The following is a 55,765-nucleotide window of genomic DNA, read 5'->3' as shown; positions in this document are numbered from 1 at the left end:
GCGCTGTACCTTCCGCTCCTGCTGGGCGGGCATGCGTGCGGCGGCCTCCTGGCGGGCTGGCTGACCGAACAGTTCGGCGTCCGGACCGGCCTGGTGGTGACGGGCGGCCTGGGCATGCTTTCCGCTGCCGTGGTGGGCCTGCTGCTGTGGCGGCACGGGCGGCGGGTTTCTGCGCCGGCGGCTGTTTAGGCGGGCGTGAAGGTCCAGGTTCCGGTATGGACCCGGAAGTCGCGCGCGGCGTGGTGCGCCTCCTTGTCACCAGCGGAACGCGCGACGGCGGCATCCGCGCCGTGCCCCTTGACACCGGGCCCCTTGACCCCGGGCCCCTTGACCCCGTAACTGCCAGCGGGCAGCCGGACGGTGGCCGTAACCCCGGGCGGAATGGTGCACTCCAGCTCCACCAATCCGCCGCGCCGGTGCCACCCGGCGTGCACATACCCGTTGCCCACCGGGACGCTGCCGCGGGCATGCTCCAGCCGGCACAGCGGCGGCGCAATCAACACCTCATTGCCGCCGGGCACGTTGAAGCGGACTCCGAGCAGGTGCTCCAGGATCTCCTTGAGGACTGATGCGGACCAGGCGTGCGACTGGCTGTAGTCGCTGCCGTCCGCAAGATCCCATGCCTCCCAGGTAAAGGTGGCGCCACGATCCAGAAGCCGCGCCCACCCCGGCTGGTCCTTGCGGGTGAGGAGGTCCAGGACTGCGTCGGTGCGGTCTTGGGAGACCAGCGCGCGGACCAGCCGGTGCACGGTCATGGGCCCCTGCCGCATGCCCATGCCGGCGATCCGGGCGGCATCCGACGCCGCGCACGCAGGCTCAGTGATGCCCAGCGAGAGCGGGAAGGAGGTGGCGTGCTGGGAGGCGTGGGAGCTGGGTGTCCCGTCCGCGTGGAGCCCGTCCACCGTGATCCCGCCGACCCGCAAACGCGTGCGGATGGCAGCTGCCAGGGTCCGGGCGGCGGCGGCGTAGCGGGCCGCCGCGTCCTCGTCACCTGCCGCGCCGCAGAGCCGGGCCGTGGACACCAGCGCCGAGTAGGCCTGCGCGTTGACGGTGGTCTTGGCGGCGCACGCCATGTCGTAGCCGAACCGGCCGGGTGCGGGCCAGTCCACGATGCCGTGCAGGTAGGGGCCGGAGCCGCCGCCCAGCCTGGTGACCAGTCCCGCCGTCGGGCCCTCCGCGGGAATGTGGCGCAGGGCGTAGTCAGCCGTGGCGCGCAGCTGCGGCAGCAGCTCCCGGACCAGGGCAAGATCCCCCGTGCGCAGGTGGTACTCCTCCGCCCACTCCGGCAGCATCAGGGAGAAATCGGGGATGTCGCGCTTGCCGTCACCGTTGGGATAGACGGCGTTGTAGCGCCCCTTCTCCTCCCCGTCACGCCAGTAGCGGCGGGCAGACCAGGCGAACTCCCGCAGCGCCTGCGCCGTGTAGGCGTGTTCGCCGAACAGCGCCATGGTGGCATAGGAAATGTTCGCGGCGTCGGCCAGGAACTGGCCCTTTTCCCGGGTGGGAGTATCCACGAACTGTTCCTGGACGCCATACAGCGCGGAATCGCGGAGCAGCCCGAACACGGAGTCCAAAACCGGGTCCGAGCTGCTGAAACTGCCCTCGCCGGGGTGGCTGGCGTGGACGGTGGCGGCGCCAACGCGCGAGACCTCCGCAGAATCCACGCCGGGGAGCTCCAGGTACCGGAAGCCCAGATGCACCGTTGCCCGGTACTGCTGCGGTCCGGCGGCCTGGGTGTAGGGGAAGGACATGTCGGTGTTCTGGCTGGCGGTCTTTCCGGCGTCCACCCTGCCATCGGGGCGCAGCACGTAGCCGGCCCGGAGCAGCACGGTGCGCCCGGGCACCCCGTCCAGGAAATCAATTTCGGGCCGCGCCGGGATGACCTGGCCGAAGTCCGCCACCATGGTGCCGTCGCCGGCGGTCAGGAACCGCCGCGGCGCCACGAACCGGCCGGCAAGGAAGGTCCTGCGGGGGTGCAGCCGGGGGAAGTCCGACGACGGGTGGCTGCCGGAGAGGACGGCGGCGGGCAGGTCAACGGCCGCGTCAAGGGACGCCGCAGCCTCCCCGTCCAGGTGTTCGACGGGATCGCCCTCATCGTTGCGGTAGCCCGACTGGCGGTACGGCGCTTCGCCGGCCGTCCAGCCCGGGCCGGACGTAAGGACCTCCCGGCGTCCGTCGTCGTAGTCCACCGTGAGCCGGACCAGGAGGCCGGGAATGCCGGCAGCACGGCCCTGGCCCGGGCCGTACCAGTGGAGCAGGGCGGTCACCGGCAGGGGCGTGTCCGCCGGGTGTCCGGCCAGGACCTCCGTAAGGTCGGCGGCGTCGTAATAGCCTTCGCCGGGGTAACCAAACGAGGTGGTGCTGAGGCAGTGTTTCCCCGCTACGGAGAGCTGGGCGTGGTGGTGGGCTGCGGCGTAGAGGCGGGCGCGCCGGACGGTCCCGGTGAGCTTCATGCTGGTCCGGAACAGGGTCCATTCATCAGGCTGGCGGTGTGCCGTGGTCCGGGGCCAGTGCGCCAGGCAGGCAAGGGCTTGGCCACTCCCGGCATCGAAGCGGTGGTCCAGCAGGAGGTCTTCCCGTTCGCCGGCCGTCCCGGGAGTCGTGCGGGTGACGCGCAGCGAGGCGTACTCGGCCTGGCTCCGCGGGCCCTGGTGCAGGGCGAGCCTTCCCAGGCTGCCTCCATCAGCCGGTAGTTCAACCGATAGTTCATTCGGCTCGTCAACCGCCAGCAGTTCCGCACCGTCTACGGCGACGCGGATGGTCCTGCCGTCATCGCTGACGGTAAGGTCCCACCACGGACCGTTCGCGGCGTCCTTGGCGGCGTGGGCGCTGGCCAGTACCGGAGTTTCAGGAGCGACGGGGGCCGGAATCTCCCAGGCGGGGGCGCGGCGGAGGGATACATGTCCGTCAGCGCCCAGTTCCAGCAGCAGGCCGGTTCCGGGTCCGGTGCTGCGCAGGAGCAGACCGGCGCGGCCCATCACGGGGCGAAGCCGGGCCTTAAGCCGGAAGCTGCGGAGGGCGGGGCAGGGGACAGACAGGAAGGGGGACCCGGCCACCCGGAGCGCGTTGTCGAGGAATTCCAGCGGGGCGCGTCCACCCGGCGTACGGCCCATCCAGTCGGCCCGCCAGGAACTGTCCGTCAGGCCGGTGCTGAAGGGCTGCAGGGCTGACCAGGAACCGGGGACTCCGGCTGCGTCGCGGATGCGGACGCGCCAGGCGTAGTCGTCGTCGTCGTCCAGCGGGGAACCGCCGTAGCGAATGCCGCGCTGGCAGGAGGACGCCACAGGTCCCGACGTCCACTGAACCGTTCCCTGGGCGTCCTGGACCTCAAGCTCGTAACCGGTTTGCCGCGCAAGGGCGGGATCGCCGTCGTCGTCCTGCCCCAGTTGCCAGCTGAATCGAGGGGAGGGGGCAGCGGTCAGGCAGGGCGCAAGCCCGTCCGTCAGGAGGTTGGCTGCATGGAGTTGCCCGGCTTCCGTTTCCTGCAGTCCCATCAGGAGGCCGGCAGCTCGAAGACCGCCGGTTCAGCGGCAGCCCAGGGCAGGCCCAGTTCGCTGAAGGTGGCATGCTGCCGGCCCGCGCGCTCCAGGGCTTCCTCGATGCCGGCCACTACGGCGTGCGCTGCGTCGCCTTCGCCTTCCCACCGGACATGCGCGGGATCGATGAAAGCCGGAAGCGGTGCTGTCCGGACCGCCTCCAGAACCAGCATGAAGGCTCCGCTGTCCACCAGGCTGCTGGTGAGCGGAACGCCATGGGCACGGTGGGCCAGGAGGTTCTCCGTCAGGTCGTCACGGCCGTAGGTTTCCTCCGTGCACCCGGACGCCGTCTCAATGGTGAGCCGGTCCTCCGTGTAGTGGAACACCGCGGTGCCGGCCGAGCCCTGCAGGGTTACATAGGGCTCCACGGACTCCGACGCGCAGATGGTCAGGGCGCACGTGATGGGCAGTCCGGCCGCGGTGCGGATCCGGATGACCGAGGTGTCGTCGGATTCGATGTCATTGGCGCGGTACAGCTCGGTCTCCACGGAAGCAACGTCCGTGGTGGTGCGCGCCCCGGCAATCCGCAGGGCAGTTGCCACGGCGTGCGCCAGCGGATTCGTGGCAACACCGTCCACGACGTCCACCCCGTTGATGCTCCGCTTTCCGGCCCAGCGGGAACGTTTGTAGTAGGCCCTGTCCCGCACCCAGCGCCCGGTGGCGGAGATGCCTTCCAGGGTTCCGATGGTGCCGGCGGCCAGCAGTTCTTCGATGGCCTGCAGGGCGTGCGAGCCGAGGCTCTGGAAGCCGATTTGTACCCCGTGGCCGGAGCCTGAGGCCGCCGCGCAGAGCCGGTTGAAGTCCGCCAGGGAAGCGACGGGGGGCTTCTCCAGGTACAGCTCTGCGTCCGTAGCGAGGGCGGCCAGGGCCAGCGGGGCGTGGGTCTGGATGGGTGTGGCCACAATGACGAGGTCCAGGTCCGGGGTGTTCCTCAGGAGGTCGTCGAGTCCCGGGTAAACAGCGGCCGACGGCGGGACGGCACCGGGTGCCGGAGCCTGCGGGTCGGCTACGGCAACGAGTTCAACGCTGCCTGCCGCCTGCAGGCGCTCCAGGTTGCGGAGGTGGTGCGTGCCAAAGCCGTGGACTCCCACCAGCGCCACCCGTGCCGAGGGCATGGCGGCTGTTCCGGCGTCGCTGCCGGCGGCTTCCGTTGCCGTTCCCAATGGTTCTCCGTTCTGCCCGGGCACCAGCATTGCGGGCACCAGCGTCATGGCGCCGGCATCGTTCCAGCAAGCGCTTTCCATCAACCAGTGTGCGGCATGCAGGCCTGCCCCGTCCAGCTGTGTAACGATTCAAAATTGAGCTTGACCATCGAGTGGAAGGAGGTCTAGATTTTCGAGAAACCGATTACCAGCGTGATGCGGGACACCTTTCCGCTTCGCCTCTGCAACGATGGAGAACAGAAGGGAGCCCTGCCATGCTGTCCGGAACCTTCAGTGCGCGTGCCTACTCTTTTTTTGACACGCTCCTCTGGATAGCGGGTCTGAACCTGCTGTGGATTGTTTTTACCCTTTTGGGTCTTGGCGTCTTTGGCGCAGGGCCGGCCACCGCTGCCGCCCAGATTGCTGTGCGCAAGCGGGCCGCGGGTGACGCCGCTCCGCTGCTGCGCAGCTTCCCCGCCGCGTACTTCAGGAACTTCCTCAAGGCAAACATGCTTTCGCTGCCGGTCGTGGCCGTTGCCGCCGCACTTGTCCTGAACTGGAACTACTTCTCCCATGGCTCCGGGCTCTTCCCGCAGCTCATGGCTGCCGGCATCTTCCTGGCGGCGATCTTCCTGGCCGGCGCCGCCTGCTACCTCTTTCCCATGTACGCACGCTATGAGCTCCCCGTCCCGCAGTACCTGCCGATGTCCTCCCGGTTCGCGGTGCGGCACCTTGCGGGGACGGTGATCCTGCTCTTTGTCTCCGCGGCGGTGCTTTACGCCAGCAGCTGCCTGCCGGGCCTGATCCCGTTCTTCAGTATCGGAGCCTGGCTTTACCTCACCGGCTGGCTGTGCGACCGCTTCTTCACCGCCAATGACGAATCGGTCGCTGCGGCGGCGGAACCCGCCATGCACCCCGCCCTCCAGGGGGCTTCCACCGCCTGACTGCCGTCAGCGGGCATCCCGCCCCGAGTCCCGGTGGTTTGGCCCTGTCCAGTCACCTGAATGACCCGGGCGCCTGGCCGCCGTAGTAAATGAAACGTATCAATCCGTGGGCCGACCAGCCCCAAGTACCCCAACGAAGTGGAAATGGAAAAAATATGATCCGCAGGAAACTTTCCCTGGCCGCCGCCGTCGTCACCGCTACGGCCCTGACCCTCTCCGCCTGCAGCGGGGGCGGCACTCCCGCGGCGGACCTCACCTCCGTGTCCATCATGGCCCCGTTCCTTGAGGCGCAGCCGCCCGCGGCGGACGGCGCAGTCCAGAAGAAGCTGGAAGAGCTGACCGGCAAACAGGTCAAGATCAACTGGGCCCCCAACGCCTCCTACGAGGACAAGACCAACATCACCCTGGCGTCCTCGGACATTCCGCAGGTCATGGTGATCCAGGGGAAGACGCCCGGATTCGTGAAGAACGCCCAGGCCGGCGCGTTCTGGGACCTCACCGACAAGCTGGACAAGTACCCCAACCTCAAGACAACCTTCCCGGACATCCAGAAGAACGCCAGCGTCAACGGCAAGGTCTACGGCGTGTTCCGCGGCCGCGCCCCCATGCGGGCGGCCGTCATGTTCCGGCAGGACTGGCTGGACAAGCTGGGGCTGCAGGCGCCCAAGACCACCGAGGACCTGTACAAGGTGGCCAAGGCCTTCACGGAACAGGATCCGGACGGCAACGGCCAGAACGACACCTACGGCATCACCATCCCCAAGTGGGGTGCGCTGGGCACCAACAGCCCCTACGACCTGATCGAGGAGTGGTACGGCGCCGGGAACCGCTGGACGGAGCGGGACGGGAAACTCATCCCCAGCTTCGAAACTGACGAATTCCTCGAAGCGGACCGGTTCATCAAGAAGATGGTGGACGAAAAACTCATCAACCCGGACTTCGCCACCTTTGACAGCACCAAATGGAACGAGCCGTTCTTCAACGGCAAGGGCGGCATTATTGTCGACGTCGACTCCCGGGTGAGCGTCCTCATCACACTGTTCAAGCAGGCGGACCCCAACAACTTCCAGAACAAGGTGGGCTTCGTGGGTAACCTCAAAGGACCCGACGGCGAACTGCACGCGCACCCCACCGACGGCTACTCCGGGTTCCTGGCCATTCCCAAGGCCAGCGTCAAGAGCGAGGCCGAGCTGGACAAGGTCCTGGAATTCCTGAACACCATGAACAGCAAGGACGTGGCCGTCCTGCTGAACAACGGCATCGAGGGCGTGAACTTCAGGGTGGAGGACGGCAAGGCGGCCACCATCAAGCCGGAGACCCCGGAAGGCAAGGCCGTCACCACCGACATCAAGAGCTACGCCCAGCTGGGCATGAATGTTGCCGGAAACGAGTTCTACCCCGTCAAACAGGCCTCCGACTACGAGCAGCAGGTCTTCGACAAGCGAACCGAAGTGATGGCGGCGGACCTCAAGGGCGCCGTCTACAACCCGGCCGCACCCTACGTCTCTGAAACATACGTGGCCAAGGGCGCGCAGCTGGACAACATCGTGGCTGATGCCCGGATCAAATACCTGGCCGGCCAGATCGACGAGCAGGGCCTCAAGGACGCCATCAAGCTGTGGGGCACCAGCGGCGGCAACAAGGTCAAGGAAGAGATCAACAAGCTCTGGCAGGAAAACAAGTAAATGGCAGCCCCTGTCATTGACACCCTCGCCGGGGAGCGGGTGGGCAAGAACGCGCCCGCTCCCCGGACCGGGGGAAGGTTCTCCGTCCATTTCGCGCACTACAAGTGGCTGTACCTGCTGCTCCTGCCCGGCGTGGTGTATTTCGCGGTGTTCCGCTACGCCCCCATGTACGGGGTGTCCATCGCATTCAAGGATTACGTGCCGTTCCTTGGGGTGAACGGCAGCCCCTGGGTCGGATTCCGCAATTTCGAGGACTTCTTCGCCAACCCCGACTTTCCCCGGCTGCTGGGCAACACCCTGATTTTGGCCTTCCTGAACCTGGGTGTGGCTTTCCCGCTGACCATCGTCCTTGCGCTGCTGCTGAACGAGGTCCGGCTGTCCATCCTCAAGCGCACGGTCCAGACGCTGGTGTACATCCCGCACTTCCTGTCCTGGACCATCGTGGCCTCGCTGAGCTTCCTGCTGTTCGCCCTGGATATAGGCCCGCTGTTCCAGCTCCTGAACAACGCCATGGGCACCAACATCGATTTCCTGTCCGACCCCGCCTGGTTCCGGCCCCTGATCGTGCTGCAGGAAATCTGGAAGAACACCGGCTGGGGCACCATCATCTTCCTGGCCGCGCTGTCCACCGTGGACCAGGACCAGTATGAGGCGGCAATCATCGACGGCGCCGGCCGGTTCCGCCGGGTCTGGCATATCACCCTTCCCGCGATCCGGTCCACGATCATCGTCATGCTGATCCTTGCCATCGGGCAGATGCTCAACACGGGCTTCGAACAGATCTACCTGATGACCAACGCCCTGAACCGGGAAGTGGCGGACGTCTTTGACACCTACGTCTATTTCGTGGGCATCACCCAAGGCGCCTACAGCTACTCCACAGCGGTGGGCCTGTTCAAATCCCTGGTGGGCATCGTGCTGATCTTCGGCACCAACTGGCTGGCCAAGCGATTCAACCAGAGCGGACTGTTCTAATGAAGATTCACAACACCCGCGGCGGCCGGATCTTCGACGCCGTCAACTACGTCTTCCTGAGCCTGATCGGCATCATCACGCTGCTGCCGTTCGTTTACGTCTTCGCCGGGTCCTTCGCCACTGAAGCGGAGATTACCCGCCGGGCGTTCTTCGTCTGGCCGGAACAGTTCACCCTGGGCGCCTACGAATACATCTTCGCGACCCCGGCGTTCGTCCGCGCGCTGGTGACCACCATCCTGGTCACCGCGGTGGGCACCCTGGTCCAGCTGGCCTTCACCGTGACCATGGCCTACCCGCTGGCCAAGAAGACCCTGCGGGGCAGGAACGTCATCCTTTCCCTGGTGGTCTTCGCCATGGTGTTCTCCGGCGGCATGATCCCCACCTTCCTCCTGGTCAAGGACCTGGGCCTGCTCAACACCTACTGGGCGCTGATCCTGCCCGCGGCCATCAACCCGTTCAGCCTGATCATCATCAAGAACTTCTTCCAGGAACTCCCGCAGGAGCTGGAGGAATCGGCCAAGATGGACGGCGCCACCGAGATCGGGATCCTCTGGCGGATCCTGCTGCCGCTGTCCAAGCCTGTCCTGGCAACGTTCGCGCTGTTCTACGCCGTGGGCATCTGGAATGACTTCATGTCGCCCCTGCTCTACCTCAGCGACAACTCCAAATGGACCCTGCAGATGTACCTCCGCCAGGTCACCGCCGCCTCGGACCTGCTGGGCACCGGAAACGTCGACCCCAACTACATCCCGCCCGAACAGGGCATCAAGTTCGCCGTGATCGTGGTGGCCACCCTGCCCATCCTCATTTTCTATCCCTTCCTGCAGAAGCACTTCGCCAAAGGCATGCTCATCGGTTCCGTCAAGGGCTGAGTACCAGGAGAAAGGACACCATGAAGATCCTGCTGGCCGGAGACTCCACCGTGGCCAACTGCCCTCCGCAGGAGTTCCCCATGAGCGGTTGGGGCGCACACCTCGCACCGCTCACCAATGGGTGGGGCGCGGTGCACAACTTCGCCAAGGGCGGGGCGAGCACGGAATCCTTCCGCGATGAGGGGCTGTGGGCGGACCTGCTCGCCGAAGCAGGCGCCGGCGACCTGGTGCTGGTCCAGTTCGGCCACAACGACCAGAAGAAGCACCACCTCGCTGCCCGCACCGGGTACGCGGCGAACCTGCGCACCATGGTGGGGGAGGTGCAGGCTTCCGGCGCCGTGCCGGTACTCTGCACCTCTGTTGAGCGGCGGCACTTCCTGGACGGCAGGCACCCAAACAATGTCCCGGCGTCGGACGCTGTCCTTGAAGAGAGCCTGGAGGACTATCCGGAGGTGGTCCGCGAACTCGGCCAGGAGTTGGCCGTCTCCGTCGTGGACCTGAACGCCTGGACCCGGCGCCTGTACCTCCGGCTGGGGCCGGACAGATCCCGGGACCTCTTTTGCCACTTCGCGGCCGGGCAGCACGCCCATTGGCCCGATGGCCTGGCCGACGACACGCATTTTTCCCAGCACGGCGCCGCGTTGGTGGCGGGCGAAGTGGCCCGGCAGCTTGGCGCCCTGGGATACGGGCCGGCCGGCACCAGAGAACCCAGCACCAAAGAGTTAAGTACGACGGCGGGACGCGGCTAGGTGGGCGCCCCAGGCCTGGAGACGGGCGTCATCTACAGCAACGCGCTGGCAGGACCGGAAGACGTGGCCGGATGGGTGGCCGAAGGGCCGCTGAGGATGGGAAGCCACGAAGGAACCCTGGAACTGTCCGGCGCACTGGACGACCAGGAGTTCGGCGACCACGCCCATTGGACGTTCTGGTGCCCCCAGGAGTTCCCGGACGGCATCCGCATCAGCTGGGACTTCCTGCCGCTCGCGGAGCCCGGCCTGGCCATGCTGTTCTTTGCAGCCGCCGGACACCGCGGGCTGGACCTCTTCAGCCCCGCCCTCGCTCCACGGACAGGCTTCTATCCGCAGTACCACTCAGGCGACATCGACGCCCTGCACGTGTCCTATTTCCGGCACAAGTACCCATCCGAGCGCGCCTTCCGTACCTGCAACCTGCGCAAGAGCGCCGGCTTTGAACTGGTGGCACAGGGCGCGGACCCATTGCCGCCCACGGAGGACGCCGGCGGCTTCTACCGGCTGGAAGTGGTGAAGGACGGGCCGCGGGTGGCATTTTCCATCAACGGACTCCTCCTCTTTGAGTGGCAGGATGCCTCGGGCCACGTACTGGCCGGCGGCCGGATCGGCTTCCGCCAGATGGCCCCGCTCCGGGCTGCCTACCGGAACCTGGTGGTGGAGAAGCTATCAGCGAAGACGCAATGGCGGACGTGAGGGAGCGGCGTGCGCCTGCGCGGCCCCTTGGTGGGGCAAGATAGAGGGGTTCAGGAACTGCCCACTGGAGGGAGGCGGCGTCATGGAGCCCGTAACGGTCGACGGCGGCAAAGGCACGGTGGAGCTGGGGAGCGACGGCGTCATCCACCTCATTTGGGAGCCTCACGTCCGGATCGAAAAGGAGGACGCGCAGGCGGCGATGGCTGCGGTGAACCGGATCGCCGGGGACGGCAACTATCCGATGCTGGTGGACATGGCCACCACCGAGAATGTCAGCATCCAGGCCCGGTCAGTGTTCTCCATCCCGTGTGCGGCCAACCGCATTGCCCTGCTTGGAGCCAGCCCGGTGGACCGGATCCTCGCGAACTTCTTCCTGGGCGTCCATGTCCCGCCCTGCCCCACCCGCTTTTTCACCTCCAGGACCGAGTCCATGAAGTGGCTGCAGGAGTCCGGGAACTGACCCCGCCGACGGCCCGATCAGCCCGCGGCGGGCGTGGCCGTGCTCTGCCGGACCACCAGCTCCGGCGTGAACACCACTGACCGGTGGACGGGGTTCTGGGACTCCACTTCCTCCGACAGCAGTTCGATTGCCGTCCGGCCCAGCAGTTCGGTGGGCTGGCGGATGGAGGACAGCGGCACCACGGCGGACACCGCGAAATCGATGTCATCATAGCCAATCAGTGCCACATCCTCCGGAATCCGGAACGTGTGCGTCATGGTGAGCGACTGCATGACGCCCAGTGCCAAGAGGTCGTTGGCGCAAAAGATGCCGTCCGGCAGCTCCGCCCGGCCCCGCTTGACCAGCATGTCGCCCACGCTGCGGCCCGCCAGGACCGTCTGCCCCTCCGCGTCCAGCACCTCGAGCGCGGCGTCCGGCTCCTCCTCAACGGCACGCCGGGCCCCTTGAAGGCGGTCCGCCACCTGCCGGATGGAGGTGGGACCGCCCACAAAGGCGAGCCGACGGCGTCCGGTGTCCAGCAGGTGCCGGGCGGCCAGGTACCCGCCGGCGTCGTCGTCCACCGCAACTGAACTGAACTTAGCCTCGTCAGCCAGCCGGTCCACCAGCACCGTGGGCACGCCGCGCTCGCGGAGGAGGTCCAGCCGGTCCGCGATATCCCCCACGGGCGAGATCAGCAGGCCCTGGACGCGCTGCTCCTGGAAGAGGTCGATGTAGTTGGCCTCGCGGCTGGCGTTGTGGCCGCTGTCGCCCAGCAGGACGGCGCTTCCCTGCAATGCCGCGGCGTCCTCGGCGGCGCGGACCACGGAGGTGAAGAATGGGTTGCCGACATCCAGGACAATGAGCCCGATGGTGCGGCTGTGGCCCACGCGGAGTTGCCGGGCGGCGTCGTTGCGGACAAAGCCCAGTTCGTCGATGGCGCGCAGGACCCGTTCCTTGGTCCGCTCCGAGACCCGGTCCGGATAGTTCAGGACGTTGGATACAGTCCCCACGGCCACGCTTGCGTGGATGGCCACGTCCTTGATACTGGCTGTGCGGTTCATCGATTCTCCGTGCTGATACGCCCGCTGCGGCCGGTTCCGTGCGCGGGATCAAAAGTTTCTGTCATTGCTTGACACCTGCTCACGTCCAAGAGTACTTTGAATCGTACCAATGAAACGATTCAAAAGTTGTGAAGTTTGAAGGGGTTCCGATGAGGGTGTGTTTCCGTTCCTCCGTCCAGCCGGCGCTGATTGACGAGTACCGTCGCCGGCATGCCGCGGTGTGGCCGGAGATGCTGCACGCCCTGCAGGAAGCGGGATGGCACAACTACTCCCTCTTCCTGGCGGAGGACGGGCTCCTGGTGGGCTACGTGGAGTGCGACGACTTCGACGCCGTCCGTGCCCGCATGGCCCTAAAGGACGTCAATGCCCGCTGGCAGGCGGAGATGGCAACCCTTTTTGAAGATTCCGGCCAGGCGCCCGACGAAGGGTTCCAGGTGCTTGAGGAAGTCTTCAACCTCGACAGCCAGTTGGCCGCACAGTCGTCGGCAGGCTGACCGGCAGAAGCAGGCAGCCCTCGCCGAAACGGGTGGGCGCCACCAGCACGGCTCCAGCAGCGGGGCAAAACCACAACGCATCAGACAGACCCTCAAACACCGGAAAGAAACCACCATCATGAATGACGTAGCAACGGCGCTGGGCAGGCTCGGAGAGCTTGCCATCGAGGTCCCCTCGTGGGCCTATGGAAATTCAGGCACGCGGTTCAAGGTGTTCGGCACGCCCGGCACTCCGCGTACCGTGCAGGAGAAGCTGGCGGACGCCGCCAAGGTCCATGAGCTGACCGGCCTGGCCCCCACCGTGGCCCTGCACATCCCGTGGGACAAGGTGGACGACTACGCCGCCCTGAAGGAGTACGCGGCCGGCCTGGGCGTGGGCCTGGGCACCATCAACTCCAACACCTTCCAGGATGACGAGTACAAGTTCGGTTCGCTGACCTCGTCCAACGAGTCCGTACGCCGCCGGGCGGTAGACCACCACCTGGACTGCATCGAGATCATGCACGCCACGGGCTCGAAGGACCTGAAGATCTGGCTGGCCGACGGCACCAACTACCCCGGCCAGGACGACATCCGGGGACGCCAGGACCGGCTGGCCGAATCCCTGCAGGAGATCTACGCGGCCCTGGGTGACGAGCAGCGCCTGGTGCTTGAGTACAAGTTCTTCGAGCCGGCTTTCTACCACACCGATGTTCCGGACTGGGGCACCTCCTACGCCCAGACCCTGGCCCTGGGGGAGAAGGCGTTTGTCTGCCTGGACACCGGCCACCACGCGCCGGGCACCAACATCGAGTTCATCGTGATGCAGCTGCTGCGCCTGGGCAAGCTGGGTTCCTTCGACTTCAACTCGCGCTTCTACGCCGACGACGACCTCATTGTGGGTGCGGCCGATCCGTTCCAGCTCTTCCGCATCATGCACGAGGTCATCCGCGGCGGCGGCTTCGGCAAGGACTCGGGCGTTGCCCTGATGCTGGACCAGTGCCACAACCTGGAGGAGAAGATTCCGGGCCAGATCCGCTCGGTCCTGAATGTCCAGGAAATGACCGCCCGGGCCCTGATGGTGGACACCGCAGCCCTGGCCGAAGCGCAGCGCGCCGGTGATGTCCTGGCTGCCAACGGCATCTTCAACGATGCCTTCTACACCGACGTCCGGCCCGTCCTGGCCGAGTGGCGTGAATCCCGCGGGCTGCCCGCGGACCCGCTGGCTGCGTTCAAGGCCAGCGGTTACCAGAAGAAGATCAACGAGGACCGCGTAGGCGGCCAGCAAGCCGGATGGGGCGCCTAACCAGCTATGAGCACCAATAAGACTGTTGAAGACCTGATTTCCCGTTCCAACCGCCTGGGTGCGGACAAGCGGAACACCAACTTTGCCGGCGGCAACACCTCCGCCAAGGGCACCGAGAAGGACCCGGTCACGGGCGAGGACGTCCAGCTCCTGTGGGTGAAGGGCTCCGGCGGGGACCTCGGCACCTTGAGGGCCGAAAACCTTGCGGTGCTGCGTCTGGACCGTTTGAACGCGCTGAAGAACGTCTACCCGGGTCTTGAACGTGAAGACGAGATGGTGGCCGCGTTTGATTACTGCCTGCACGGCAAGGGCGGCGCGGCTCCCTCGATCGATACGGCCATGCACGGCCTGGTGGACGCCGCCCACGTGGACCACCTGCACCCGGACTCCGGCATCGCCATTGCCACTGCGGTGGACGGCGAGGCGCTGACCACCAAGATCTTCGGCAACAAGGTGGTCTGGGTGCCCTGGCGCCGGCCCGGGTTCCAGCTGGGCCTGGACATCGCCGCGATCAAGGAAACCAACCCGCAGGCCATCGGCACCATCCTGGGCGGACACGGCATCACAGCCTGGGGCGCCACCAGCGAAGAGGCGGAACAGAACTCCCTGTGGATCATCGAGCAGGCCGAGAAATACATCAAGGACAACGGCAAAGCCGAGCCGTTCGGGCCCAAGCTGCCCGGTTATGGTGCGCTGCCGGAGGCTGAGCGCCGCGCCAAGGCCGCAGCCCTGGCACCCGTGATCCGCGGCCTGGCCTCCACGGACAAGCCGCAGCTGGGGCACTTCAGCGATGACGCCGTCGTCCTGGACTTCCTCGAAGCAGCTGAGCACCCACGCCTGGGTGCCCTGGGCACCTCCTGCCCGGACCACTTCCTGCGCACCAAGGTCAAGCCGCTGATCCTGGACCTGCCTGCCGACGCCTCGGTCGAGGACTCCATCGCCCGGCTGCACGAACTGCACGCGGACTACCGCGAGGACTACCAGGCCTACTACGACCGCCACGCGGTCCCCAGCCGCTCCCTAACCTCGCAAGCTCGGCCAGGGGACCCTGCGGCCGTGGGCCCAGCCAGCCCCGCCATGCGCGGTGCGGACCCGGCCATTGTGCTGGTTCCCGGCGTGGGCATGTTCTCCTTCGGCGCCAACAAGCAGACCGCCCGCGTTGCCGGCGAGTTTTACATCAACGCCATCAACGTGATGCGCGGCGCCGAGGCGATCTCCACTTACGCCCCGATCGAGGAATCCGAGAAGTTCCGGATCGAGTACTGGGCGCTGGAGGAAGCCAAGCTGGCACGGATGCCCAAGCCGAAGTCGCACGCCACCCGCATCGCGCTGGTGACTGGTGCAGCCTCGGGCATCGGCAAGGCCATCGCCACCCGCCTCGCCGCGGAAGGGGCCTGCGTGGTGATCGCCGACCTGAACCTGGAGAACGCCGAGAAGGTGGCCGAAGAGCTCGGCGGCCCGGACGTTGCCATCGGCGTCCAGGCCGACGTCACGGATGAGGCCCAGGTCGCAGCCGCGATCGACGCCGCTGTCCTGGCATTCGGCGGCGTGGACCTGGTGGTCAACAACGCCGGCCTGTCCATCTCCAAGCCGCTACTGGAAACCACCGAGAAGGACTGGGACCTGCAGCACAACGTCATGGCCAAGGGATCGTTCCTGGTGGCCAAGGCCGCGGCGAAGGTCATGATCGCGCAGGGCCTTGGCGGAGATATCGTCTACATCTCCTCCAAGAATTCCGTGTTCGCCGGCCCCAACAACATCGCCTACTCGGCTACGAAGGCGGACCAGGCCCACCAGGTGCGCCTGCTTGCCGCCGAACTGGGGGAGTACGGCATCCGCGTCAACGGCATCAACCCCGACGGCGTGGTCCGCGGCTCCGGCATCTTCGCCGGCGGCTGGGGCGCCAAGCGCGCCGCCGTGTACGGCGTGGACGAGGAAAAACTGGGCGAGTACTACGCCCAGCGCACCCTGCTCAAACGCGAAGTCCTGCCCGAGCACGTGGCCAACGCCGCCGCCGTCCTCACCAGCAACGAGCTGTCCCACACCACCGGCCTGCACATCCCCGTGGACGCCGGAGTGGCCGCAGCCTTCCTGCGATGAGCACCGGCGTTTTTGCCGCCGTCGACATCGGGGCCTCCTCCGGGCGGGTGATGGTGGGCCGCGTTACCGCTGCGGGGGTAACGCTGGAGACAGTCCACCGCTTCCCCAACGGTGTGGTGGAGCTCGACGGCGGCCTCCGCTGGGACTTCGACGCCCTGTTCGCGGAGGTTCTTGAAGGCCTGCGGGCCGCGGCCACGGTGGCAGCCGTTCAGGGCGAAGCGATCGCCAGCATCGGCATCGACACTTGGGCCGTGGACTATGGCCTGGTGGACGCCTCGGGGAGGCTGGTGGCACAGCCGTTCAGCTATCGCGATGACCGCAGCAGGGCTGCGGTGGCGCCTGTCCACGCCAAACTGGACCCGGCACGCCTGTACCAGACCACGGGGCTGCAGTTCCTCCAGTTCAACACCCTCTACCAGCTGGCGACCGAGCGTAACCTGGACGGGCTGAAGGCGCTGCTCATCCCTGACCTGATCGCGTTCCTGCTGACCGGAGTGCGGCGGACCGAGGCCACCAACGCCTCCACCACAGGCCTGTTCGACGCCCTTGCGGGGGAGTGGGCTACCGAATTCTTTACCGCCCTGGGCCTGCGGAAGGACCTGTTCCCGCCGCTGATCCAGCCCGGGGAAGCCTATGGAAACCTCCTGCCGGAGATCGCCGCAACCGTGGGCCTGCCCCGCGAAACCACGGTGGTGGCGGTGGGTTCGCACGACACTGCCTCCGCCGTCGTGGCCGTTCCTGCCCGGAATGACGCTTTTGCCTACATCTCCTCCGGTACCTGGTCCCTGGTGGGGCTGGAACTGCAGCATCCAGTCCTGACGGAGGCCGGCAGGGAAGCCAACTTCACCAATGAACGGGGCGTGGACGGCACCATCCGCTACCTGCGCAACGTGGGCGGACTCTGGCTCCTGAGCGAATGCCAGCGGACCTGGGCCGGCGAGGGTTTCCAGCCCGACCTGACCGCGCTGCTCGCGGCCGCGGCAGCATTGCCTGCCGGCGGTCCGCAGGTCAACGCCGACGATTCCTACTTCATTGCCCCGGGCAATATGCCGGAGCGCATCCGGGCGGCGGTCAGGCGTACCGGTGAGGTCCTGCCCAATGATCCCGCAGCCATTACCCGCTGCATCATGGACAGCCTCGCCGCTGCGTATGCCAGGACCATCACGGCCGCAGAGCGCCTGGCCGGCCGGAAGGTGGATGTGGTGCACGTCGTGGGCGGCGGCTCGCAGAACACGCTGCTCTGCCAGCTCACCGCCAATGCCACCGGGCGTCCTGTCGTCGCCGGCCCCGTCGAGGCCACGGCCCTGGGTAACGTGCTCATCCAGGCCCGCGCCGCCGGGGCTGCCACCGGCGGGCTCCCGGACCTGCGCGGAATCATCGCCGCCGGCACCAGCCTTCGCCGATACCAACCCCTGAACCTGACCCTGAACGCCGCCAGGAATTGAACCCATGAAAATCGCACTTTTCGCCACCTGCATCGTGGATGCCATGTATCCCCGCGCGGCCCAAGCCACCGTGGCGGTCCTGGAACGGCTGGGCCACGAGGTGGTCTTTCCGCAGGGGCAGGCCTGCTGCGGCCAGATGCACGTCAACAGCGGCTACCTCAAGGAAGCCGTTCCCGTGGTGGCCAACCACGTGCAGGCCTTCGAATCCGGGGATTACGACGTCGCCGTGGCACCATCCGGCTCCTGCGTCGCCTCGGTGAAGCACCAGCACCCCATGGTGGCCCGGCACGCAGGCGACGCCGGCCTTGAGCAGCGGGCCGTCGCCGTCGGGAAGAAAACCTACGAACTGTCCGAACTGCTGGTGGACGTCCTCGGCGTCACCGACCCAGCGGAGCAGCTCGGCTCCTACTTCCCGCACACGGTGACCTACCACCCCTCGTGCCACGGGATGCGGCTGCTGAAGCTCGGCGACCGGCAGGCCGGGCTGCTGCGCGGCGTGAAGGGCCTGGAGCTCACGGACCTGCCGGAAGCGGACCAGTGCTGTGGTTTCGGCGGCACCTTCTCGGTCAAGAACGCGGATGTTTCCTCGGCCATGCTGGCGGACAAAACGGCGAACATCCGCAGCACCGGCGCCGCCGTGTGCGCCGGCGGAGACTACTCCTGCCTGATGCACATCGGCGGAGGGCTGTCGCGGCAGGGCGATGCGGTGGCCACCCTCCACCTGGCCGAGATCCTGGCCAGCACGGAACAGCAGCCGGCAGTGCTGCCGGAGACGGCCGGTACGCCGGCGAAAGTGGTGGTGAAGTAATGACCCGCACCCAGCTTGGGATGCCCGGCCTCCACCCTGGCTCCGGCAACCTGTTCGCCGAGGAGAAGTTTCCTTCGGCCGCCCGCCGCGAGCTCGGCAACACGCAGCTCCGCCGGAACCTGAAGCACGCCACGTCCACCATCCGCGGCAAGCGCCTCAACGTGACCGGCGAGCTGCCGGACTGGGAGGAACTGCGCGACGCCGGCAGTGCCCTCAAGACCTCAGTCATGGCCCGGCTGCCGGAACTCCTGGAAGCCTTCGAAGCCAACGTCACCGCCCGCGGCGGCGTGGTGCATTGGGCCCGCGACGCCGACGAAGCCAACCGGATCATCCACGGCCTGGTGAAAGCTGAAGGCGTGGACGAAGTGGTCAAGGTCAAATCCATGGCCACCCAGGAAATCGGCATGAACGAATACCTGGAAGAGCACGGCATCGCGGCCTTCGAAACCGACCTGGCCGAGCTGATCGTCCAACTGGGCCATGACAAGCCCAGCCACATCCTGGTCCCGGCCATCCACAAGAACCGCACCGAGGTCCGCGACATCTTCCTCAAGGAAATGCCCGGCGTCGACCCTGGCCTTACCGATGAACCCCGCCGGCTCGCCATGGCCGCCCGGGCGCACCTGCGCGCAAAGTTCCTGACCACCAAGGTGGCAATTTCCGGGGCGAACTTCGGCATCGCCGACTCAGGCACGCTCGGCGTGGTGGAGTCCGAAGGCAACGGCCGCATGTGCCTGACCCTGCCGGAGACCCTGATCACCGTCATGGGCATCGAGAAGCTCCTGCCCACGTTCTCCGACCTCGAGGTGTTCCTGCAGCTGCTGCCCCGGTCCTCCACGGGCGAGCGGATGAACCCCTACACGTCGCTGTGGACCGGTGTCACCGAAGGCGACGGTCCCTCGAAGTTCCATGTGGTCCTGCTGGACAACGGACGTACCAATGCCCTGGCGGATGAGATGGGGCGCTCGGCGCTGCACTGCATCCGCTGCAGCGCCTGCATCAACGTTTGCCCCGTGTATGAACGGACCGGCGGCCACGCCTACGGTTCCACCTACCCCGGCCCCATCGGCGCCATCCTGTCCCCGCTGATGACGGGCATCGAGGCTGAAGAGAACGGCTCGCTCCCGTACGCGTCGTCCCTCTGCGGCGCCTGCTACGACGCCTGCCCGGTCAAGATCAACATCCCGGACATCCTGGTTCACCTGCGGGGAAAGGATGTGGACGCACACCGCGGGGGCCTGCCCACCCAAATGGACGTCGGGCTCAAAGCGGCATCGTGGCTGCTCTCCGACGGAAGCCGTCTCGGCGCCGTCGAAAAGCTCCTGCCCCTGGGCCGCGCCGCTGCCGGACGGGACAAGAAGATCAAGAAGCTGCCCGGCATTGCCGCCGGCTGGACCCAGAGCCGGGACATCCCGGCACCGCCGTCGCAGTCCTTCCGCGAGTGGTGGGCGAAGGAGCACAAGAAGCCATGAGCAGCCGCGCAGAGATCCTGGCCGCCGTCCGCACAGCGCTGAAGGACGCACCGGCCGTTCCGGACATCCCCAGGCACTACCGCCTGGACGGGGAGGCTGACGCGCAGCAACGCATTGAGGTCCTGGTTGACCGGCTCGAGGACTACAAAGCCGGCGTCACCGTGGTGGCGGAGGCGGACGTGCCGCCCACCATCGAGGGGCTGCTGGCCGGGGCTGCCAGTTACGTGGTTCCGGCCGGCATTGACCCCGCCTGGCTGGCATGGGAGGCGGACACCACGAGGATCAGGTACGACGGCGGCACGCACGGCGTGCGGTCAGTCACCGAACTCGACGCAACAGACGCCGTCGTCACCGGCAGCGCCGTGACAGTGGCCGAATCCGGAACCATCATCCTGGACGGCAGCCCGGACCAGGGCCGCCGCGCCATTTCGCTGGTTCCGGACCACCACATTTGCGTGGTGCACAGCAGGGACATCACGGCCATCCTGCCCGAGGCGTTCCGCCGCCTGGACGGCACCCGGCCACTGACCATGATCAGCGGACCCAGCGCGACGTCGGACATCGAACTGGAGCGCGTCGAGGGAGTCCACGGTCCCCGGCGGCTGGACGTCATCATCGTGCGCTAGAAATAGAGGAACACCCCGCGAGGCGCCGAACAACTGAAAGCAGGACGGACAACGATGCCCCTCTTCGACCTACCGCTGGCCCAGCTGCGCAGCTACACCTCCGACGCCACTCCGCCGGAGGAGCTGGGCGCGTTCTGGGACACCACCCTGGCGGAGGCGCGTGCCTTCCCGCTGGACGCGGCCTTTGAGCCGGTGGAGAACTACCTGGCCGTGATCGACACCTTCGACGTCACCTTCGCCGGCTTCGGCGGGGCACGCATCAAGGGCTGGCTGCACCTTCCCGCCAGCCGGGAACCCGGCGCACGGCTTCCGGTCGTGGTGAACTACATCGGCTATTCCGGCGGCCGCGGCCTGGTCAACCAGGACACGCGCTGGGCGCAGGCCGGGTACGCGCACTTCATCATGGACACCCGCGGCCAGGGGTACGGCGGCACGCTGGGGCACACCGCGGATCCGCACCCCTCCGCCGGGGATGTGGCGCACGCGGGCCTGATGACCAGGGGTATCGCGAGCCGGGAGGACTATTACTACCGCCGGGTCTATGTGGATGCCTTCCGCGCGGTGGAGGCCGCCCAGGCCCATCCGGCCGTCGATCCGTCCAAGGTGGTGCTGGCCGGAGTCAGCCAGGGCGGCGGGCTGGTGGTGGCCACGGCAGGACTTACCGCGGGACGGCTCGACGGCGTCATCGCCGCGCTGCCCGACGTCCCCTTCCTCCAGGACTTCCCCCGCGCCATCGACATCACCCCGCGCGGGCCGTACCCGGAGATCGCCCAGTTCCTGGCACGCCACCGGGACCGCTACGAGTCCACGCTTGCGGTCCTCAACTACTTCGACGGCGTCAACCTTGCCCGCTGCGCCACGGCGCCCGCGCTCTACTCCGCGGCGCTGATGGACGACATCTGCCCGCCGTCCACCGTTTTCGCCAGCTTCAACGCGTACGGCTCCGGAACGGGCGCTTTCTCCGCCAGCGGGGCGGAGAAGGAGATCGAGGTGTACCGGTTCAATAACCACGAAGGCGGCCAGGAACACCACTGGATCCGGCAGCTGGTGTTTCTCCGCAAGATTTTGGGGTAAATTCCTCCCAGGGACGAGAAAGCGCTTTCTCGTCCCGTGGACGAGGAGAAATGAAGCGACTGAACAGGGCTGCCATTGTGGGCTACGGCGCCGGCGACGCGGCCAACAGCATGATCATCAGCACCGCCAACATGTTCCTGCTGGTCTACTACACGGACGTTGCCGGGATCGGGGCCGCAGCTGCCGGGACGCTCCTGCTGGTGGCGCGGGTGTTCAATGCCTTCACGGACATTGCCGCCGGCCGGATCGTGGACCGTTTCCACAGCCCCCGGTTGGGCAAGTTCCGGCCCTTCCTGGTCTTCGGCTTTGTTCCGCTGGTGCTGGGGATCGCGGTGTTCCACGTGCCCGACGTCCAACCGTCCCTCAAGCTCCTGTATGCCTACTGCACCTACGGCCTGGTGTGCCTTGCCTACAGCCTGGTGAACGTTCCCTACGGCTGCCTGGTGGGCGCCATGACCCAGGACCCCCGGGAACGGGCCAGGCTGGCCGGCGCGCGGACCATCGGCGGGCTGTCCATTGGGGCGACCCTCGGGTTCTTCGTGGCTCCGCTCCTGGGCAGGGGCGGGGACATCCAGCAGATCTTCACAGTGATGACGCTTGCCTTCGCGGTGATCGGTTCCGGGCTCTACGTGTTCACCGGGATTGCATGCAGGGAGCAGGTGGCCGGCAGCGTTCCCCGGATCAGCTGGCGCCAAACGGTGGAGGCGCTCAAGGTCAACTCGCCGCTGGTGGTCCTGAGCCTCAGCTCCGTGCTGCTGGTCACGGGCAACTCCGCCACCGTAGCCGCCCAGTTCTACTACCTCCGTGACGTCCTTGCCCGGCTGGACCTCTTTCCCGTGCTGGCGGCTACGCAGGTGGTGATCACCCTGGCGCTTGCCGTCCTGATGCCGCGCCCCGTGGCCAGATGGGGCAAGAAGGCTGTTTTCAGCCTGGGCTGCCTGCTCGGCACCGCAGGTGGGATGGTGGTCTTCCTGGCGCCTGCAGGAGAGCCCTGGCTGGCGGTGGCCGGTATGGTCCTGGCGCAGTTGTCCGCGGCAACGGTCAGTATCCTCACGTGGGCCCTGGTCGCGGACACGGTGGAATACGGCGAATGGAAGACGGGTGTCAGGGTTCAGGGCATCAACTATGCGCTCCTGGCCGCAACCCGGAAACTGGGCATGGGCTTCGGCGGCGGCCTGGTGGCCTTCGCGTTGGCGTGGGGTGGCTATTCCTCGTCCCGGCAGGAGCAGGCTGCCCCGGCGGTCACGGCCATCCGGTCCGCCGCAGGACTTCTCCCCGCCGTTCTGGTGCTGGCGGCCGTTGGCATCCTGTACTGGTACCGCCTGACTGACCGGAAGCATGCAGAACTGGTGGCAGGACTCCAAGGCCGGCGGTAACCGAATGTGACGGACGCCGATTTTGCGGCCGCCGTGGCCGGGGCTTATGGTCTTTTCCATGACTAACCGTTGGTATGCGTATTTTTCGTTGGCTCTGGAGGGGCCCGCGTCTAACTGACACGCATCCAGCATTCCTTCAGAGCCAACAGGGCAGAGATCATTCTCTGCCCTTCGCCGTTTCTCCGGCGGGTTCTGACATCCGGGCCCGCTTCCCATCTGGAACAGGACCCCGAACATGAGCACCGCAACAGCAGCAGCACAGTCCACCTCGAACCTGCGCGTCAGCGAATTCACTCCGCTGCCCACTCCTTCCGAACTCCTCGCCGAACTGCCACTGGATGCCCGGGCGGCTGCCGTCGTCGAACGCGGACGCGACGAAGTGCGCGCCATCATGGACGGCGTGGATGACCGGCTGCTGGTCATCGTCGGTCCCTGCTCCATCCACGACCCCAAGGCAGGCCTGGAATACGCCCGCCGGCTGGTCAGCCAGGCGGAGAAGCACAAGGAAGACCTGCTGATCGTCATGCGGACCTACTTCGAAAAGCCGCGCACCACCGTGGGCTGGAAGGGCCTGATCAATGATCCGCGGCTGGACGGCAGCCACGACATGGTCACCGGCCTCCGCACCGCCCGGCAGTTCCTGCAGCAGGTCACGGCGCTGGGCCTGCCCACCGCCACCGAATTCCTGGAACCGATCAGCCCGCAGTACATGGCGGACCTGATCTCCTGGGGTGCCATCGGAGCCCGCACCACGGAGAGCCAGATCCACCGCCAGCTCGCCTCGGGTCTGTCCATGCCCATCGGCTTCAAGAACGGGACCGACGGCGGCCTGCAGGTGGCCATCGACGCATGCGGCGCCGCGGCGGCTGCCCAGGCCTTCCTGGGCATCGACGGCGATGGCCGGGCGGCGCTGGTGGCGACCGCTGGAAACCCGGACACCCACGTGATCCTGCGCGGCGGCCGCAAGGGGCCCAACTACTCAGCGGCGGACGTCGAGCGTGCCTCCGGCGAACTGGCGGGCAAGGGACTGAACCCGCGCCTGATCGTGGATGCCAGCCATGCCAACAGCGGCAAAAGCCACCACCGGCAGGCTGAGGTGGCCCTGGAGATTGGCGCCCAGCTGGAGGAAGGCGGGGCCGCAGCGCGGGCGGTGGCCGGCGTGATGCTGGAAAGCTTCCTGGTGGGCGGCGCGCAGAACCTGGACGTCGCGGAGCACGCGGCCGGGCGTTCGGAGCTGGTCTACGGGCAAAGCGTCACGGATGCCTGCATGGACTGGGACGTTTCCGCGTCCGTCCTTGAGCAGCTGGCGTCTTCGGCGCGGAAGCGGCGGCAGTCAAATTAGGGGGTGAAATAGGGGAAGCACTACTTTCACATCTGCCACAGCAACATCTAGAGTATCTTTTAGGTGGTTGGTGGATGGCTCAGCATCGGAACACCGCATTGGCACGTACCTGGGGTCACTGTTGTCCATCCGTCAGCAAAGGAAAATAGGGAAATGTCGGCAGAACAGAACTTCTCCAACGCGAAGTTCCTGACCGTGGCTGAAGTAGCCGAGGTCATGCGAGTCTCCAAAATGACCGTTTACCGGCTGGTCCACTCCGGCGAAATGCCGGCGGTGCGCTTCGGCCGCTCCTACCGGGTCCCCGAAAACGCCGTCGAACAGTACCTCAAGGGTGCTGTGGTGGACGGCCACTCCGAGACCGCCTGAGGCGGCTGTCCTGAGCCGCTCCCGATAGGCGGTACCCTGTTAAGGAACGTTTTACGTCATTGTAAGAATCTGTCAGTTGTTCAGTTCGTAGCTTTGTCCACGGACATTCTCCATCAGACAGGTACTGCATCTAGTTTGTAAGGAACTTTCGTGGGTTCAGTTATTAAGAAGCGTCGCAAGCGTATGGCCAAGAAGAAGCACCGCAAGCTGCTTCGCAAGACCCGTCACCAGCGCCGTAACAAGAAGTAGACATACTTCGAACAGCGTGGAAATGCCCGTCGCCTTCCAAGGCGGCGGGCATTTTTGTTTCCTGTTTAGTGCGTCCCGTTCTTGTTCGCAGATCCTGACCGTCAAGATTGGGATTCGCGGACAAGCGTAGGATTCGACGGATTCTTATACCCGCGGGCCGCGGATGCGGGCGAAGCCCTTCCAGAGGCCATAGATGGCTCCGCCGAAAGTGGCCGCCTTGAGGCCAAAGGTGGCGGCACGCCGGCCGGCGCGGAAGTCGTAGACCGGCCAGTTGCGGTCCCGGGCGTGGCGGCGCAGCTTGGAGTCCGGGTTGATGGCCACCGGATGGCCCACCAGCGAAAGCAGCGGGACGTCGTTGTAGGAGTCGCTGTAGGCCCAGCAGCGCTTGAGGTCCAGGCCCTCCTCGTCGGCGATGGCCTGGACGGCCACGGCCTTGGCCGAGCCGTGCAGGATGTCTCCCACCAGCCGCCCGGTGTACATGCCTTCGGAGACCTCGCCGACCGTGCCCAAGGCCCCGGTCAGTCCCAGCCGGGTGGAGATCACGGTGGCCACTTCGATGGGGGTGGCTGTCACCAGCCAGACGCGGCGGCCCACCCGCAGGTGCTGCTCGGCCAGGGCCTTGGCGCCCGGCCAGATGCGCGACGCAATCATTTCGTCGTAGACTTCCTCGCCCAGCGCCTTGATGTCATCAACAGTGATCCCGGCAGCCAGGGTCAGGGCCGAATCGCGGACCGCGTGGACGTCGTCGATGTTCTCCCCGCGCGCCACGAACTTGAACTGCTTCCACGCGAACCCGGCGGCCTGGGCCAGGGTGAACGCGCCGCGCTGGTGCATCTTCCGCGCCACGTGGAAGAGGCTGGCTCCACGCATCAACGTATTGTCCACGTCGAAAAACGCCGCCTCGCCGGGCTGCGGCGCGGCAACCGGCCGCGTGACAACGGCGACGTATTTCTCCTCGGGCATGGACCCGAGTCTAGTCAATCCACTGGCCCGCCGCCGTCGGCGTCACCCGCACGCCACGAACGGCGATACCGTTAAGCCATGGCTACACCCCGCGTCGTCCTGGTCACCAAAGCTGACTGCCACCTTTGCGAGGAAGCGCGCGACGCCGTCGGCCGGGTCACTGCCTCATTGGGCCTTACGTGGAGCGAAGAGCTGGTGGACAACCAGCCCGAACTGCGGGAACGGTATGCCGAGGAGGTCCCGGTGGTGCTGGTGGACGGAGTACAGCGCGACTTCTGGAAAATCGACGAGGCCCGGCTGGAACGCGTGCTGCAGCGCGCCATGGCCCAATAGGGGGAGTGACAGCAGTGACAGCAGACCCCTGGGCATCATGAGCTTTCCATGGCCCTGGTTTTGAAGCCACGAGCGGCAGGGACCTAGAGTGGACTCACAACGCGACGCAAGGGAGGTGCGGGTGACATCCCTGGGTTCAACGCCCCAGCCTGTCCCGGACCTTCCGGATGCCACGGGCGCACTGGCCAAGCAGATACCTCCCGCCGCCGTGGCCCGGCTGACCATCTACCTCCGTGCCCTGAACACATTGCTGGCCGAGGGCGTGGAGCGTGTTTCTTCCGAATCCCTGGCGGAAGCCTCGGGCGTCAGTTCCTCAACCCTGCGCAAGGATTTGTCCCATGTGGGGTCCTACGGGACAAGGGGCGTGGGGTATGAGGTGCAGTACCTCAGCCGCCACATTGCCGCCGCATTGGGACTGACCCACGACTGGAAAGTGGCCATTGTCGGGGCCGGCAACCTGGGCAAGGCACTGGCGCGCTACGGCGGCTTCGAATCGCGCGGGTTCGACGTCGTGGCCATCTTCGACGCCGACCAGATGGTGGTGGGCAACGAGGTGGGGTGGCTGCGCGTCAGCGACGTGGCGGACCTTGAAACCGTCCTGCACCGTACCGGGGCCAACATGGTGGTGCTGGCCCTCCCAGCCGCGGTGGCCCAGGGGGTTTGCGACCGCGTCGTGGCGGCAGGCGTTCACAGTGTGCTGAGCTTCGCACCCGTGATGCTGCAGGTTCCCGAAGGGGTCAATCTCCGCAAGGTGGATATGGCCACCGAACTCCAGATCCTGGCCTACCATGCGCAACGGGCCCAGACCCCCGGGCAGACGGCCTAACTGGTTAAAGCAGCAGGCCCGGGATGCGGTTGCGCATCCCGGGCCTCCTGCTTGTCAGGGGTGGTGCCGGCTAGCGTCCGTAAGGGTTGCCGAAGCCGCCCGAGTATGGGTTGGCGAAGGGCTGCTGCTTCCGGAAGTACGGGGCGGATGCCGGAAGGTAGAGCAGCACGATGGCAGCGATGCCCAGCAGCGTTCCGATGGTGGCAAAGCTGGGGGGACCAAAGAGGCCGAAGATGGACAGCGCAGCGAAGACGGTGCCCAGGATGCGGGCCCAGTTCTTGCCCTTTCGGACGAAGAAGGCCACCAGCAGGTAGAGGGCCACTCCGATGATCGCGAATACCACCAGGGTGCCGGCAATGACTCCCTTGATGTCGTCATACGTGACTCCGGTGGCGCCGCCGGCGGCCATCTGGTCCTCAAAAGTCTGGCGGAACAGGGGATCATCCAGCTGGGTGAGGCCGGTCAGCAAGGAGATCACGAAGATCACTGCCGACGCGATCAGCAGCCAGAAGGAGATGTTCACCAGCTGTGGGATACCGTTGCTTCCCGCTGGCTGCGGCTGCTCCGAGGGGTACTGGCCGTAAGGCGACTGTCCATATGGGGACTGTCCATACTGCGGTTGGCCGTACTGGGGCGGGTTCTGGCCGTAGCCCGGGACCTGGGGCGCATTCTGCCCGTACTGCGGCGCGTTCTGCCCGTACTGGGGCGCTGCCGGCGGCTGCGACCCGTACTGCGGCTGGTTCTGCCCATACTGCGGTGCGTTCTGCCCGTACTGCGGCGCGTTCTGGCCAAAGCGGGGCTGCTGGTCTCCGGGCTGGCTGCCGGCCTGGTCATGCCCCGGCTGGTTGTTGCCCGACTGGGGGTCCTGGGGAGTGGGAGGCGGGACGGGAGGAGTACTCATGGCGTTCCTTCTGCAGGTCGGGATCCGGGTAGGCTGCCGGGAATCGGTCCTCTGCCTTCCCCCCAGCATGGCTTAAGTCCACCGTACCCCCGGCGGGCAGCGTTGTGGGTGATTCGGCGGGTATTCGCGCAGGTGGCAGCCGTTAAACCGGGAAACCCCGGCCCCAAGCCGGGTAGGCCTGGTGCCGGGGTGTGCCCTGACGGGGTGGAATTACGCTGCGGGAGCGATGAAGGCGAGTTCCAGGTTGATGGCAACCTTGTCGCTGACCAGCACACCGCCGGCTTCCAGGACAGCGTTCCAGGTGAGGCCAAAGTCCTTGCGGCTGATGGTGGTCTCGGCAGAGACGCCGGCGCGGGTGTTTCCGAACGGATCAACGGCAACACCGTTGAACTCGGTTTCCAGGGTCACCGGACGGGTAACGCCCTTGATGGTCAGGTCGCCGGTGAGCTCGTAGCTGTTGCCCTTGGCCACCAGGCCGTTGGACACGAAGGAGATCTCGGGGAACTTCTCCACGTCGAAGAAGTCCTCGCCCTTGACGTGGCCGTCGCGGTTGGCATCGCCGGAATCGAAGCTGGCGGTGTTGATGCTGGCGTTGATCCTGGCGCCGGTGACGTCCTCGGGGAGTTCCAAGGTTGCCGCGGCCTCTTTGAACTGGCCGCGGACCTTGCTGATGCCTGCGTGCCGGACGGTGAAGCCGATCTCGCTGTGCGAGTTGTCCAGGGTCCAGGTGCCGGTGGTGACGTCTGCGGGAAGTGCCATGATGTTGCTCCTTGTATAGGTATGCGGGCTGAGGTCCTGCGGTTGAACCTTCATCTGTTGAAGCCTCAACTAACTTGCTGCATCCAGTATAAACATGCATTTGCATGTTTTGTTCCCGGCTTCGGAACATTTCTTCAAAAACTTCAGTTCTACTGTTTGTAGAAAGCACGGGCGGAAGATTTCGGATCGCACGCCATCTTTGAGAAACTGGTAAACATGCCCCAAGCCACTGTCCATCTGCTCCGCCACGGCGAGGTCCATAATCCCGACGGCGTTCTCTATGGGCGGCTTCCCGAATTCCACCTCTCCGAGCTGGGGCAGGAGATGGCCCGGACGCTTGCCGGGCACTTCCGGCAGCGCGCAGAAAGCGGTGCCCGCATCACCTACCTGGCCGCCTCCCCGCTGGACCGTGCCCAGGAAACGGCGCGGCCGACGTCGGAAGCCCTGCACCTGCAGATCCACACCGATGAGCGGATCATCGAAGCCGAAAACTACTTCGAGGGCATGAAGGTCACCAAGGCGGAGCTCCGTCGGCCCAGGCACTGGCCGCACCTGATCAACCCGCTGCGCCCGTCCTGGGGCGAACCGTACAAGCAGCAGGCGGCGAGGGTGGCGGCTGCCGTGCAGGATGCCCGGCTGCGGGCCATTGAACTGGCTGCCGGCGACTTTGGCGCCCAAGGGCCCGAAGCCATCCTGGTAAGCCACCAGCTGCCCATCTGGGCGGCCCGGCTGAGCGCCGAAGGCCGGCCCCTGTGGCATGATCCGCGCAAGCGCGAGTGCACCCTGACATCCGTTACGTCCCTGGTGTTCGACGACGACGGCTCGCTCTTGCGGGTCGAGTACAGCGAACCCGCGGCGTCCCTTCTTCCCGGTGCCGCCAGCACCCCTGGAGCCTGACAGTGACCAGCAACAACCTCCCCTCGCGCCGCAGCTTGTTCGCCGCCGGCGGCATGGCCCTGACCGCGCTGACCCTGGGCCTCTCCGGCTGTGCCCAGGAGGATGCGCTGGCCAAGCAGGCCAAGGCGGGGGACAACAAGAACTATGTGGCAGGCGACGGGTCCGTGACCGAGTTCGCCGCAGCGGACCGCAAGGACGCGGTGCAGATCCAGGGTGCGCTGTTCAACGGCACCGCAGTAACCCCCGCCGATTTCCAGGGCAAGGTGAGCGTCCTGAACTTCTGGTTCGCCGCCTGCGCGCCGTGCCGGGTGGAAGCACCACAGCTGGAAGCGCTGCACCAGGAGTTCAAGGACCAGGGCGTCCAGTTCTTCGGCGTCAACCTCCGGGACGAAAAACCAACGGCGGAGGCGTTCGAGAAGACCTTCAACCTGACCTACCCGAGCTTTGACGACAAGGACGGCGGCGTCCTGCTGTCCGTGTCCGGCCTGGTACCGCCCGGCGCCGTGCCCACCACCCTGGTCCTGGACAAGCACGGACGGGTGGCCTCCCGCGTCCTCGGCGAGATTGAAAAGGGCACCCTTAAAGCCCTTATAACCGCCGCCGTGGCCGAGTAGGACAGGCCGGGACCGTGAACAGCCCCTTCGCCGAAGCCATCCTCAGCGGCTCCATCCTGCTGGCCATTCCGGTGGCACTGCTCGCCGGGCTGGTCTCCTTCCTTTCCCCGTGCGTCCTTCCCCTGGTTCCCGGCTACCTCGGCTATGTCACCGGCCTGAGCGGCGTGGACCTGCAAAAGCAGAAACGCGGGCGGATGCTGGCCGGGATCGGGTTGTTCGTCCTGGGCTTCTCCGTGATCTTCGTGCTGCTGGGAGGCGCGTTCGGCCAGCTGGGCACCCTCATCACCGGAAGCCAGAACGCCTGGATCACCCAACTCCTGGGGGTCCTGGTGATCATCATGGGCATTGTCTTCATGGGCGGCTTCAGCTGGCTCCAGCGGGACGCGAAGATCCACGCCAAACCGCCCGCCGGGCTCTGGGGTGCACCGTTGCTGGGCCTGACCTTCGGGCTGGGCTGGGCACCGTGCATCGGCCCCACCTATTCAGCCGTGCAGCTGCTGAGCCTTTCCGGGGGATCCTCAGCCGCCAAGGGCGCCTTCCTGGCGTTCGTCTACAGCCTGGGTCTGGGCATTCCCTTCCTGTTAATCGCGCTGGCCCTGCGCCGCGGGATGGGCGTCATGGCGTTCTTCCGCAGGCACCGCCTGGCCATCCAGCGGACCGGCGGCGGAATCCTCGTGGTGCTCGGCCTGCTGATGGCCACCGGCGTCTGGGGGACCTGGGTGACCGGGCTGCAGTACTGGTTCCAAACCGACGTGAAGTTGCCGATCTGATGAGCGAGCGTGTGAACGTAAAGAAGAAGCAGTCCGCCCCCGTAGCGGAGGCAAAAGCCCAGGCCGCCCTTCCGGCCCTGGGCCCCAGGGGCATGCTGCGGTGGGCCTGGACCCAGCTGACCAGCATGCGCACGGCGTTGTTCCTGCTGCTGCTCCTCGCCGTCGCCGCCGTCCCCGGCTCCCTGTTCCCGCAACGGCCCGCCAACCCGGCCATCGTGACGCAGTACATCAAGGACCACCCGGACTACGGCAAGCTGCTGGATTCCCTGCAGCTCTACGACGTCTACTCCTCGGCCTGGTTCTCGGCGATCTACCTCCTGCTGTTCATCTCCCTGATCGGCTGTGTTGTGCCGCGAGCCATCGCCCATTACAAGGCCATGCGCTCCCAGCCGCCGCGCACGCCGCAGCGCCTGTCCCGGCTGCCGGAATACGGCACCCTGGTGATCCCTGCCGGCGCCGGCATCCCGGCGTCGGACGCCATCAATGCTGCAGCCGGACTGCTGCGCAAGCGCGGCTACCGGGTGGAGGTCAGGGACGCCGACGGCGACCGTCCTTCCCTGGGTGCCGAACGCGGATTCATGAAGGAAGTGGGCAACCTCGTCTTCCATACGTCGCTGATCGGCGTGCTGGTGGCCGTGGCCGCAGGCGGCCTGTTCGGCTACAGCGGCCAGCGCATCCTGGTGGAAGGCGACACGTTCGTGAACACCCTGGTGGGCTATGACCAGTTCAATCCGGGCACCAACTTCCAGTCCAGCCAGCTGCAGCCGTACTCGCTCCAGCTGGACAAGTTCAACATCACATTCGACCGCGAATCCAGGGGCAAGTTCGGCCAGCCCATCGACTTCGCCGCCACCGTGACCACCAAGGAAAATCCGGACGCTCCACCAAAGCAGGAGACCCTGAAGGTCAACGACCCCGTCAGCCTCGGCGGGACCAGCATCTACCTCACCGGCAACGGGTACGCACCGGTGGTGACCATCCGGGACGGAGCAGGCAACGTGGCCATGCAGGGCCCCGTGGTGGCCAAGCTGCAGGGCGAGAACTACTACTCCTCCGTGGTCATCAAGGTTCCGGACGCCCAGCCGGACCAGCTGGGCTTCGTTGGCTTCTTCCTTCCCACCGCATTCGTGACGGACAAGAACGTTTCCTTCAGCGCCGACCCCGAGCTGTTCAACCCGCAGCTGACCCTCAACTCCTACTACGGGGACCTGGGCCTGAACAGCGGCGCCCCGCAGAACGTCTTCGAACTGGACGTCAAGAACCTGACGCCGCTTAATGCAAGGAACCTGGCCGCCGGCGGCATCACGCTTGCGCCGGGCTCCACCTACACGCTGCCGGACGGCAAGGGCACCATCAGCTTCGACGGCGTGAAGCGCTACATCGGCGTGGACATCCACCACAACCCCGGACAGGTCTACGCCCTGGTCTTCGCTTTGCTGGCCGTGGCCGGCCTGATCCTCTCGCTCTACGTCAACCGCCGGCGCGTCTGGGTACGGACGGGCACCGCTGCTGATGGCCGCACGATGGTGGAATACGGACTCCTGGCCCGCGGCGAGGACCACCGCCTGGCGGGCGAGGCAGCCGCGCTCCGGAAACTGTTCACCGCGGAGTGGCAGCTGCCGGAAGACACCGAAGATACCGGCCAGTCCCAGCAAACTCCCAGCCGGGCAAGCGATAATGTCGCAGGCTCCGCCGCTAACGCCGCAGGCTCCGTCACCACCCCAGCAGGCCCCGCCGGGCCCGAAAAGGACCAGTAATGCCATTTGGAATCAACGAAACCATGGGCCAGTACAGCGAACTCTTCATGCTGCTGGCGGCGGGTACCTACACGGTGGCCTTCATCGCCTTCGCCTGGGACCTGGCCAAGAGCAGCAAGGCCCTGCGCGCAGTGGACCTCAAGGCTGCCCAGGCCGGTGCAGCCGCCAGGGTCCCCGTAGCCGCCGGTGTTGCTGCCGGGACCGGGGAACGGGAAGGATCCAGCGTTGAGTCCCGCCTGGACGGGCCGGCCGGCCGGGCCGAGCGCCCGTCGTCGTCCGCCGGCAAAGCCAGCGGCGCAGGTACCGGCGGATTTGTGACAGCCGACGGCGACATGAAGTACGCTGCGGAGCGCCGCGTTCCGGCACGGGTCGCCGTGGCCCTGACCACCCTTGCAGTCCTCATACACGGCGCCGGCGTGGTCACCAGGGCCCTGGGCGCAGGCCGTGTGCCGTGGGGCAACATGTACGAATTCCTCACCACCGGCGCGTTCCTGGTGGCGGCCGTGTTCCTGCTCTCGCTGATCCGGCGCGACCTCCGCTTCCTGGGCACCTTCGTGGTGGGCCTGGTGATCATCATGCTGGTTGCCGCCTCGGTGGCGTTCTGGACCCCCGTTGGACACCTGGTCCCCGCCCTCCAGAGCTACTGGCTGGTCATCCACGTTTCCATCGCGGTGCTGTCCTCCGCGCTGTTCACCCTGACCTTCGCGATGTCCGCACTGCAGCTGGTCCAGTCCCACCGGCAGAAGACGGTGGCCGCCGGAGGTGCAGACAAGCTGGGCTTCATGCGCCTGGTGCCGTCCGCGCTAAGCCTGGAAAACCTGTCCTACCGCATCAATGCCATCGCCTTCATCGGCTGGACCTTCACCCTGATGTTCGGGGCCATCTGGGCGGAAAAGGCCTGGGGCCGGTTCTGGGGCTGGGACACCAAGGAGGTGTGGACCTTCGTGATCTGGGTTGTCTACGCCGGCTACCTGCACGCCCGTGCCACCCGCGGCTGGACCGGCACACGCGCCGCGTGGCTGTCAATCGTGGGCTACCTCTGCGTGATCTTCAACTTCACCATCGTGAACCAGTTCTTCAATGGGCTCCACTCCTATTCCGGCCTCTGAAACAGGATCATCAGGCCCTTTGAACAGGGCCCTTCGGCCCTAAAACAGGGGCCTCCCGGACCCCAAAACCGGCGATGCGTGGCGAGGCGGGGCTACTGCCCGGTAAATAACCATTCGATGTACCAACAGGGGTGTTCCCCGGTCCTTCGGTAATGCTACGTTGGTGACGTTCCCTGTGATGAAGCTTGCAGGTGAAACACCAGCTCTTCGAGGTACCCATGAGCTACGCCCTCGCCGTTGATGTCGGGACCAGTTTCACGGCAGCTGCCGTTGTGCGTTTTCACCAAGGTGCTTCTGCTGTGCCCGAGTGCCTGCCCCTCGGCTCGCGTGGAGCATCCGTCCCCTCCGTGCTGTACTACCCGGAGGAAGGCGCAGTCCTTGTGGGCGAGGCTGCGGAACGCCGCGGGCTGGACTCGCCGGAACGGGTGGTCCGGGAATTCAAGCGCCGGATTGGCGACGATGTCCCCTTCGTGCTGGGCACCCTGGCCCTGCAGCCTGAGGACGTCTTCGCCACCATGGCCCGGTGGGTAGCGGACCGGGCTGCCGAACGTGAGGGGGGCCCGCCGTCGGACGTTTTCCTGACCCACCCCGCAGCGTGGGGCACCCACCGCCTGTCCCTCATCCGCGATGCCCTCGCCGCGCACGGGCTGGAGAACGTCACCCTCCTTCCCGAACCCGAGGCCGCAGCCCTGCACTACGCATCCCAGGTGCGGGTGGAGGAAGGCAGCACCATCGCCGTGTACGACCTCGGCGGCGGCACCTTCGACACCGCCGTGCTGAGGAAGTCCGGCAGCAGCCGCTTTGAGCTCGTGGGCCGCCCGGAGGGCATCGAAGACCTGGGCGGCGCCGACTTTGACGCAGCGGTATTCCGTTACGTCGCTGCGCACACCGGGAACGCCCTGGACGACCTGGACACTGCCGATCCGGCAGTGCTGGGGGCCTTGACGCGCCTCCGGAGGGAATGCGTCGAGGCCAAGGAAGCGCTCTCCGCGGACAGCGAAGCCAGCATTCCGGTGCTCCTGCCCGGTGTCCAGCAGCAGGTCCGGCTGGTCCGTTCAGAGTTCGAGGCGCTGATCGAAGAGTCCGTGCGGGAAACGGTGGAGGCCCTGGAGCACTCCCTGGCCCAGCTCCACCTGGAGCCGGCGGACCTGTCCACGGTGCTGTTGATCGGCGGATCGTCCCGGATTCCCCTGGTGGCCCAAGTTGTGTCGGAGGAGCTGGACCGGCCCATTGCGGTGGACGCCGACCCCAAGTCCTCCATCTGCCTGGGCGCGGCAGTTGCCGCCGTCCTCGCCCACGCGGCCGCAGCGGCGGCAGAAACTGAAGCGGCAGAAACTGAAGCGGCTGTAACTGAAGCGGCAGTTACTGAAGGGGACGCGGAGGAGGCTCCCCCCGCCGTCGTACCCTCTGAAGTGCCGCCCGCCCCAACCGGCCCGGCCATGCCCAGCTGGTCGCGCAAATATACGACGGCGGCCGGTGCCCCTGCAGGGCCAGGCAGCCTCCGCGGTGCACGGCATGGGGCGAGGGGCGCGCACGCTCCCAAGCCCACCGTCCGTGTGACCGCTGTGGCCGCGGCTGCTGCTGTCCTGACGGTCCTCACGGCCACTGCAGCACAAAGCCCGGACGGCTTCGGAAGCCTTACGGCCATGTTCGTGCCGCAGGCCGGTGCCAGCACCACCGGCGGTTCCGCAGGTACAGATGCAGCCGGCACAGGTGCAGCGGGTACAGGCGGCGCCGGTGCCGACGGCGGCGGTACCAGGGGAGCAGCCACCGCCGCAGGCGTACCCCAGCCGCTTGCAGGCATCGAGGTCAGCGCGCGGAAACCCCTTGCGTCAGGGCCCGGACTCGAAGCATCGGCCGCACCCGCCGGCGGGCAGGCTTCCGTCAGCGGGGGCCCGGCGGCGGGAAGCAGCGCCATCGCGGACGGACCCGTTGTGGCAGGCGGAGCAGTCCCCGATGCACTCGCCGGTCCCGGAGGGACACCGGATGGGTCAGCGGCTGTTCCCGGACCCGTTGCCGCGGATCCCACGGCCCCTTCGGAAACCCCTTCGGAAACCCCTTCTGACACGCCTTCGGACACCCCTTCCGACACCCCTTCGGAGACTCAGCAGCCCGGCGGTTCAGGTGAACCTACACGGAATGCAGGCACCCCGACTCCAACCGATTCCGGGACGGCGGATCCGGTTCCGACGGTGACTGAAGAGCCCACACCTGTTGACACCAGCACGCCCACCGGGATGGAAAGCCCAAGTTCCACACCTGACCCGGATCCCTCGACGACACCAACGGAGGTGGCCGTGGAAGTTACCGGCAGCCCAGCGCCGCAAGAGACACCGATTGAACCGCAAGCCACATCCCCTGAAACAGCCGTTGAAACGGCCCTGACCATCCCTCCGGCGGCCTGACATGGACCGGCAGCTTCGGGAGGCACAGCTTCAGCGTGTGGAGCTCCAGGACGGGCAGCTTCAACGGGAGGAACAATTCGAGGCCATGGATGCGGGACCGGAGCAGCAGGGGCACCCGCTGCAGGCCGCAGAGCTGATGGCCAAGCAGCTGAAGGGCACCAACGCGGTGCTGCGGGAACTGCTGCTTGCGCTCTCGGTGGGCTTCGCCTTGCCAGGGCCGCTGCCTGCTGACCTCGAGCAGAAGCTCGGCAACGGCGGGGTGGAGGACCTTGATGCCCTGGTGGAGCGGGCAGAGGCAGCCGGACTGGTGAGGCCGGACGGCACTGTCGTGGGCACGGCGCAGCACGCACTGCTGGCCGCCACTCCCATTGCCAAGGTACACGCGCTCCAGCATGAGCTCGTGAACTTGTTCACCTCAACAGGACAACGGCTGGGAGACCTTGCCCGCGAGCTGGCCCGGGGAGGCCTCACTGACCCCCGGGTGGCCGCCGAACTGGAGCTGGCCGCGGACAGTGCCCTGGAGCATAACCCCAGGCTTGCCTGCCAGCTCTACGAGGAGGCCCTGCTGGCCGGTGCCGATCCCGTGGCGACGGCAGCACGGCGCGCGCAGGCGGCCGCCGGTGATGGTGAGCTTGATGCCGCTGCCCGCATCATTGACACCCTCCTGGTCAGCACCGACCCGCAGGATGCGCGGCGGGGCGCGGATGTGGCCGCCTCCGTTTGGGCGCAACGCGGGATGCTTGCCCGCGGGGCGGACGTTTACAGCTGGTTGGGTCCAGAGCGGGTGGGCGTATCTGCGCCGCTCGCCGCCGTCGTCCTGATAGGAGTCGGAGACCGGGCTGGTGCGGAGGGCTTTTTCGAGCCCGGCGCGCCGTCAGCTTCGCCCACCCTCCTTGCGGCCACCCTGGTCCAGACTGGCCAGGGTGTCTTCGCATCCCTGGGAGAGAGACCGCAACAGGGCATCTCCGTGCTGATCCACGCCTCGGACATGCTGAACTCGGCAGGTGCGTCGCTTCCGCTGCCGGAGACACCTGCTGCGCTGGCAGCCCTGCTGGCGTTGCACACCGGTGAGCCGCACCTGGCCGAAACTGTCTGCCGCGCTGCGGCCGCTGCCCGGCAGGGGGGCAATGCCGCACAGCCCAGGCTCCTGCTGCTCCAGGCCTGGGCGGCCATGATGCAGGACAAACTTGAGGATTCCCGGCTTGCCGCAACGGAAGCCGCCAAGGCAAACCATTGGCCGCTGGTCCCGCGCGACGAGTTCATGTGTGCTGCACTCGAGGTGGGGCTCGCCCGGCGGAACGGTGACGTGCCGGAGCTTCTCAGGGCATGGGAACGGGCCCGCGAAGCCATGCTCCATACGTCGGTGGACCTGTACAACCTGCTGCCGTGGGGGGAACTGCTGATTGCTGCTGCCCGCCTGCGGGAGACGCGGCGCGTGGCGCATTACCTGGATGAGGCATGGAGGCTGCTGGGCCGCCTGGGCGAACCTGCCCTGTGGGCAGTTCCCCTGCATTGGGCCGGCGTGCAGGCCGCGCTGCTGAACGAAAGCCCTGCCGATCTTGCCCCGCATGCAACGGCACTGGCACGGGCCTCCGCGCACAGCCAGCTCGCCGCAGTCCTGGCCACGGCGGGAAAGGCCTGGGTCTCGGTGCTCGCCGGCCGCTTCCGCACCGCGGACGTGGAGGGCGCGGCCAGGCTGCTCGGTGCTGTCGGAATGCCCTGGGAGGGCGCAAGGCTGGCCGGTCACGCTGCCGCACGGGCTGACGAACGGCGCGACATGATGCGCCTGCTCTCCTGCGCCCGGGACCTTCACCCCCAGGGCAGCCCCGCCGCTGGCGCGTCCGGGACGGGCGTTCAGGCAGGAACCGTTGCCGACAACGGCGGCAGGGCGCACCAGCCGGACGGCTCCGGACTGAGTGAGCGGGAAAAGGAAGTGGCCAGGCTGGTGCTTGAGGGCAAGACCTACCGGGAAATAGGTGAGGCCATCTACATTTCGCCCAGGACGGCGGAACATCACATTGCCCGGATCCGCCGCCGCCTGGGCGCTGAAAACCGGTCCGACCTGCTGGCCCGTTTACGGGTGGCCCTCGGTGTTGAGAACTCCCAACACATGAACCCGCAACAGGAATAGTCCCTAATGCCCCTAGCGATGGAGGCGGGAGCGCCCCCGGAACGGCGCCGACCGGTAGGGGGAATGCGCCCGATGCCCTGTCTCCGGCAGCGAACCTAGTTTTGAAGCAACCGGACACGTTCCGCTGGATGATCCGCTACTCGACGAAGATGTGAGGACAACGCATATGCCAACACTCGCAAACGACCTTGTTCAGTTCCTGATGCACCTCTTCGGCAACCGCAAGGCGATCCAGGCGTTCCTGGATGACCCGGAGAGGGCGTTGGCCGAACATGGCCTGGGAAACGTGTGCCTGGCTGACGTTGACGCTGCAATGCCTGTTGTCCTCGACTACGCTCCCATCACAGTCAGCGCCCCATCGTTCGAGCGCGAATACAGCACCGGCGGCAGCAGCGCGTGGACGGCTGCAGGCGCGTCGGCGGCCCATGCAGGGGGAGCAGCAGCCATGCACAGCGGAAGCCAGGCAACGGCACGTAGCGGTGTGAACTACGACCAGGATGACCACGCCTACGCAGTCCAGCAACTGCACCACGTGGTAAACCACTTCTCCTACACCACCAGCACCACCATGGTGGACGACCGGGACACGATAACGGACCAGTCCGTCAACCAGAACATCTGGGCGGACGGGGACGTGGAGCAGTGGTTCGACAACGACGCCGTGGTGGCCGCAGGGGACCACGCCGTGGCCGCCGGTGATGACGCAGATCTCCGCGATTCGAACAACATCAGGGATTCCTACAACACCGACCACTCGACCGATAACTCCATGGACAACTCCATCCACGCCGGCGGAGACGTCAGCATCGGCAATGAGGAGACGGACATCTCCGACTCCTTCAACACGGACGTCGGACTGGACGTGGACGACTCCTTCAACGACAACTCGGACAACGCCGACTACTCGGACCATTCGGACCACACGGTCAGCACCGATACGGACGTTGACATCCAGGACTCGTTCAACGACAACTCGGACAACTCCACCACGACCGAAGTGGAGGACTCCTTCAACCAGGACAATTCCACCACCACAGCGGTGGAGGTCGATGTGGAGGACTCCTTCCAGGACAATTCGGTCACGAGCATCGCCGAGGACAACGTCGTGGTCACGGACAACCAGCTCGATTTCACGGAGGACAACTCAAGCCACACCGATGTCGACCTGGATAACCAGACCACCATCGACGACTCGGTGGTTGACGACTCCACCGTGCTGTAACACGCTGGTTCCAGCACGCTGGTTTACCGGGAGCGAACCGCCCGGCAGGAGGCACCCGCCTCCTGCCGGGCTCTTCCCGTATTACCGAAGGCGCACGGGAACACATTTTCCGTAAAGAGGAGACCGCTGTGGCAGAAGCAGGACCGGCAAGGGCACCCGCGCCCATGACAGCCGGGCAGCTGGTGAGGCTGGTTGAGGAGGGCCTGCAGCTGGTGGGCAGCGGGGAGCGTGCGGACCTGCGCAGGAGACTGGACCAGGCCATGGCCCGGCTGCAGGACCCCAGCATCCGGGTCATCGTGGTGGGGGAGTTCAAACAGGGGAAGAGCAAGCTCATCAATGCCCTGGTCAACGCGCCGGTGTGCCCGGTGGATGACGATATTGCCACCTCCGTTCCCACCATCGTCCGGTACGGGGAACCAGCCTCGGCCGCCGTGCTGGTCCCCGTACCGGAAAAGGCTGCCGGGGAGGCTCCCGGCGATGGCGGGGACGGCGGCACTGAGCGGCGCCCCGTCGACCTGGCAGACCTTCCCTCGCTCGTCTCGGAGCAGGGAAACCCGGGAAACAGCCGGAAGATCGCGGCCGCTGAGGTCTGCCTGCCCCGCCGGATCCTCACCGGTGGCCTGACCATCATCGATTCCCCGGGTGTGGGCGGCATGGGCTCCACCCACACCCTCACCACGCTTACCGCCCTTCCCACCGCCGACGCCATGCTGATGGTCTCGGATGCCTCACAGGAATACACCGAACCTGAAGTGCGGTTCCTGCGCCAGGCCATGCGGATCACCCCCAGCGTTGCGGCCGTCCTCTCCAAGACGGACCTCTACCCGGAATGGCGCCGGGTGGAGGAGCTGGACAGGACACACCTGGACCAGGTGGCGCCGGACATTCCGCTGTTCCCCTTGTCCGCGGACCTCCGCCTTGAGGCCTCACGGCTCCAGGACAGCGAGCTCAACGCGGAGTCGGGCTTCCCCGGCCTGGTGGCCCATCTGCGCAACGACGTGGTAGGCAAGGCACAGCGCATCCAGCGCCGCTCCGTCAGCCAGGACCTGCTGTCCGTAACGGATAACCTGCGGCTGTCCCTGCAGTCCGAGCTTGAGGCCCTGGAGAATCCCGCCGGTACGCCGCAGATGCTTGCGGACCTTGAACGGGCCAAGACAGAGGCGGACGACATTCGCAAACGGTCCGCGCGCTGGCAGCTGACCCTTAGCGACGGCATCAATGACCTCATTGCCGACATGGAATACGACCTCCGGGACCGCCTGCGCCGGATCCAGCGCGAAGCCGAGACCGCCATCGACCAGGGCGATCCCGGGCCTGTGTGGGCGCAGTTCTCGCAGTGGCTCGAAGAGTGCGTCGCCGCGGCGGTCTCCGATACCTTTGTCTGGACCAGTGAGCGGTCGCAATGGTTGGCCGCCCAGGTGGCCGATCACTTCGAAGCCGACGAAGTATCGCTGCCCGTCCTGCATGTCGCCGACTCAGGGGACGCGCTGGACCCGGTGGACCAGATGCCGGGGCTGGACCTTGGCCGGGTGAACCCGGTCCAGAAAGTCCTGATCGGCATGCGGGGATCCTACGGGGGCGTTCTGATGTTTGGCCTCCTGACGGGTATTTTCGGGATGGCCCTGATCAATCCGCTCTCGGTTGGCGCCGGACTGCTGCTGGGGCGCAAGGCGTACCGGGAGGACAAGGAAACGCGGCTCAAGCGGCGCCAGGGTGAGGCGAAAGCGCTGGTCAGGCGCCAGCTCGACGACGTGGCGTTCCAGGTGGGGAAGCAGCTGAAGGACAGGCTGCGCCTGGTCCAGCGCACCATCCGGGACCACTTCACCGAGATCGCGGACGAATACCACAGGTCGTTGTCGGACTCGGTGGCGGCGGCCCAGAAGGCTGCGAAAACGTATGCCCAGGAGAAGGAAGGACGCATCCGGGACATCAGGGCCGAAATCAAAAAGGTGGATGCGCTGCACCGTGCTGCGGAGGCCGTGGCCGCGGAGGTATTTGCCGCCGGGACCCGTACTGGGGCGGGGGTTGGATGACGCCGTCCACCACTGCCGGGGCAGCGGCGCTGGTCCGGGAAGCGCTGGAGGTTTACGGGGACGACCCGCAGGCCGCCGAAGCGCTGCGCGGCTATGCGCGCAGGCTGGCGGAGCCTCTGAGGATCGCCGTTGCCGGGATGGTGAAGGCAGGAAAGTCAACGCTCCTCAACGCCATCATCGGTGAGGAGATCGCCCCCACCGACACCGGCGAATGCACCCGGATCGTTACGTGGTACCGGCACGGGCGCACTCCGCGCATCACGCTCCACCCCATCACCGGGGAGCCCCGCAACCTGCCGTTGAAACGCGTGGACGGCCGCCTGGTTTTCGTCCTTGACGGCGTCCATGCCGAAGAAGTGGAACGGCTCGACGTCGAATGGCCGGCGCCCGCCCTCCAAACCATGACGCTGATCGACACCCCCGGCATCGCGTCCCTCTCACAGGACGTGTCCGCGCGGTCCGTCCGGTTCCTGACCCCGGAGGACTCGGCGTCGGAAGCTGATGCCGTGATCTACCTGATGCGCCACATGCACGCGTCCGATCTCCGGTTCCTTGAATCCTTCCGCGACACCGGGGCCGGCCGCTCGGGTACCGTCAACGCCGTCGCGGTGCTGTCCCGGGCCGACGAGGTGGGGGCCGGCCGGATCGACTCCCTGCTGTCCGCAGGCAGCATCGCGGAAAGGTACAGCCGCGACCCGAACCTCCGGAAGCTGGCGCTGGGCGTCGTGCCGGTGGCCGGACTGCTGGCCCAAAGCGCCCGCACCCTCCGCCAGCCGGACTTCGAGGCCCTCCAGATGCTGGCCACCCTGGACCGGACCGCGCGCGAACGGATGATGCTTTCGGCCGACAGGTTCCGCCGGTCCAGGGAGCCCGAGGGACTGACGGAGGAGGCAAGGTCGTCACTGCTGGCACGCTACGGACTTTTTGGTATCCGGCTGGCCGTAGTCCTCATCCGCAACGGGTACCCGGATCCAACGCCGCTGGCCCATGAACTTGCCCGCCGCAGCGGCCTGGACCCGCTGCTGGACGTGCTGGACGGGCAGTTCCAGGCGAGGGCTGAAGCGCTGAAGGCCAGGACAGCGCTGGTGGCGGTGGGGAACCTCCTCGACACCCGCCCGCGCCGCGGAACGGAACACCTGGCGGCGTCCCTGGAGCGGCTGCAGGCCAACGCGCATGAGTTCCGTGAGCTCCGGCTGCTGGCAGCCCTGCGGACCACCGGCGTGGACCTGGCCCCCGAACTGGCGGCGGAAGCTGAACGGCTCATCGGCGGCCACGGCACGGCTGCGGACCTGCGGCTGGGCGTGGACCGTGATTCCGGCCTGGACTTGCTGGCTGCCGAGGCGAGGCGCTGCCTGGCGCGTTGGCGCAGTGTTGCTGAAAGTCCGCTGACTGCCAGGTCCGCTGTTGACGCATGCCGGGTGGTGATCCGCAGCTGCGAGGGTGTCCTGGCCGAGTGCGCGCGCAGGGACAGGCAGGCGCAGTCAGCGTAGGAAGTGGTCCTCAGGCCTGGCTGGACTGCCGCTTCAGCCAGGCTCCGGCGGACGGCAGGAACAGGAGCACCAGCCCGGCGAGCGCCAGGAGCAGGCCGGCACACCACAACATCACTACGTAGCTGCCCTCGGAGCCGCCGGGAACCAGGAAGGCGGAGGCCAGGAGCAGGACGGGTAGGTGGGCGGCCAGCAGCAGAAGCAGGACCCAGCGGGCCCAGTTCCTGCGGCCAAGCGCGGCAGCCAGGGCAGCCGCTTGAAGCACGGTCACCAGCAGCAGGGCGCCGATGCTGCCCCAAAAGACGATGTCCGCGGCGGTATCCACGGACCCGGTATCGCTGCCTGCGGCCATAGCTGCCACCACGCCACGGAGCCGCTGCAGGTTGGAGTCACGGGCCACGTAGGATCCGAGCAGGACAGCCAGCCCCGCGGCGAAGCTGAGGACCCAGAGCGTGCGGGCCGTCCGCACAATCCGGGGTACCGGGGGAGTGACGGGGATGGGCGGCGGGGCGGAGTAGGACAGGCCGGGCCTCGGTGGGGGAGCCGGCAGGCGCCGCTCTTCTCCGCCGGGTTGGACCGCCATGGGCGTTATTTCAGTCCGTCGGCGTCGTGTTCATCGGTGCCGCGCTGGCCTTTGCCGCCGTCCTCCTTGGCCTTTGCCTCCATCTCGTCGCGGAGTTTCTTGAGCCGCTCCGCCTCGGCCTGGTTGCGGCGGCGGGCCTCGAGGTTGCGGAGGAAGTCCGGGTCATCATCCGGCGCGGTGGGATGCGGGTAGCTGGGGCGTGGCTGCGCCGTGCCGCGCGGCCTGCCTATGAGCAGCCACAGGATGGCGCCGAGGACGGGCAGGACGATCTGTACGATGATCCATGCCGGTTTTGAAATCCCACGGGTCAGGCGGCCCTCAGTGCGAATCACGTCCACCAGGCCATATACGAAGATGACGAGGACTGCGACGGCCAAAGCCACACGGAAGAGCATGCCATTAAGTCTATCGTCAGGACGCGCAGGGGCCGCTGGCGGAGGCGGCTAAACTTGAATAGTGGCCTTTTTGAAATATTCCCTGATCCGGCTGGCGATCTTCGTGCCCCTGTTTGCCCTGTTCGCGCTTCTGCAGGTGGGGGTGCTGATGTCCGTGATCTGCGCCGCGCTCATTGCCTTTGCCATCAGTTACCTCTTCTTCCAGAAGCAGCGCGACGCTGCCGCCGCTGCCCTGCAGCACCGCTTCTCCGGGAAGGCCAAGCCGCTGCGCTCCGCCGGCGAGATCCAGGATGCCAACGCCGAGGACGCCCTGCTTGACGCCAATCCGGACATCACCATCAACAACGCCAAAGGCAGCAACAGCAAGGGCTAGAACCCGTGGCTGAGGATCAGCCCCAGTGAGAACAGCACGCTGTAGCCAAGGTTGATCAGGCCGGTCTGCTTCAGCACCGGAATCAGGCTCTTTCGCTTGCGCCCGTTGATCATCAGCCAGGCCGGCATCAGGCAGGCCGGAATGAGCAGCAGAACGATCAGGATCCACGGCCGGCCCGGCGCCAGGATCACCACCAGCAGGATGGCGACGGCGAGCATCAGGACGTAGCTTTCACGCGCATGCTTGTCCCCCAGCCGCACGGCCAGGGTCTTCTTGCCGGCCTGCATGTCGGTGGGAATGTCCCGGACGTTGTTGGCCATGAGCAGCGCCGTGGCGATCAGCCCGGTGCCGATGGCGCCGATGACGGCGGACAGATTGATGTGGCCGGCCTGGGTGTAGGTGGTGCCCAGGGTGGCCACCAGCCCGAAGAAGACAAACACGAAGAGATCGCCCAGGCCCATGTAGCCGTAGGGGTTCTTGCCGCCGGTGTAGCCCCACGCGGCCATGACGCAGCCGAGCCCCACCAGGACCAGCCACCACGCCTGGGTGAGGAACACCAGGACCAGGCCGAACACCATGGCCAGGGCGAACGTTCCGAACGCCGCCCACTTGACGTGTTCAGGCTTGGCGGCACCCGAGCCCACCAGCCGCAGCGGACCCACCCGGTCATCGTCGGTCCCGCGGATGCCGTCCGAATAGTCGTTGGCAAAGTTCACGCCCACCTGGAGCAGGAGCGCCACCAGCGCCGCGAGGATGGCGTTGGGCAGGAGGAACGAGTCCATTTCGTAGGCGGCGGCAGTGCCGATCAGCACCGGCGCAATCGCTGCCGGCAGCGTCCGGAGTCGGGCGCCTTGGATCCATTGGGCGGCTGTGGCCACGGTTAGTACCTCGTGTTGTTTCGGTAAGACGGCAGGATAAAACGTGCGCACCCGCCGCGCTGGTGCAGGTCCAACTCTACTTTCCCCCGTGCAGGGCGCTGAGTTCTGCGGTCATGGCGAGCCGGTCCGGTTTGCCGTTGGGCAGCATCCGCAGGGCCGGTGCGGTGAGGACGGTCTTGGGGGCCAGGACCCCCAGCTGCTGCCACTGTTGTTGGAGCGCGACGGCGGCGTCCCCGGCTTCCTGCCCCGGCCCGCTTTCGCTGCCGGCACCGGCACCGTCCCCGGCAAGGGCGACGTAGGCCGCCACGGCCTGGCCCCATTCCGCGGACGGGACGCCGGCCACGAAAGCCGCGGCGACGGCGTCGGACTTTTCCAGCTGCTCCTGGACGTGCCCGGCGGAAACCTTCACGCCGCCGGTGATGATGACGTCGTCGGCCCGGCCCAGCACGGTGAGCCGGCCGTCGTCGTCAATGGAGCCCAGGTCGCTGGTGCGGTACCAGCGCACGCCGTCCTCCTCGAAGAATGTTCCGGTTTCCTCGTCCGGTGCCTCGATGTAGCCGGCGGCAACCGTGTCCCCGCCCAGCAGGATCCGGCCGTCCCCGTCCACCCGGACCGAGACACCTTCCAGGGGGTAGCCGTCGTACACGCAGCCGCCGGAGGTTTCCGCGGACCCGTAGGTTGTGACGACCCGGACCCCGGCGTCCCGGGCAGCTGCCAGGAGGGCCGGCGGAGCCGGGGCGCCACCCAGCAGGATGGCGTTAAAACGGCGGAGCACGGCGAGCGTGTCCGGCGACGGATCGTCAAGGAGCCGCTGCAGCTGGGTGGGAACCAGGGAAGTGAACCGGATTTTATCCGTCAGCTCCAGCGCGGCCGCGGTGAAGGCCTCCGGGGTGAAACCGCCGGACATGTCCATGACCCAGGGCCGGGTGCCGGCGAACAGGGAGCGCACCAGCACCTGGATGCCGGCAACGAACTGGACGGGCAGGGCCAGCAGCCACTGGCCCTCGCCCTTGAGCCGCAGGGCGGTGGCCATGGAGGACGCCGCCAGGGATTCCACGGTCAGCAGGGTCGCCTTGGGTGTGCCGGTGGAACCCGAGGTGCGGACCACGGCCACGGCGTCGTCGCAGCCCGGCGTTTCCACGTGTCCCACGATGAGGCCGCCGTCGGGGCCTACGGACAGTTCGACGGCGGGCCCCTCGCCATGGAGTGCGGCCGCGAGGGCTTTCAGGGCCGGCTCGATGTTAAGGGGCCCGGTCGGGACGGGCGCCGGTGTTGCGTCGCTGTTCATTGCCGTCCTGCCTTAGAAGTAGTGCGGGAAGCGTGACCAGTCGGGGTCGCGTTTTTGCAGGAAGGCCTCCTTGCCCTCCACGGCCTCGTCCGTCATGTATGCCAGGCGGGTAGCTTCGCCGGCGAACACCTGCTGGCCGGCCAGGCCGTCATCCGCGAGGTTGAAGGCGAACTTCAGCATGCGGATGGCCTGCGGGGACTGGCGGGCGATGTCCGCGGCGTATTCGAGTGCAACTTCCTCCAGCCGGTGGTGGTCCACGGCCTCATTTACCGCGCCCATCCGAACCATGTCCTCCGCGGAATATTCGCGCGCCAGGAAGAAAATCTCCCGGGCGGCTTTTTGCCCCACCTGGCGGGCCAGCAGCGCGGAGCCGTAGCCGGCGTCGAAACTGCCCACCGTGGCGTCCGTCTGCTTGAACCTGCCGTGCTGCCGGGACGCGATGGTGAGGTCCGCTACCACATGCAGCGAGTGCCCGCCGCCGGCCGCCCAGCCGTTGACGACGGCGATGACCACCTTGGGCATGGTGCGCATGAGCCGCTGGACTTCCAGGATGTGCAGCCTGCCGGCGCGGGCGGGGTCGATGGTTTCCTGCGTCTCGCCGTCGGCATACCGGTAGCCGTCCCGGCCCCGGATCCGCTGGTCGCCGCCGGAGCAGAAGGAGTGGCCGCCGTCCTTGGCGGAGGGGCCGTTGCCGGTGAGCAGCACGGTGGCAACGTCGGGCGTCATCCGGGCGTGGTCCATCGCGCGGTAGAGCTCATCCACGGTGCCGGGCCGGAACGCGTTGCGGACCTCGGGCCGGTTGAACGCGATACGGACCGTGGGCAGGTCACGCACCCAGCCGCCGTCGGAATCCCGCTCCACCTGCCGGTGGTAGGTCATGTCCTGGAAGTCCTCGAAGCCGGACACCACCCGCCAGCGCGTGGGATCGAAGACGTCGGACACCGGGGCGGGGATCTGGTTGCTCACCGTCCAAGTCTAGTAATCGGCATCAGCTGATGCAGAACTCGTTGCCCTCCGGGTCCGCCATGGTGTGCCACGAGTGCGGGCCCTGCCGCGCCGACCAGAGGAAGGAGGCGCCGCGGGCCTCCAGCTCGCGCCGCACCTCGTCCTTGTCCCGGCCGTCGAGCCTGACGTCCCAATGCACCCTGTTCTTCACCGTTTTTCCTTCCGGAACCGTTTGGAAGAGCATGCGCCGCGCGGGCGCCTTGGCCTCGATCTCCTCCTGCGGCCGGATCGCGGCGCCGTCCTTCCACACCAGGTTGCCGCGGTGCGTCATGGTCTGGTCCTCGGTGGCGAAGCCCTGGTCGAGCATTGCGCGGATGAAACCGGCATCCTGGGGTTCCACCGCCCATTGCAGGGTTTCTGCCCACCAGTCGGCGAGCTCATGCGGCCTGGCGGAATCGATGACTATCTGGATATTGAGTCCCATCCGTCCACGGTAAAGGCGGCCGCCGCGATGCGGAAGCTCTTATGGGGAGCGGGAGGCTTAAGCCTGGATGTGCTGCATCTGGTCGAAGAATTCCGGCGGGATCGCGTAGACCAGGATCACCGCCAGCAGGTTCTTGGCGGCATGGACAAAGTAGGAGAACATCACGTTCTTCCCGGTCCACATGTAAACGAACACCAGTGTGGCGCCCATAGCCAGGTAGGGGAGCAGGGCAGTGAAGGTGATCGCTTCCTGTCCCACGATGTGAAGGGCGGCAAACAGCACCACAGACAGGGCGCAGCAGATCCAGACGTTAACGCGCCTGCTGAGCTTGCCGATCAGCAGATGGCGGAAGATGTATTCCTCCACGAAAGGGCCAACAACCACCAGCAGCGGAACCATGAGCCACGCGGGGACCTGCTGCATGAGTGCCTGCAGGCCTGCCTGGTTGGCGGAGGTCTCCACCTGCCCGTTCGCCGCCACCACAACGGCGGTCAGGATCATCATCGCGATCACGGCTGCCGGCACCATCAGCAGCGTGAACCAGGGCCGGGTCGCCAGGACTTTAAGGTCGCGGACCACCACTTTCCGGGCCGCCAGCAGCGCCAGTATTCCCACCGAGGCATAAAAGAGCAGGTTCACCGCGTAGGAAGCGGCCGCGGGCGACGGGGCGATCTGCCGCAGGAACGGGGCCACCAGGTCACCGGCCGCTGCGAAGAATCCGGCGATGGCAACGTAGAGGCACAGGGTGGCCAGGTCCAGAGGGGAGAAGCGGTACAGCTGGGGTTGCGGAGCCGGTGCCAAGCGGTGGACTGTTGCCATGCTGCCAGCCTATCGCCGCTGCCGGCGTGTAGTGCGCGTCACGTACCACCCCGGACCGTCTTGTAAGATGGTCAGGCCGCGTGAAGCTTCGGCAGTTCGACGATCCGCCCTCACAATTGCAGCCGCAAAGGCCTAAAGGCCGAATTTTGTGAGCTCGATCATACGAAGTCCGGATGCGGCCAACCCCCAACCCACAAGGAACAGTTGTGCCTCAAAGTACCCCCACAGACCTCAAGAACCTCCCGGCGCCATCCTCCGCCGTCGACCCCACCCTCAGTGCCGAGGGCTACAGCAAGACCCTTGGCCGCCGCCATGTCACCATGATCGCCATGGGCGGCGCCATCGGCGTCGGCCTGTTCATGGGGGCCGGCGGACGCCTCGCCTCCACCGGCCCGGCCCTGATCTTCTCCTACGCCATCGCCGGCGTCATCGCCTACCTCCTCATGCGGGCGCTGGGCGAGCTCATCATGTACCGCCAGACCTCCGGCTCCCTGGTGAGCTACGCCGGCGAGATGTTCGGCAAGAAAGGCGCCTTCCTGTCCGGCTGGATGTACTTCATCAACTGGGGCATGACGGGCATCGCCGAACTCATCGCGATCGGCCTGTACTTCCAGTTCTTCTTCCCCAATGTCCCGGTGGAAGCCTCCGCGATCGCCGCGTTGGCGCTCCTGGTGGCAGTGAACCTGCTCAGCGTCAAGGCGTTCGGCGAGTTCGAATTCTGGGCCTCCTGCCTCAAGGTGGGCGCCATCCTCATCTTCCTGGCCGTCGGAACCTTCATGGTGGTGACCAACGCCAAGGTGGGTGACGGTCACGCATCCGTAGCGAACCTCTTCGCAGCCGAGGGCGGCATGTTCCCTAAGGGCGCCCTGGTGATGGTCCTGGTCCTGAACGCCGTGATCTTTGCCTACAACGGCATTGAGCTGGTCGGCGTCACGGCCGGCGAGATGGAAACGCCGGAACGCGAAGTGCCCAAGGCGATCCGCGCCGTCGTACTCCGCATCGTGGTGTTCTACGTGGGTTCCGTCCTGCTGCTGGCCATGCTCCTGCCGTCGGACCAGTACAAGGCCGGCACCTCGCCGTTCGTGACCGTCTTTGGCCAGATGGGCCTCGGCTGGGTTGGCGATGTGATGAACATGATCGTCATCACCGCCGCCCTTTCCTCCTGCAACTCCGGCCTGTACTCGATCGGCCGCGTGTTCCGCACCATGGCCAACAACGGCCACGCCCCGCAGTGGCTTACCAAAATGTCCAAGCGCCACGTCCCGTACGCAGCCATCCTGGCCATCGCGGCCTTCTACCTGGTGGGCATCATGCTGAACATCTGGCTGGGCGGCTCGCACGCATTTGACCTGGCCCTGAACTCGGCCTCCATCGGCGTCATCTTCTGCTGGGGTTCCATCTTCGCCAGCCAGATCATGCTGCGCCGCCGCAAGGGCATCACCTCCAGCCTGCCCATGCCCGGCTCCCCCTGGACCAGCTGGGCCGGCCTGCTCGGCCTGCTGGCCATCACCGTGCTGATCGGCTTCGATACCATGACCAGCAAGGACGGCGAGGTGTTCTACCTGGGCCTGTGGACCCTGGCCACCATCCCGCTGTTCGCCGTGCTCCTGTGGCTGGGCTGGCAGAAGGTCAAGGACAACCAGCCCAAGAGCGAGCTCTTCAGCTGACCCCACGTCCTCCTGCACGACAGTCCGACGGCGGGCCGCCCCCTTTGGTGGGGCGGCCCGCCGCTGGCGTTTAATTGGGCGTTCCAGGCCCCTGGGGGAAGCCCTCAGATCTTCAGGTGCCGGGCGAAGTGGTCCTCGATGCGCCACCAGGCTTCGGGCGAAGACGCTGGGTCCGGGCCGACGCCCATGACCCGCATCAGCGGCCGGAGGAGTGCCGGACCCAGCTCCTCATCATTGAGGAAGGAGTGGCCCGCCGCAGGGAATTCCTTGACGCTGTGCTCGATGCCCAGCTGGTCCAACGCTGTTTCGAGCCGGGCGGCGGCGCCCTTCTGCGACCTGTCGGCCCCGCCGTAGTTGGCCACGATTGGACAGGCACCGCGCAACGCCTCCACCAGGTCCTCCTGCTGCTTCCCGGGAAGCCGCCCGTAGTTGACAGATGCGGCGTCGAACCCGTCCCGCGCCACCAGCAGGGCGAACCCGCCGCCCATGCAGAAGCCGATCACCCCGGTCCTGCCGTTGCCCAGATCCGATTCCGCAAGCCACTTTCGGGCCGTGGCGATGTCAATGAAGGGCCTGCCTTGCCGGGCCGCCATGGCACGCATGGTTCCCACCAGGCAACGCCGCCGGCCGCCGTCGCTGAACAGGTCCAGTGCCAAGGTGAGGTGCCCGGCCCGGGCCAGCCGGTCCGCATGCCGGCGGGTCTGCTCATCGAGGCCGAACACTTCGTGGATCATGACGACGCCGGGGAAAGGGCCGGGTCCCTCAGGTACCGCCAGGTAGCCGCGCAGGCCGGGGGAGCCGCCCGCGGCGCCGCTCCCAGCACCCAGGTCAACGATGGTCATCGGCCAAGGCTAGCCCCGCACTGCGGGGAAGTCCCGCCTTTGCAGTCCAGGCCTGAAGGGTTAGTGGTGGCCTCCGCCGCCGGCCAGGGGGCAGACTGGGGCATGTGAGCGAACCATGGGTGCTGCATGTGGACCTGGACCAGTTCATCGCTGCCGTTGAGGTGCTCCGCAGGCCTGAGCTTGCGGGCAGGCCGGTGATCGTGGGCGGCCGCGGTGATCCCACCGAAAGGGCAGTCGTGTCCACGGCGTCCTACGAAGCCCGGGCTTATGGCGTCGGGTCGGGAATGCCGCTGCGCATCGCCGCCCGGAAGGTGCCGGACGCCGTCATCCTGCCCGTGGACCACGAGGCGTACCTTGAAGCGTCGGAGAAGGTCATGGCAGTGCTGCGCTCGCAGCCTGGAGCCACCGTGCAGGTGCTGGGCTGGGATGAGGCCTTCGTTGGCGTCCAGTCCGCGGACCCGGAGGCGTGCGCCCGGCAACTGCAGCAGGCCGTCCTGGCGGAAACGCGTCTCCACTGCAGCATCGGCATTGGTGACACCCTGGTCCGTGCCAAGGTTGCGACAGGGTTCGGCAAGCCTGCCGGCATCTTCCGGCTCACGGAAGGCAACTGGCTCGAGGTCATGGGGGACCGGCCCACAATTGAGCTGTGGGGCGTCGGAACCAAGGTATCGCAGCGACTCGCCAAGCTGGGCATCAAAACTGTTGCCGCGCTCGCAGCCGCGGACCCCAATGACCTGGTTCCCGAGTTCGGCCCAAAGATGGGTCCCTGGTACGCGCAACTTGGGCGGGGCGACGGCGCAAGGGTGGTGGACGATACCCCGTGGGTGGCCCGGGGCCACAGCCGGGAAACCACCTTCCAGCGCGACCTGACGGACGCAGCAGAGATTGACGACGCCGTCAGGGAGTTGGCAGCGCACGTGCTGGAGGATGTTGCTGCCGAGGGGCGGCCGGTGATTGGCCTGACGCTGAAGGTGCGGTACGCCCCGTTCAGCACCACGACCTTCGGGCGGAAAATTCCGGCGACCTCGGATCCGGCCGAAGTGCTGGCCCGTACCCTAGACCTCGTGGCGAAGATCGAGCCGGGCCGCCCTGTCCGGCTGCTCGGCCTCCGCGCCGAGATGAGCATGCCGGAAGATTCCCGGCAGGGACATACTCCCACCCGCAGCGGATGGTGAACCCCATCGATTGCTGAGTAGGTGCCGTTCTGATGCTCCAAAACGGCGGGTACCCAACAATGGATGATGCCCGGACAGCGAAACGGCGGCGGATCCACTGGATCCGCCGCCGTCGGGCTGGTGCAGCACGCCGTTCGCTGCGGCTGCAGCAGCTGGGGACTAGTCGCGCTTGAACTCGTCCTTGACGTTTTCGCCGACCTTCTTGGCATCGGCCTTGACCTGGTCGGCCTGGCCTTCTGCCTTCAGGCGGTCGTTATCGGTCACGTTGCCTGCAGCTTCCTTGGCCTTGCCGCCAAGGTCCTCTGCCGCGTTACTGATCTTGTCTCCGAGGCCCATGGTTCCGGCCTCCTTTCGTTTCCGTCGATCAACCGTGCACTTTCACGATAAGCAAAGCTTGCTTACTATTTCAACCCCCGGTCTGGTGTGCTGTTCCTTTATCGGTGCCCCCGGCTAGGCTCGGGCCATGGATAAAGTGCGCGGCAGGGGTGCAGCCAAGGTGGCCCCGCCCCGGCTTTCCCCCGTTGACCTGCAGGACCTCGAGGACCTTCAGGACCTGGGGTTCCGGCGCGGTGGGAGGTACGAGAATACCCGGTTCAAGCGTCCCGCCGCTGACGGGCTGGACCTGGGCGGTGCTGTCATTGCCGAATGCGTCTTCGAGGCCCCGTCCTTCAACGAGACCCAGCTCCGCGGCGCCTCGTTCCGCGACTGCATCCTGGCGGAGCTGTATGCGCCGGTTTTCAGGGGCGCCCGCAGCACCTGGCAGGACGTGGAGTTCCGGAATCCCCGCCTGGGCTCGGCAGAGCTGTATGAAAGCGGCTGGCAGTCCGTCCGGATCGACGGCGGCAAGCTGGACTACCTCAACCTCCGCGGCGCCAGGCTTACCGACGTGCTGATCACCGGCTGCATCATCAATGAACTTGACCTGGGTGCCGCCGTCGCAGCCCGCGTGAAGCTGGTGGACTGCACGGTGGGATCACTGGACTTGGCCGGGGCCAAACTGAAGGACTTTGACCTCAGGGGTACGGAATTCCGCAAGATCAGCGGGCTGGGCAGCCTGGCCGGCATGGTGATTGACGATTACCAGCTGGGCCTCCTCGCGCCGCTCATCGCCGCCCATCTGGGGGTGACCGTCCTGTAACTGGGTGCGCGCCTACAGCCTTGCCGTGTACCATTTACAGAACGAACGGTCGGTAAGTGAGTGTTTCCGCTGTGCCGGCCGCCGATGACAGAGCTGTTTATCGCGTGAAGGGTGTTTCCATGGCTGCAACCGCAGGTCCGCAGGCTTTCCTTGTAGGCGGGGTCCGAACGCCCGTGGGCAGGTATGGGGGCGCGTTGTCCTCTGTGCGCCCTGATGATCTTGCGGCTCTGGTGGTCCGCGAAGCCGTGGAACGCGCCGGCCTGGATCCTGAGAGCATTGACGAAGTGATTCTCGGCAACGCGAACGGCGCAGGGGAGGAGAACCGGAACGTTGCGCGGATGGCCACCCTGCTGGCCGGGCTGCCGCTGCACATTCCCGGGATCACCGTCAACAGGCTCTGCGCCTCGGGCCTGAGCGCCATCATCCAGGCCAGCCACATGATCAAGGCAGGAGCCGCGGACATAGTCATCGCCGGCGGCGTTGAGTCCATGAGCCGCGCACCCTGGGTGCAGGAGAAGCCCACAGCCGCCTTCGCCAAGCCCGGCCAGATTTTCGATACCTCGATCGGCTGGCGGTTCACCAACCCGCACTTCCAGCACGGCGGCTTGTCCCGGGATGGGAAGATGACCTACTCCATGCCGGAAACGGCCGAGGAAGTGGCCAGGGTGGACGGCATCTCCCGCGAGGACGCTGACGCCTTCGCCGTCCGCTCCCACCAGTTGGCCCTGGATGCCATTCAGGCGGGCCGCTTCAAGGACGAGATCGTCCCGGTGACCGTCAAATCCCGCAAGTCCGAGACGGTGGTGGACACGGACGAAGGCCCGCGCCCAGGCACCAGCATGGACGTCCTTGCAGGGCTGAAACCCGTGGCGCACGGCGGATCCGTGGTCACGGCCGGAAACTCCTCGTCCCTCAACGACGGCGCCTCGGCGATCATCGTGGCGTCGGAAGCAGCCATCGAGCGGCTGGGCCTGACGCCCCGTGCCCGGATCGTCGACGGCGCCTCCGCCGGGTGTGAACCCGAGATCATGGGCATTGGTCCCGTCCCCGCCACCCAGAAAGTGCTCAAGCGAAGCGGCCTCAGCATAGGCGACCTGGCCGCTGTCGAACTTAATGAAGCCTTTGCCACGCAGTCCCTGGCCTGCATCCGCCGCCTGGGGCTGGAACCGGAGATCGTGAACCGCGACGGCGGGGCGATCGCCCTGGGCCACCCGCTCGGTTCCAGCGGCTCACGGCTTGCCATCACCCTCCTGGGCAGGATGGAACGCGAAGACGCCCGGATCGGCCTGGCCACCATGTGCGTGGGCGTCGGCCAGGGCACGGCGATGCTGCTGGAGAAGATCTGATGGGGGTCGCGGTAGACCTTGCATCGGAAGACTTCTCCGCCCTGCTGGTGGAGGAGCGGGACGACCGCGTGGTGGTGCTGCTCAACCGGCCCGACGTGAAGAACGCGATCGACCAGCAGATGGTGGACGAACTCCACACCGTTTGCGCAGCGCTGGAACAGAACCCCAAGGTGCTGATCATCGCCGGCGTGGACGGAGTCTTCGCCTCCGGCGCCGACATCGCCCAGTTGCGCGAACGGCGCCGGGACGACGCCCTGCAGGGAATCAACTCCACCATCTTCGTCCGGATCGCCCAGCTGCCCATGCCGGTCATCGCCGCCTTGGACGGTTACTGCCTGGGCGGCGGCGCAGAACTGGCCTATGCCGCGGACTTCCGGATCGGCACCCCCAACGTACGCATCGGCAACCCGGAAACAGGGCTGGGAATCCTGGCCGCTGCCGGTGCCAGCTGGCGGCTCAAGGAACTCGTGGGCGAACCAATGGCCAAGCAGATCCTCCTGGCCGGACTGGTCCTCGGCGCAGACGAGGCCCGCGCCGCCAACCTCATCACCGAGATCCACGATCCCGCAGAGCTTTTGGATGCAGCCCACAGCCTGGCCAGCAGGATTGGACGGCAGGACCCACTGGCGGTCCGGATCACCAAGTCCGTGTTCCACGCCCCCGCCGAAGCCCATCCACTCATCGACCAGCTGGCCCAGGGAATCCTGTTCGAATCCCAGGCCAAGTTCGACCGGATGCAGGCGTTCCTGGACCGCAACGCAGCGAAGAAGGCGGACGCCGCCTCCGCCACCCCAGCCGACGGAAAGTAGACCATGAGCAATCTTGAAGTTCCCGCCAACCTTCCCGCTTCCGTCGGGGTGCTGGGCGGCGGCCGCATGGGCGCCGGCAT

General features: G+C 66.6%; 54 protein-coding genes (2 of these 54 only partly in view). 39 read left to right on the top strand and 15 right to left on the bottom strand.

What is annotated here, in order from left to right:
* A protein-coding gene (locus Q9R31_RS04550) for an MFS transporter (RefSeq protein ID WP_397428203.1) crosses the window boundary here: on the top strand, positions 1–189 show its end. It extends 978 nt beyond the left edge of the window; 189 of the gene's 1,167 nt are visible here — the last part of the coding sequence; the start codon falls outside the window, past its left edge; its stop codon occupies positions 187–189.
* Here Q9R31_RS04550 and Q9R31_RS04545 read toward each other — a convergent pair.
* Positions 186–3,494: a family 78 glycoside hydrolase catalytic domain gene (locus Q9R31_RS04545; protein WP_311261528.1), complete on the bottom strand. Its 3,309-nt coding sequence runs from the start codon at positions 3,492–3,494 to the stop codon at positions 186–188. The two genes, Q9R31_RS04550 and Q9R31_RS04545, sit on opposite strands and share 4 nt — an antisense overlap.
* The gene (locus Q9R31_RS04540; protein ID WP_311261527.1) at positions 3,494–4,780 is read right to left on the bottom strand and encodes a Gfo/Idh/MocA family oxidoreductase; all 1,287 of its coding nucleotides are present in this window, start codon (positions 4,778–4,780) and stop codon (positions 3,494–3,496) included. Before Q9R31_RS04540 ends, Q9R31_RS04545 begins: the two co-directional genes overlap by 1 nt.
* Before the next feature lie 173 nt (positions 4,781–4,953).
* Between Q9R31_RS04540 and Q9R31_RS04535 the strand changes: the two genes are divergently transcribed.
* From Q9R31_RS04535 to Q9R31_RS04505, 7 genes are all read left to right on the top strand, one after another.
* Entirely contained in the window at positions 4,954–5,622 is a 669-nt protein-coding gene (locus Q9R31_RS04535) for a DUF624 domain-containing protein (protein WP_311261526.1), read from the top strand.
* A 155-nt stretch (positions 5,623–5,777) separates the two neighbouring features.
* Positions 5,778–7,307: an extracellular solute-binding protein gene (locus Q9R31_RS04530; protein WP_311261525.1), complete on the top strand. Its 1,530-nt coding sequence runs from the start codon at positions 5,778–5,780 to the stop codon at positions 7,305–7,307.
* Positions 7,308–8,282 carry an ABC transporter permease subunit gene (locus Q9R31_RS04525; protein WP_311261524.1) on the top strand — a complete coding sequence of 325 codons (975 nt, stop codon included), beginning with the start codon at positions 7,308–7,310 and terminating at the stop codon, positions 8,280–8,282.
* The gene (locus Q9R31_RS04520) at positions 8,282–9,154 is read left to right on the top strand and encodes a carbohydrate ABC transporter permease (protein ID WP_311261523.1); all 873 of its coding nucleotides are present in this window, start codon (positions 8,282–8,284) and stop codon (positions 9,152–9,154) included. The genes Q9R31_RS04525 and Q9R31_RS04520 overlap by 1 nt, the downstream gene beginning before the upstream one ends.
* A 20-nt stretch (positions 9,155–9,174) precedes the next feature.
* Complete coding sequence (locus tag Q9R31_RS04515; protein WP_311261522.1) at positions 9,175–9,903, top strand: rhamnogalacturonan acetylesterase; 729 nt, start codon at positions 9,175–9,177, stop codon at positions 9,901–9,903.
* Complete coding sequence (locus Q9R31_RS04510) at positions 9,904–10,599, top strand: DUF1961 family protein (RefSeq protein WP_311261521.1); 696 nt, start codon at positions 9,904–9,906, stop codon at positions 10,597–10,599.
* An 82-nt stretch (positions 10,600–10,681) separates the two neighbouring features.
* Positions 10,682–11,059, top strand: coding sequence for an STAS/SEC14 domain-containing protein (locus Q9R31_RS04505; protein ID WP_311261520.1), 378 nt, complete (start codon positions 10,682–10,684; stop codon positions 11,057–11,059).
* 17 nt (positions 11,060–11,076) lie between these two features.
* Here Q9R31_RS04505 and Q9R31_RS04500 read toward each other — a convergent pair whose 3' ends face one another.
* On the bottom strand, positions 11,077–12,099 hold the full coding sequence (locus Q9R31_RS04500) for a LacI family DNA-binding transcriptional regulator (RefSeq protein ID WP_311261519.1): 1,023 nt from the start codon (positions 12,097–12,099) through the stop codon (positions 11,077–11,079).
* Positions 12,100–12,248: 149 nt separating this feature from the next.
* Here Q9R31_RS04500 and Q9R31_RS04495 point away from each other — a divergent pair, with 149 nt between their 5' ends.
* From Q9R31_RS04495 to Q9R31_RS04440, 12 genes are all read left to right on the top strand, one after another.
* A complete protein-coding gene (locus tag Q9R31_RS04495) occupies positions 12,249–12,593 on the top strand; it encodes an L-rhamnose mutarotase (protein WP_311261518.1) in 345 nt (114 codons plus the stop codon).
* 118 nt (positions 12,594–12,711) lie between these two features.
* Positions 12,712–13,878 (top strand): L-rhamnose isomerase, encoded by a 1,167-nt coding sequence (rhaI, locus tag Q9R31_RS04490; protein WP_311261517.1) that lies wholly within the window; start codon positions 12,712–12,714, stop codon positions 13,876–13,878.
* Between the two features lie 6 nt (positions 13,879–13,884).
* The gene (locus Q9R31_RS04485; RefSeq protein ID WP_311261516.1) at positions 13,885–15,978 is read left to right on the top strand and encodes a bifunctional aldolase/short-chain dehydrogenase; all 2,094 of its coding nucleotides are present in this window, start codon (positions 13,885–13,887) and stop codon (positions 15,976–15,978) included.
* Positions 15,975–17,423, top strand: coding sequence for a rhamnulokinase family protein (locus Q9R31_RS04480; RefSeq protein ID WP_311261515.1), 1,449 nt, complete (start codon positions 15,975–15,977; stop codon positions 17,421–17,423). Before Q9R31_RS04485 ends, Q9R31_RS04480 begins: the two co-directional genes overlap by 4 nt.
* Positions 17,424–17,427: 4 nt before the next feature.
* Positions 17,428–18,231, top strand: coding sequence for a (Fe-S)-binding protein (locus tag Q9R31_RS04475; protein ID WP_311261514.1), 804 nt, complete (start codon positions 17,428–17,430; stop codon positions 18,229–18,231).
* On the top strand, positions 18,231–19,703 hold the full coding sequence (locus Q9R31_RS04470) for a LutB/LldF family L-lactate oxidation iron-sulfur protein (RefSeq protein ID WP_311261513.1): 1,473 nt from the start codon (positions 18,231–18,233) through the stop codon (positions 19,701–19,703). The genes Q9R31_RS04475 and Q9R31_RS04470 overlap by 1 nt, the downstream gene beginning before the upstream one ends.
* Positions 19,700–20,329 carry an LUD domain-containing protein gene (locus tag Q9R31_RS04465; protein ID WP_311261512.1) on the top strand — a complete coding sequence of 210 codons (630 nt, stop codon included), beginning with the start codon at positions 19,700–19,702 and terminating at the stop codon, positions 20,327–20,329. Before Q9R31_RS04470 ends, Q9R31_RS04465 begins: the two co-directional genes overlap by 4 nt.
* Positions 20,330–20,383: 54 nt before the next feature.
* Positions 20,384–21,403 (top strand): acetylxylan esterase, encoded by a 1,020-nt coding sequence (locus Q9R31_RS04460; RefSeq protein ID WP_311261511.1) that lies wholly within the window; start codon positions 20,384–20,386, stop codon positions 21,401–21,403.
* Positions 21,404–21,453: 50 nt separating this feature from the next.
* Positions 21,454–22,779, top strand: coding sequence for a glycoside-pentoside-hexuronide (GPH):cation symporter (locus tag Q9R31_RS04455; protein WP_311261510.1), 1,326 nt, complete (start codon positions 21,454–21,456; stop codon positions 22,777–22,779).
* Positions 22,780–23,014: 235 nt separating this feature from the next.
* Positions 23,015–24,121, top strand: coding sequence for a 3-deoxy-7-phosphoheptulonate synthase (locus Q9R31_RS04450; RefSeq protein ID WP_311261509.1), 1,107 nt, complete (start codon positions 23,015–23,017; stop codon positions 24,119–24,121).
* Positions 24,122–24,274: 153 nt separating this feature from the next.
* Complete coding sequence (locus Q9R31_RS04445; RefSeq protein ID WP_018761777.1) at positions 24,275–24,487, top strand: helix-turn-helix domain-containing protein; 213 nt, start codon at positions 24,275–24,277, stop codon at positions 24,485–24,487.
* A gap of 150 nt (positions 24,488–24,637) precedes the next feature.
* Positions 24,638–24,736 (top strand): 30S ribosomal protein bS22, encoded by a 99-nt coding sequence (locus Q9R31_RS04440; protein WP_003792170.1) that lies wholly within the window; start codon positions 24,638–24,640, stop codon positions 24,734–24,736.
* Between the two features lie 144 nt (positions 24,737–24,880).
* Here the strand turns inward: Q9R31_RS04440 and Q9R31_RS04435 are convergent, their stop codons facing one another.
* Positions 24,881–25,699, bottom strand: coding sequence for an HAD-IB family hydrolase (locus Q9R31_RS04435; protein WP_311261508.1), 819 nt, complete (start codon positions 25,697–25,699; stop codon positions 24,881–24,883).
* Positions 25,700–25,777: 78 nt separating this feature from the next.
* Here Q9R31_RS04435 and Q9R31_RS04430 point away from each other — a divergent pair, with 78 nt between their 5' ends.
* A complete protein-coding gene (locus Q9R31_RS04430) occupies positions 25,778–26,032 on the top strand; it encodes a glutaredoxin family protein (RefSeq protein ID WP_311261507.1) in 255 nt (84 codons plus the stop codon).
* 121 nt (positions 26,033–26,153) lie between these two features.
* Positions 26,154–26,858, top strand: a complete 705-nt coding sequence (locus Q9R31_RS04425) for a redox-sensing transcriptional repressor Rex (protein ID WP_056328755.1) — start codon at positions 26,154–26,156, stop codon at positions 26,856–26,858.
* Between the two features lie 70 nt (positions 26,859–26,928).
* Here Q9R31_RS04425 and Q9R31_RS04420 read toward each other — a convergent pair whose 3' ends face one another.
* Positions 26,929–27,759 (bottom strand): hypothetical protein, encoded by an 831-nt coding sequence (locus tag Q9R31_RS04420; protein WP_311261506.1) that lies wholly within the window; start codon positions 27,757–27,759, stop codon positions 26,929–26,931.
* Between the two features lie 210 nt (positions 27,760–27,969).
* Entirely contained in the window at positions 27,970–28,518 is a 549-nt protein-coding gene (locus tag Q9R31_RS04415; protein WP_311261505.1) for a YceI family protein, read from the bottom strand.
* Positions 28,519–28,734: 216 nt separating this feature from the next.
* Here Q9R31_RS04415 and Q9R31_RS04410 point away from each other — a divergent pair, with 216 nt between their 5' ends.
* The 10 genes from Q9R31_RS04410 to Q9R31_RS04365 all read left to right on the top strand — a co-directional run bounded on the left by Q9R31_RS04410 (position 28,735) and on the right by Q9R31_RS04365 (position 42,946).
* A complete protein-coding gene (locus Q9R31_RS04410) occupies positions 28,735–29,415 on the top strand; it encodes a histidine phosphatase family protein (RefSeq protein ID WP_311261504.1) in 681 nt (226 codons plus the stop codon).
* A gap of 53 nt (positions 29,416–29,468) precedes the next feature.
* Complete coding sequence (locus Q9R31_RS04405) at positions 29,469–30,029, top strand: TlpA disulfide reductase family protein (RefSeq protein WP_311261642.1); 561 nt, start codon at positions 29,469–29,471, stop codon at positions 30,027–30,029.
* Between the two features lie 14 nt (positions 30,030–30,043).
* On the top strand, positions 30,044–30,799 hold the full coding sequence (locus Q9R31_RS04400; protein ID WP_311261503.1) for a cytochrome c biogenesis protein CcdA: 756 nt from the start codon (positions 30,044–30,046) through the stop codon (positions 30,797–30,799).
* On the top strand, positions 30,799–32,556 hold the full coding sequence (locus Q9R31_RS04395; RefSeq protein WP_311261502.1) for a cytochrome c biogenesis protein ResB: 1,758 nt from the start codon (positions 30,799–30,801) through the stop codon (positions 32,554–32,556). Before Q9R31_RS04400 ends, Q9R31_RS04395 begins: the two co-directional genes overlap by 1 nt.
* Positions 32,556–33,665 carry a c-type cytochrome biogenesis protein CcsB gene (ccsB, locus tag Q9R31_RS04390; protein ID WP_311261501.1) on the top strand — a complete coding sequence of 370 codons (1,110 nt, stop codon included), beginning with the start codon at positions 32,556–32,558 and terminating at the stop codon, positions 33,663–33,665. Before Q9R31_RS04395 ends, ccsB begins: the two co-directional genes overlap by 1 nt.
* 218 nt (positions 33,666–33,883) lie before the next feature.
* The gene (locus Q9R31_RS04385; RefSeq protein WP_311261641.1) at positions 33,884–36,070 is read left to right on the top strand and encodes an Hsp70 family protein; all 2,187 of its coding nucleotides are present in this window, start codon (positions 33,884–33,886) and stop codon (positions 36,068–36,070) included.
* A gap of 85 nt (positions 36,071–36,155) precedes the next feature.
* A complete protein-coding gene (locus tag Q9R31_RS04380; RefSeq protein ID WP_311261640.1) occupies positions 36,156–38,201 on the top strand; it encodes a LuxR C-terminal-related transcriptional regulator in 2,046 nt (681 codons plus the stop codon).
* 166 nt (positions 38,202–38,367) lie between these two features.
* Complete coding sequence (locus Q9R31_RS04375; protein ID WP_311261500.1) at positions 38,368–39,423, top strand: IniB N-terminal domain-containing protein; 1,056 nt, start codon at positions 38,368–38,370, stop codon at positions 39,421–39,423.
* 164 nt (positions 39,424–39,587) lie between these two features.
* Positions 39,588–41,456 (top strand): dynamin family protein, encoded by a 1,869-nt coding sequence (locus Q9R31_RS04370; protein WP_311261639.1) that lies wholly within the window; start codon positions 39,588–39,590, stop codon positions 41,454–41,456.
* Positions 41,453–42,946, top strand: coding sequence for a dynamin family protein (locus tag Q9R31_RS04365; RefSeq protein ID WP_311261499.1), 1,494 nt, complete (start codon positions 41,453–41,455; stop codon positions 42,944–42,946). Before Q9R31_RS04370 ends, Q9R31_RS04365 begins: the two co-directional genes overlap by 4 nt.
* Before the next feature lie 10 nt (positions 42,947–42,956).
* Here Q9R31_RS04365 and Q9R31_RS04360 read toward each other — a convergent pair whose 3' ends face one another.
* Both Q9R31_RS04360 and Q9R31_RS04355 read right to left on the bottom strand, forming a co-directional pair.
* The gene (locus tag Q9R31_RS04360) at positions 42,957–43,526 is read right to left on the bottom strand and encodes a hypothetical protein (protein WP_311261498.1); all 570 of its coding nucleotides are present in this window, start codon (positions 43,524–43,526) and stop codon (positions 42,957–42,959) included.
* 5 nt (positions 43,527–43,531) lie between these two features.
* Complete coding sequence (locus tag Q9R31_RS04355) at positions 43,532–43,921, bottom strand: PLDc N-terminal domain-containing protein (RefSeq protein ID WP_311261497.1); 390 nt, start codon at positions 43,919–43,921, stop codon at positions 43,532–43,534.
* Between the two features lie 61 nt (positions 43,922–43,982).
* Here Q9R31_RS04355 and Q9R31_RS04350 point away from each other — a divergent pair, with 61 nt between their 5' ends.
* Entirely contained in the window at positions 43,983–44,294 is a 312-nt protein-coding gene (locus Q9R31_RS04350; RefSeq protein WP_311261496.1) for a DUF4229 domain-containing protein, read from the top strand.
* On the opposite strand, the gene Q9R31_RS04345 is transcribed toward Q9R31_RS04350, so the two are convergent.
* From Q9R31_RS04345 to Q9R31_RS04325, 5 genes are all read right to left on the bottom strand, one after another.
* Positions 44,291–45,172, bottom strand: coding sequence for a 1,4-dihydroxy-2-naphthoate polyprenyltransferase (locus Q9R31_RS04345; protein WP_311261495.1), 882 nt, complete (start codon positions 45,170–45,172; stop codon positions 44,291–44,293). The genes Q9R31_RS04350 and Q9R31_RS04345 overlap by 4 nt on opposite strands.
* 76 nt (positions 45,173–45,248) lie before the next feature.
* Positions 45,249–46,460, bottom strand: coding sequence for an AMP-binding protein (locus tag Q9R31_RS04340; protein WP_311261494.1), 1,212 nt, complete (start codon positions 46,458–46,460; stop codon positions 45,249–45,251).
* 12 nt (positions 46,461–46,472) lie between these two features.
* Positions 46,473–47,426: a 1,4-dihydroxy-2-naphthoyl-CoA synthase gene (locus tag Q9R31_RS04335; protein ID WP_311261493.1), complete on the bottom strand. Its 954-nt coding sequence runs from the start codon at positions 47,424–47,426 to the stop codon at positions 46,473–46,475.
* Positions 47,427–47,448: 22 nt separating this feature from the next.
* The gene (locus Q9R31_RS04330) at positions 47,449–47,889 is read right to left on the bottom strand and encodes a VOC family protein (protein ID WP_311261492.1); all 441 of its coding nucleotides are present in this window, start codon (positions 47,887–47,889) and stop codon (positions 47,449–47,451) included.
* A 57-nt stretch (positions 47,890–47,946) separates the two neighbouring features.
* Positions 47,947–48,708, bottom strand: coding sequence for a CPBP family intramembrane glutamic endopeptidase (locus Q9R31_RS04325; RefSeq protein WP_311261491.1), 762 nt, complete (start codon positions 48,706–48,708; stop codon positions 47,947–47,949).
* Between the two features lie 206 nt (positions 48,709–48,914).
* Between Q9R31_RS04325 and Q9R31_RS04320 the strand changes: the two genes are divergently transcribed.
* Positions 48,915–50,375: an amino acid permease gene (locus Q9R31_RS04320; protein WP_311261490.1), complete on the top strand. Its 1,461-nt coding sequence runs from the start codon at positions 48,915–48,917 to the stop codon at positions 50,373–50,375.
* Between the two features lie 104 nt (positions 50,376–50,479).
* On the opposite strand, the gene Q9R31_RS04315 is transcribed toward Q9R31_RS04320, so the two are convergent.
* A complete protein-coding gene (locus Q9R31_RS04315; RefSeq protein ID WP_311261489.1) occupies positions 50,480–51,217 on the bottom strand; it encodes a dienelactone hydrolase family protein in 738 nt (245 codons plus the stop codon).
* 119 nt (positions 51,218–51,336) lie between these two features.
* Between Q9R31_RS04315 and Q9R31_RS04310 the strand changes: the two genes are divergently transcribed.
* Positions 51,337–52,392, top strand: a complete 1,056-nt coding sequence (locus Q9R31_RS04310) for a DNA polymerase IV (RefSeq protein ID WP_311261638.1) — start codon at positions 51,337–51,339, stop codon at positions 52,390–52,392.
* Positions 52,393–52,551: 159 nt separating this feature from the next.
* On the opposite strand, the gene Q9R31_RS04305 is transcribed toward Q9R31_RS04310, so the two are convergent.
* Entirely contained in the window at positions 52,552–52,728 is a 177-nt protein-coding gene (locus tag Q9R31_RS04305) for a CsbD family protein (protein ID WP_056328815.1), read from the bottom strand.
* Positions 52,729–52,855: 127 nt separating this feature from the next.
* On the opposite strand from Q9R31_RS04305, the gene Q9R31_RS04300 reads away from it, so the two are divergent.
* The 4 genes from Q9R31_RS04300 to Q9R31_RS04285 form a co-directional block, all read left to right on the top strand.
* Positions 52,856–53,530 (top strand): pentapeptide repeat-containing protein, encoded by a 675-nt coding sequence (locus Q9R31_RS04300; RefSeq protein WP_311261488.1) that lies wholly within the window; start codon positions 52,856–52,858, stop codon positions 53,528–53,530.
* 119 nt (positions 53,531–53,649) lie between these two features.
* Positions 53,650–54,876: a thiolase family protein gene (locus Q9R31_RS04295; RefSeq protein WP_311261487.1), complete on the top strand. Its 1,227-nt coding sequence runs from the start codon at positions 53,650–53,652 to the stop codon at positions 54,874–54,876.
* Complete coding sequence (locus Q9R31_RS04290; RefSeq protein ID WP_311261486.1) at positions 54,876–55,685, top strand: enoyl-CoA hydratase/isomerase family protein; 810 nt, start codon at positions 54,876–54,878, stop codon at positions 55,683–55,685. Before Q9R31_RS04295 ends, Q9R31_RS04290 begins: the two co-directional genes overlap by 1 nt.
* Before the next feature lie 3 nt (positions 55,686–55,688).
* Positions 55,689–55,765 carry the 5' end (the start) of a 3-hydroxyacyl-CoA dehydrogenase family protein gene (locus Q9R31_RS04285; RefSeq protein ID WP_311261485.1) on the top strand. 796 nt of this gene lie beyond the right edge of the window, so 77 of the gene's 873 nt are visible here — the first part of the coding sequence; its start codon is at positions 55,689–55,691; its stop codon lies off the right edge, out of view.

It is taken from the genome of Pseudarthrobacter sp. BRE9, from assembly GCF_031844305.1.
Taxonomy (GTDB): Bacteria; Actinomycetota; Actinomycetes; order Actinomycetales; family Micrococcaceae; genus Arthrobacter.
This window is presented reverse-complemented; position numbering and strand designations above follow the sequence as displayed.

Excerpts from the sequence above, each read along its gene's own strand:
- Q9R31_RS04500 (WP_311261519.1), bottom strand. The coding sequence starts at position 12,099 with ATGAACCGCACAGCCAGTATCAAGGACGTGGCCATCCACGCAAGCGTG.
- Q9R31_RS04485 (WP_311261516.1), top strand. The coding sequence starts at position 13,885 with ATGAGCACCAATAAGACTGTTGAAGACCTGATTTCCCGTTCCAACCGC.
- Q9R31_RS04385 (WP_311261641.1), top strand. The coding sequence starts at position 33,884 with ATGAGCTACGCCCTCGCCGTTGATGTCGGGACCAGTTTCACGGCAGCT.
- Q9R31_RS04450 (WP_311261509.1), top strand. The coding sequence starts at position 23,015 with ATGAGCACCGCAACAGCAGCAGCACAGTCCACCTCGAACCTGCGCGTC.
- Q9R31_RS04395 (WP_311261502.1), top strand. The coding sequence starts at position 30,799 with ATGAGCGAGCGTGTGAACGTAAAGAAGAAGCAGTCCGCCCCCGTAGCG.
- Q9R31_RS04480 (WP_311261515.1), top strand. The coding sequence starts at position 15,975 with ATGAGCACCGGCGTTTTTGCCGCCGTCGACATCGGGGCCTCCTCCGGG.
- Q9R31_RS04355 (WP_311261497.1), bottom strand. The coding sequence starts at position 43,921 with ATGCTCTTCCGTGTGGCTTTGGCCGTCGCAGTCCTCGTCATCTTCGTA.
- Q9R31_RS04520 (WP_311261523.1), top strand. The coding sequence starts at position 8,282 with ATGAAGATTCACAACACCCGCGGCGGCCGGATCTTCGACGCCGTCAAC.
- Q9R31_RS04545 (WP_311261528.1), bottom strand. The coding sequence starts at position 3,494 with ATGGGACTGCAGGAAACGGAAGCCGGGCAACTCCATGCAGCCAACCTC.
- Q9R31_RS04470 (WP_311261513.1), top strand. The coding sequence starts at position 18,231 with ATGACCCGCACCCAGCTTGGGATGCCCGGCCTCCACCCTGGCTCCGGC.
- Q9R31_RS04465 (WP_311261512.1), top strand. The coding sequence starts at position 19,700 with ATGAGCAGCCGCGCAGAGATCCTGGCCGCCGTCCGCACAGCGCTGAAG.
- Q9R31_RS04495 (WP_311261518.1), top strand. The coding sequence starts at position 12,249 with ATGAGGGTGTGTTTCCGTTCCTCCGTCCAGCCGGCGCTGATTGACGAG.
- Q9R31_RS04300 (WP_311261488.1), top strand. The coding sequence starts at position 52,856 with ATGGATAAAGTGCGCGGCAGGGGTGCAGCCAAGGTGGCCCCGCCCCGG.
- Q9R31_RS04415 (WP_311261505.1), bottom strand. The coding sequence starts at position 28,518 with ATGGCACTTCCCGCAGACGTCACCACCGGCACCTGGACCCTGGACAAC.
- Q9R31_RS04315 (WP_311261489.1), bottom strand. The coding sequence starts at position 51,217 with ATGACCATCGTTGACCTGGGTGCTGGGAGCGGCGCCGCGGGCGGCTCC.
- Q9R31_RS04290 (WP_311261486.1), top strand. The coding sequence starts at position 54,876 with ATGGGGGTCGCGGTAGACCTTGCATCGGAAGACTTCTCCGCCCTGCTG.
- ccsB (WP_311261501.1), top strand. The coding sequence starts at position 32,556 with ATGCCATTTGGAATCAACGAAACCATGGGCCAGTACAGCGAACTCTTC.
- Q9R31_RS04330 (WP_311261492.1), bottom strand. The coding sequence starts at position 47,889 with ATGGGACTCAATATCCAGATAGTCATCGATTCCGCCAGGCCGCATGAG.
- Q9R31_RS04295 (WP_311261487.1), top strand. The coding sequence starts at position 53,650 with ATGGCTGCAACCGCAGGTCCGCAGGCTTTCCTTGTAGGCGGGGTCCGA.
- Q9R31_RS04505 (WP_311261520.1), top strand. The coding sequence starts at position 10,682 with ATGGAGCCCGTAACGGTCGACGGCGGCAAAGGCACGGTGGAGCTGGGG.
- Q9R31_RS04475 (WP_311261514.1), top strand. The coding sequence starts at position 17,428 with ATGAAAATCGCACTTTTCGCCACCTGCATCGTGGATGCCATGTATCCC.
- Q9R31_RS04460 (WP_311261511.1), top strand. The coding sequence starts at position 20,384 with ATGCCCCTCTTCGACCTACCGCTGGCCCAGCTGCGCAGCTACACCTCC.
- Q9R31_RS04405 (WP_311261642.1), top strand. The coding sequence starts at position 29,469 with ATGGCCCTGACCGCGCTGACCCTGGGCCTCTCCGGCTGTGCCCAGGAG.
- Q9R31_RS04340 (WP_311261494.1), bottom strand. The coding sequence starts at position 46,460 with ATGAACAGCGACGCAACACCGGCGCCCGTCCCGACCGGGCCCCTTAAC.
- rhaI (WP_311261517.1), top strand. The coding sequence starts at position 12,712 with ATGAATGACGTAGCAACGGCGCTGGGCAGGCTCGGAGAGCTTGCCATC.
- Q9R31_RS04305 (WP_056328815.1), bottom strand. The coding sequence starts at position 52,728 with ATGGGCCTCGGAGACAAGATCAGTAACGCGGCAGAGGACCTTGGCGGC.
- Q9R31_RS04525 (WP_311261524.1), top strand. The coding sequence starts at position 7,308 with ATGGCAGCCCCTGTCATTGACACCCTCGCCGGGGAGCGGGTGGGCAAG.
- Q9R31_RS04365 (WP_311261499.1), top strand. The coding sequence starts at position 41,453 with ATGACGCCGTCCACCACTGCCGGGGCAGCGGCGCTGGTCCGGGAAGCG.
- Q9R31_RS04325 (WP_311261491.1), bottom strand. The coding sequence starts at position 48,708 with ATGGCAACAGTCCACCGCTTGGCACCGGCTCCGCAACCCCAGCTGTAC.
- Q9R31_RS04445 (WP_018761777.1), top strand. The coding sequence starts at position 24,275 with ATGTCGGCAGAACAGAACTTCTCCAACGCGAAGTTCCTGACCGTGGCT.
- Q9R31_RS04380 (WP_311261640.1), top strand. The coding sequence starts at position 36,156 with ATGGATGCGGGACCGGAGCAGCAGGGGCACCCGCTGCAGGCCGCAGAG.
- Q9R31_RS04420 (WP_311261506.1), bottom strand. The coding sequence starts at position 27,759 with ATGAGTACTCCTCCCGTCCCGCCTCCCACTCCCCAGGACCCCCAGTCG.
- Q9R31_RS04540 (WP_311261527.1), bottom strand. The coding sequence starts at position 4,780 with ATGGAAAGCGCTTGCTGGAACGATGCCGGCGCCATGACGCTGGTGCCC.
- Q9R31_RS04455 (WP_311261510.1), top strand. The coding sequence starts at position 21,454 with ATGAAGCGACTGAACAGGGCTGCCATTGTGGGCTACGGCGCCGGCGAC.
- Q9R31_RS04515 (WP_311261522.1), top strand. The coding sequence starts at position 9,175 with ATGAAGATCCTGCTGGCCGGAGACTCCACCGTGGCCAACTGCCCTCCG.
- Q9R31_RS04375 (WP_311261500.1), top strand. The coding sequence starts at position 38,368 with ATGCCAACACTCGCAAACGACCTTGTTCAGTTCCTGATGCACCTCTTC.
- Q9R31_RS04530 (WP_311261525.1), top strand. The coding sequence starts at position 5,778 with ATGATCCGCAGGAAACTTTCCCTGGCCGCCGCCGTCGTCACCGCTACG.
- Q9R31_RS04370 (WP_311261639.1), top strand. The coding sequence starts at position 39,588 with ATGACAGCCGGGCAGCTGGTGAGGCTGGTTGAGGAGGGCCTGCAGCTG.
- Q9R31_RS04360 (WP_311261498.1), bottom strand. The coding sequence starts at position 43,526 with ATGGCGGTCCAACCCGGCGGAGAAGAGCGGCGCCTGCCGGCTCCCCCA.
- Q9R31_RS04430 (WP_311261507.1), top strand. The coding sequence starts at position 25,778 with ATGGCTACACCCCGCGTCGTCCTGGTCACCAAAGCTGACTGCCACCTT.
- Q9R31_RS04435 (WP_311261508.1), bottom strand. The coding sequence starts at position 25,699 with ATGCCCGAGGAGAAATACGTCGCCGTTGTCACGCGGCCGGTTGCCGCG.
- Q9R31_RS04410 (WP_311261504.1), top strand. The coding sequence starts at position 28,735 with ATGCCCCAAGCCACTGTCCATCTGCTCCGCCACGGCGAGGTCCATAAT.
- Q9R31_RS04535 (WP_311261526.1), top strand. The coding sequence starts at position 4,954 with ATGCTGTCCGGAACCTTCAGTGCGCGTGCCTACTCTTTTTTTGACACG.